This is a genomic window from Pseudomonas sp. M47T1 (assembly GCF_000263855.1).
In the GTDB taxonomy this organism is placed as follows: domain Bacteria; phylum Pseudomonadota; class Gammaproteobacteria; order Pseudomonadales; family Pseudomonadaceae; genus Aquipseudomonas.
On the sequence record NZ_AJWX01000025.1, the window covers coordinates 57,672 to 101,045 of the forward strand.

The window sequence follows — 43,374 nt, forward strand, 5'->3', positions numbered from 1 at the left end:
TGGAAACGCAGATGGCAGCAATCTGGGCGCAGGTGCTGGGCGTGGATCAGGTGGGCGTGTTCGATAACTTCTTCGAGCTGGGTGGCGACTCGATCCTGAGCCTGCAATTGGTGTCCAAGGTGCGCAACAGCGAAGACCTGGGCATTGAGATCAAACTCCGCGACCTGATGCGCTATCAGACCATCGATGCCTTGCTGGCACGGGGGCAGGATGACGCCGATGTACCGGTCGTGGCTCAGGACAGTCAGTTGCAGGGGGCGGATGAACGCTTTGGCCTGTTGCCGATCCAGTCGTGGTTCTTCGAGCAGGGCATGGCCGAGCCGCATCACTTCAACCAGGCGCTGATGCTGGGCATGGCCGAGCCACTGGACGCCGTTCGGCTGGAAGCGGCGTTGCAAGCGCTGGTGCAACACCACGACGCCCTGCGCCTGCGCTTCGAGCAGGCCGCTGACGGCCAGTGGTACCAGCGCTACGCCGATCATGACAGTGCCCACGCGCTGTTGTGGAATGAGCAATTGCCCGGCGTTGGGGCCATTGAAGCGCTGGCCAACCGTGCCCAGCGCAGTTTGAACCTGCAAAGCGGCCCGCTGCTGCGTGCGGTGCAGATGCACCTGCCCGATGGCACGGCGCGGCTGTTGCTGGTTATTCACCACATGGTGGTGGACGGCGTGTCGTGGCGCATCCTGCTGGAAGATGTGCAGGCGCTGTATCAGGCGCAGGTCACCCGCGTGGCGGCCAGGCTGCCGGCGCGCACCAGCAGCTACCGCCTTTGGGTGGAGCGCCTGCTGGCCAGGGCGGCGGCGGAGCAGGGGCTGCCGTTCTGGCTGCAACTGCTCGACGATGCGCCCCGCGACCTGCCGCGGGACAACCCGCGCGGCCGCAACCTGGTGGGCGTGCGCGGCAACGCAGTGATGAACCTGGACCGCGAACGTACTCAGGCGCTGCTCAAACGCGTGCCGGGTGCCTTGCAGGCGCAGATCAACGACTTGCTGCTGACCGCTCTGGCGCGGGTACTGTGCCGCTGGACCGGCGAGGAGTCGGCGCTGATCCAGCTTGAGGGCCATGGTCGTGAAGATTTGTTCGCCGACCTTGACCTGAGCCGCACCCAAGGCTGGTTCACCACCATGTACCCGGTGCACCTGAAGCCCGGCAACGGCAACGATGTGGCCGAGTCGGTCAGCCGCGTGCGGCGCCAGTTGCAGCGCATTCCCGACAAGGGCATCGGCTATGGCCTGTTACGGCATGCCGGCAGCAGCCAGGCACGCCAGCAGTTGCAAGCCATGGCCCAGCCGCGCATCACCTTCAACTACCTGGGGCAGTTCGACCAGGCGTTCGAAGGTGGCCTGTTCACCCCGGCGCGCGAGTCCATGGGCGATGTGTACAGCCCGATGGCGCAGTTGGCCAACTGGCTGGAGATCATCGGCCAGGTCTATGACGCCAGCCTCAGCCTGCGTTGCGTATACAGCCGCAAGTGCTACCGCCCCGAGACGGTGCAGGGGCTGATGGATGCCTTGCGCGTGGAACTGGAACAGTTGGTTGACAGTACTGCGCCGGTGGCCGCGCTATGAACCCTACTTTGCATGGAAAACAGACAATGGCGTTAAACGCTGAACTGGCGGCCTTTCTCGACCTGGTCGACGAAGGTCGCGACGCTGGCCGCCCGCCAATGCACGAGCAGACCGTGGGCCAGGCTCGGGCCGAATTCGAGCGCTCGTCCGCAGAGCTTGGGTGGCAGGTGGCCGGGCCGGTGACGGTTCGCGAGCAGCACTTCACTGCCCGTGACGGCGCCTGTGTACCGGTGCGCCTCTACCTGCCCGCCGATGCGCCCGAGCGCCAACAGCCGTGGCCAGTGCTGGTGTATTACCACGGCGGTGGTTTCGTGGTGGGTAGCCTCGATTCCCACGACCGTGTGTGCCGCGAGTTCTGCTGGCGTACGCCCTGCGCAGTGCTGGCGGTGGGTTACCGGCTGGCGCCGGAACACCCGTTCCCTGCGGCGGTGAACGACGCCGAGGATGCACTGACCTGGTTATGGGAGCAGGCCCCCGCCCTGGGCCTGGACCGCGAGCGCCTGGCGTTGGCGGGCGACAGCGCTGGCGCGACCCTGGCCACGGTAGCGGCCATCAAGGCCGGGCAGGGTGCCTTGCCCGTGCGGCCACGGTTGCAGATGCTGTTCTACCCGGTAACTGACACCGCGGCCAGGAGGGTGTCCACCGACCTGTTCGATCAGGGCTACTTGCTGGAGACACCGACCTTGGAGTGGTTCTATAGCCACTACCTGCCTGAAAACGAGCAGCGCCGCGACTGGCGCGCATCGCCCTTGCGCGCCGACGTGCCTACGTGCACGGCCCCAGCCTATATCGCGGTGGCAGGTTTCGATCCACTGTTGGACGAAGGCTGCGCCTACGCCGAACACCTGCGTGCCGCCGGCGTGGAGGTGACCTTGCATTGCCAGGCCGACCTGACCCACGACTTCCTGCGCATGGCCAGCATCACGCCCGTGGCCCTACCGCTGTACGAAACCTTCACAGCGGTGCTGGCCCAGGCACTGGCGTCCTGACCGCAGTCTTTGTGGCGGGACCTGTCTAGGTGGGAGCTGGCTTGCCAGCGAGCTTTTGGGCCTCAACAGCTTGCTGAAAAGCCAGCCCCACAGAGTTTATTCCCCTGTAGCTGCCTGAGGCTGCGTCTTGCTACGCGGTGAGTCAGGCCGCTGCCGAACATGAAAAAACGCCAGCCCCGTGAGGGACTGGCGTTTTTGCGTGGCGGCGGCTGCTTACCAGTTGTAGGTCAGGGTCGCGATCACGTTGCGCCGTGGGCCGTAGTAGCAGGCTGCGTAGTTGGTGCAGGACACTACGTAGTCCTTGTCGAACAGGTTGCTGGCGTTGAGCGCGATCTTGGTGCCGTTCAGGCTGCTGGACAGTTTGCTCAGGTCGTAATGCAACGCGGCGTCGACGATGGTGAAGTTGCCGGTCTCGATGCGGTTATACACGGCCGACGGCGAGGAAACGCTGCTGCCCCACAGGTCGCCGACATAGCGTGCACCGATGCCACCACCCAAGCCGTCCAGCACGCCTTCGTGCAGGGTGTAGTCAACCCAGGCCGAGGCTTGCTGGCGAGGGGTGTACGGCAGTTCGTTGCCCTTGTCGGTGTACGCCGAGGTGACGTAGCCGGTGCGGGTCACTTCACTGTCGGTGTAGGTGTAGGACGCCAGCACATCGAGGTTCTTGGTCAGCACAGCCTTGCCTTCCAGTTCAAAGCCACGGCTTTCAGCAGCGCCGATCTGGATAGTGTTGGCGGTATTGGTCGGGTCGACCGTGGTCACGTTCTTCTGCTTGAGCTTGTACACCGACGCTGTGATGTAGCTGTCCTGGCCCGGCGGCTGGTACTTGATACCCAGCTCGTACTGCTCACCCTGGGTAGGCTTGAAGATCGGCGTGGCAGCGCTGACCGCGGTGTTCAACTGCGGGTCGAAGGACTGCGAGTAGCTGAGGTATGGCATCACGCCGTTGTCGAACAGGTAGGCGGCCGCCCAACGGTAGGTGCCCTTGTGGTCATCCTGGTCGATGTAGCGGTTGGTAGCATTGCTGCGGTCTGGGCGGTAGTGGCTTTCGGAGTCCGCCCAGTCGAAGCGGCCACCCAGGGTGAACAACCAGTGGTCCAGCTTGATCTGGTCCTGGGCGTACACGCCGGTCTGCTTCTGCACCTGGTACAGATTGCGGGATGTGTAGGTCCCGGTCCTGTTGCCACTGCTGTTGCCGCCGGCATAGGGGTTGGTGCTGGTATAGCCACTGTTGACTACGTTGTTGTCCAGCGCGCTGCGGCGGAAGTCCACGCCGGTCAGCAAAGTGTGTTCGAGTGCGCCGGTGTTGAACTTGCTTTCCAACTGGTTATCGACGTTGAAGATTTGCAGGTTGCGCTTGATGTCCGAGGTCAGGCGGGCCACGTTCGGGCTGGTGGCTTCGTTGACATAACCGTTGCCGAAGGCCGTACGGTTTTCGATGTTGACCTGGCTGTAGCGCAGGTTCTGGCGGAAGGTGATGGCATCGTTGAAGTGATGCTCGAACAGGTAGCCCAGTTGCGAGCTTTCACGACGCAGCTTGTCGAAATCGCTGTCACCCAGCAGGGTGTCGCTGTTGATTCGGCCGTATTTCGACGAATGCAGCGAACCCGACTCCGGGTAGTACTGCTCGGTGCTGCCACCCCAGTCACGCTGGTAGTTGGCCAGCACGGTGAGCGAGGTGTCTTCGTTTGGGCGCCAGGTGAAGGCCGGGGCAATGAAGTTGCGGTTGTTCTGTACGTGGTCGATCTGCGTGCCGCTGTCCTTCACCAACCCGGTCAGGCGGTAGCTGAACACGCCTTGGTCGTCGATGGGGCCGCCGAAGTCGAAGCCCAGTTGCTTGAGGTCGTAGCTGCCGCCCTGCACCTGGATTTGATGGTAAGGGGTGCTGGTGGGCATCTTGCTGGTCAGGTTGATCAGGCCACCCGGGCGGCTCTGGCCGTACAGCATGGACGCCGGGCCGCGCAGTACTTCTACGCTTTCCAGGCCGTAGGGTTCGGACATGCCGCCCTGGCCGGTCTCGCCGTAGGGCAGTTGCAGGCCATCCTGAAATACGTAGGGCGAGAAGCCACGAATGCGGAACTGCTCACGGGTGTTGTTGGCGCCGGTGTACTCACCGAACACGCCCGGGGTGTAGCGCACTGCCGAGCTGACGTCTTGCACCGCCTGCTCGTCCATCTGCTTGCGGGTGACCACGGAAATCGATTGGGGAGTTTCGCCGATTGGCGTGTCGGTCTTGGTGGCCGTGCTGGTGCGCTTGGCCACCACGCTGTATTCCGGTGTGTAACCTGCGCCATCCCCCGAGGCGTTGATGTTCACGTTCTGCAGCAACATGGCGTTGCCGTCAGCCGTGGCTGCGCCCACGGTGATGGTGCCGCCGTTGACTTCATAGCGCAGGCCGGTGCCGCGCAGCATCTGCTCCAGGGCCTGTTGCGGCTCCATGGTGCCGTCTACGCTGGGGCTGCTGCGGCCTTTGGTCGAGTCGGCGCTGAACAGCACCTGCATGTGGGTTTGCGAACCCAGTTGCATCAACGCGTTGGACAGCGGTTGGGCTGCGATATGCACTTCAACCGGCGCTGCCAGCACCTGGGTGCTGTACGCGGCGAGGGCGAGGCTGGCTGCCAACAGGGTCTTGGTGAAGCCGGTTCCTTGTGCTTCCCGACCTTTGTTGTGTCGAAACTCAAACATTATTAGCACTCGTTAAGGTTAGCTTATAAGAATCGTTTCCAATAAGACGAAGCCCGCGAGCAAAACCAGAACAAATTTTTCACTTTTTTTCAGGCCACTGGCTAAAACTTGCCGCCGCTGCCGTCAGCGTTTCTTGCATTGGCGGCGGTTGATCGGCAGAGGGCAGGAATTGCAGTAATCCAGGCTGTCCAGGCGGTAGCGCAGGCAACACACCCGGCGGGTACTGGCGGACGTTTCATCGTCGGGCACGGCAAAGCGCACCGGCTCGAACAGGGGGTTGCTGCCGCCGTTCGGCCATTGCTTTGCGCCCAACAGCTCACGCCCTGGTGCGGCGCGCTCGGCGCCGCCCAAGGGGTGCCGGGCAACCACGCCGACCGCCCAGGCCACGCGCACCCCGGCATTGCTCCAGAGCACGCGCGGCGACAGGCCGCTGAACTGTGCCAGGGTGGCGCACAGCGGCGCCAAGTGCTCGAACACCAGGGGGGCGAACCGCTCGAAGGCCGAGCGCGGCGTGCGCACCTGCCCAGGGTGATCGAGTTCCACGCGTTCCGGGTTGCCGGCGGCGTCCAGGCGCAGATGGGTGTGGTTGAGGTCCAGCGGCAGCAGGCGGTCTTGCAGCAGGTCGAGGATGACCACGGGTGGTACCAGCACCGAGAAATACCATTGGGTCCACAGCGAGACCAGCGCCTTGAAGTCGCCGTCCGGGTAGCGTTGTGCGAACGCGGCCAGCGGCGCCTGATAGCGCTGGGGATCGAGCAGGTCGCTGAGGACAATGCTCGGTTCGTCGTCCTGGGCCAGTGTCAGTGATTCGCCGACACCGGCCAACGGCCCGGGGAAGGCGCTGGCGAAGGCGGCGATCATGCCCCACCTCGGCGGCGCATCATCAGCCACATGAAATACGGCCCGCCGACGAAGGTTGCCAGCAGCCCGGCCGGGATCTGCCACGGGAAGATCAGCGTACGTCCCAGCCAGTCGGCAACCACCATTAGCAAGGCGCCGAGCAAGGCGGCGCCGTACAGTTGCACGAGTGCCCGGCGCAGGCCCAGCAGGCGCGCCATGTGTGGCGCCATCAAGCCGACGAAACTCAAGGGCCCTACCACCAGCGTCGCAGCGCCCGTGAGCAGGGCGGTCAGGGTCAACAGCGCCAGGCGACTGCGACCCAGGTTCAGGCCCAGCATGGTGGCGGTGCTGGGGCCCAGGCTCAGCAGATCCAGCCAGCGCCGAATCAGTGGCGCCAGTGCCAGCCCCACCAGCGCCACCACGCAGGCGACCACGGCTTGGGGCGCTGTGACCCGGTAGGTGGAGCCGGCCATCCAGCTCAGCAGGGTGCCCAGGCGCGGGTCGCCGCTGACCAGGATAATGCTGGAGAACGCCCCGGAAATAGTGGCTAGGGCAATGCCGGTGAGCAATAGACGTTCGGGGGAGAACCCGTGGCGCCAGCCGAACGACAGCAGGATCAGCAGGGTGATCAGCGCCCCGGCGCTGGCGGCCAGCAAGATGATGACCGGGGTGAGTGGCAGGCTGGCAAGGAAGATCACAATCACCCCCAGCGCCGCACCGGAACTGACGCCCAGCACTTCGGGGCTGGCCATGGGATTGCCGGTGGTGCGTTGAATCATGGTGCCGGCCATGGCCAGCATGGCGCCGGCGGCCATGGCAGCGAACAGCCGTGGTGCACGCCAGGGCAACAGTTGCACGGTTTCGCCGAGGCTGCTGAACGCCCAGCCGTGCGGGCCGGGCGCCAGCGTCAGGGCTAATGCCAGGCACACCACCAAGGCCACGGCGCTGATCACCAGCAGGCGTGCGGGACGGCGGTTTTTCGGTTCCTGCTCGGCGGGCGCGCTGCGCGGTGGGTGCAGGCTGCGACGCATCTGCGGCAATAGCCAAAGCAACAACGGCGCGCCCAACAGGGCGGTAGCCGTGCCGGTGGGCAACAGCGGTGCAAAGTTCTGGATCAACTGGTCGGCCAGCCACAGCAGCAACGCGCCAAACAGCGGCGCGCACCACAGTTGTTGGCGCAGGCGGCGGGCGCCCAGCAGCCGCGAGAGGGCAGGGGCCGCCAGGCCGACAAAGGCGACCATGCCAATATGGCTGACCACCGTGGTACTGAGAAACACCGCCAGTGCCAGCCCCAGGGTACGGCTCCACGATAACGACAAACCCAGGCTGCGCGCGCTTTCATCAGACAGTTGCAGCACGTCCAGCGGCCGCACCAACAGCAGGGCGGCGAGCATGCCGGGGATCAGGCTGAGGGCCAGGTCCTGGGTCAGGCCCCAGCCGTTCTGGGCCAGGTTGCCGGTCTGCCACACAAACAGTTCGCCCAGGTATTCATGGTTGAACAACACCATGATCGAGCCCAGCGCGCCGCAGTAAAGGCCAATGATCAGGCCAGCCAGCACCACGGCCAGCGGCGCCAATGCCTGGCGCCAGGCCAGGGCGAACACCAGCAGCATGGCCAGGCCGCCACCGACGCTGGTCAACAGGGTACGGCCATGGTCGAGCAGGGCCGGGGCAAACAGCAGCCCCACCACCAGCATAAGGTTGGCGCCGGCGGAAATGCCCAGGGTGGAGGCGTCAGCCAGCGGGTTGCGCAGGATGCTTTGCAGCAGTGCGCCACTGAGCCCCAGCGCCGCGCCCGCCAGCAGGCTGACCGCCAGGCGCGGCAACCAGGCGTGGTGCACCAGCAATTGCGCGGTGTCGTTGGCGGCGGGGTGCACCGCCGCGCTCCACCACAGGTTCAGGGGCAGGTGCCGCGCCAGGCCGTGCAGGCTCAGGGCGAAAGCGGCCAGCGCCAGCAGCACCACCACCAGCAGCCAGCGGCGTTGCTGCGGGTCGCGCAGGCGCGCGGTGGCGTAGCCAAGTGAAGAACTAGCCATGAGTGTACTCCGGGTCGGCGGGCAGGTTGGCCACCAGCAATTCGGCAAAGCGCGCGGCGGTCTGGGTACCGCCAAACACGTAGGTGGGCGGGATAGGGCTGACACGCCCGGCCCGCACCAGTGGCAGCACATTCCACAGGGTGCTGGCGTTCAGCGTCATGAGCGAGCGCTGGCTGGCCTTGCCGAAGTTCAGGTAGATCAGCCGCGCTTCGGGGTGCTCCACCAATTGTTCAAGTTCCACCAGCGCAAAGCCGGCAGGACCCAGTTCGCCGTCCCAGGCGTTGACCAGGCCGACTCGTGCCAGGGCATCACCCAGCAGGCTGTTGTGGCCCCACAACCTTACATGGCTGCCACCCTGATCAATGTCGGCAAGGAAGATGGGCCGGTGCGGCTGGCTGAGGATCTGCGCGCGGGCGGCATCGAGCCGGGTATTGAGGCGGTCCACCAGCGCTGCCGCTTCCGGTTGGCAACCCAGCCACTGGCCCACTTCGCTGATGGCGGCAAGGCCGCGCGGGATGGGCGAAAGTCCGCTATCGACGTCCAGCACTCGCACGGGGGCAATGGCGGCGTATTGCGCCTGGGCCATCTGTTGCACGGGGCTTAGCAGGATAAGGTCGGGTTTGAGCCGGGCCAGCAGTTCCAGGCTGGGCTCCCATGAGGCGCCCAGGTCCAGCACATCGGCCGGCAGCGGCGGCTGCGGTACCCGGGCGCGGTACATGTCCAGACTGGGAATGGCCAGTGGAGAAACGCCAAGGCCGAGCATGATCTCGGCCAGTTGCCAATCCAGCGGGGCGACCCGCTTGCGTTGGGGTTGAGCGTGGAGCAGCGGGCTTGCCGCCAGTGCCGCCACGCTCATCAGATGCAGAAATGAGCGCCTGTGCATGATCGCGTTATCAAGCCTCCACGGGGTGTTGCTGGCGCACGTCTTCGTAGATTCGACCCGGCTCCATGCGCACCAGGCGGTCAGCGATATGGAAGTAACGGTCGTCGTGGGAAATGACGATGATGGTCTTGCCCAGGCGTTGCAGGTCGGGCAGCAGTTCGGTGTAGAAAATGCGTCGGAAGGCCGGGTCCTGGTCGGCGGCCCACTCGTCGAACACCAGCACCGGGCGGTGATCGAGCCACGCCTGTACCAGCGCCAGGCGCTTGCGCTGGCCGGTGGACAGGTCGGTGGTGGTGAAATTGCCGTCCTGGATGCTGACCTTATGCGAGATCTCCAGGCGGTCGAGGTATTGATGGGCTTCGTCGGGCAGCTTTTCGTCCGGGCCCATCAAGTCGTCGAACAGGAAGTAGTCGGCAAAGATGGTGGTGAACAGTTGGCGATAGTCATCACGGTTCTCCACGCCCACCTCTTTGCCGTCCAGCAGGATACTGCCCTGCTGCGGCGCATACAGGCCCAGCAACACCTTGATCAGGGTGGTCTTGCCCGCGCCGTTTTCACCGGCGATGAACATGATCTCGCCGGCATTGAGGCGCAGGTTCACCGGGCCCAGGCAGAACGGGGTCACGCCTTCGACAGCCGGGAAGGTGTAGCGCGCGTCACGCAGTTCGATGCTTTGCAGCGGCGTCGCCGGCTTTACGGTGCCTTCCAGCAACAAGTGCGGCTCGGGAGAGGCGAATTGCGCGGACAGGTCGGCAATGCGGCGGAACGAGACCTGGGCGCGGCTGACGATGGGCAGGTTGCCGATCAGGTGTTCCAGTGGGCCTTTCATGAACAGCAGCACCAGGATAAAGCCGCTGAGGGTGGCCTTGTCGGTGTTGGGGTACAGGCTCTGGTACACCAGCACCAGGCCGATGACGATGAAAAACAGCGTGGAGCCAAAAGTCTTGGCCACCACGAACAGCTTGATCGAGCGCAACTGGATATCGCAGATCTTCTCCACGGTTTTCTGCAGGTGGTCGCGGTACACGCGGAACCGGCGCGGGCGGTGGATGCGCAATTCCTTCGCGCCTTCGGAAATGGCCCGGTAGTGTTTCTGCAAGTCATCCTCGGCCTCGCGCGCCTCGAAGAAGCCGCGAATGCCCTTCATGCGGGCGAAGTACTGGGCGGTGGTGCCCAGCAAAATCGCCACCACGGTGCAGAGGAACATGGGGAACGACAGGTGTGCCAGGTAGCCCATGCAGCCCAGGGTCACGGTCAGCGACACGGCCAGGGGCGAAAAGGCGAAGGCGAAGTCGCTGATCACGTCTACGTCGTGGGTGAGTACCGGAATCAGCCGGTGCGACTTGTAGCGCTCGATCTGCTCGATCGGCGCGGACAGGATCTTGCTGCCTAGGTCCTTGCGCAGCTTGGCGATCACATGCTGGCCGACATGGTTGGTACCGATGTCGGAAAAGATCGAACCCAGCAGCGCCAGGCTGCACAGCCCGCCGAATGCCAGCAGCAGGGTGCCGGCGGCCGGGCCGTCGGCGTGCAGGCTTTGGTTGATGGTGGCCAGCAGCGCCGTGATGCTCAGGCCACCCATGATACCCAGGGTGATGGACACCGCGAGAATGGGCCAGAACGGCTTGAGCAGGCTGAACAGTTCGGAGAGCGTACCTTTGGGGGGCTTGGCTTGCGTCATTGGGCTGTCGTCACAAATGGGATTCATATCCAGATAGGACGCACGAGCAGGGCAAAACCTTAAAAATTAATTTCCCGCACCCACAAGGACAGGTACCGCGATGGGTGAAGCTGTGGTTGCGAATGAGAGGGGTTTAAATTTATGCGCAGGCTTCTCGTCACCACTTGGGTAAGCGCTCCGACTGGGGGCGCAGTTCCTGGGCGATACGCCTGGCACCCGAAAAGGGGCCGCCGGAGTGTTCGTGCCAATCGACTAATGGATCGAAAGGTATTGGCGAGATGACTCAATCAGTTACTACAAGCACGCCGCTGGATGTGCTCGGGATCGGCTTCGGCCCCTCCAACCTCGCACTGGCCATCGCCCTGGAAGAACTGGGCGTGAAGCGTGGGCGGCACCTGGACGCGCTGTTCCTGGACCGTCAACAGGACTACCGCTGGCACGGCAACACTCTGGTGGCCCAGAGCGAGCTGCAGATCTCCTTCCTCAAGGACCTGGTGACCCTGCGCAACCCCACCAGCGCGTTCAGCTTCGTCAACTACCTGCACCAGCACGGCCGCCTGGTGGACTTCATCAACCTGGGCACTTTCTACCCGTGCCGCATGGAGTACAACGACTACCTGCGCTGGGTAGCCGGGCATTTCACCGAACAGTCCGCCTACGGCGAAAACGTGCTGGCGGTGGAGCCGGTGCACGCGGGTGGGGTGATCGAGCAACTGCGAGTGATTTCCCAGGACGCGCAAGGCCGTGAGCAGGTGCGCCATACCCGCTCGGTGGTGCTGAGCACCGGCGGCACGCCGCGTATCCCCGAGGTATTCCGTCACCTCAAGGACGACACCCGGGTGTTCCACCACTCGCGCTATCTGGAGCGCATGAACGAGCAACCGTGCGCAAACGGCAAGCCGATGCGCATCGCCGTGATTGGCGGTGGCCAGAGCGCGGCGGAGGCCTTCATCGACCTCAATGACAGCTTCCCCAGCGCCCAAGTCGACATGGTGCTGCGCGCCGCCGTGTTGAAGCCGGCCGATGACAGCCCGTTCGTCAACGAGATCTTCTCGCCGCAATACACCGACCTGGTATTCAACCAGCCGGAACGCGAGCGCGAGCGCCTGATCAACGAGTACCACAACACCAACTACTCGGTGGTGGACCTTAACCTGGTGGAGCGCATCTACTCGATCTTCTATCGCCAGAAAGTCTCCGGCCAACCGCGCCACAGCTTCCTGTGCCGCCGTTCCATCGAATCGGCCAAGGCCGACGCCAACGGCATCGAACTGGTGCTGCGTGACCTGGCCACCGGCGACACTGAAGCGCACCGCTACGACGCGATTATCCTGGCCACCGGCTACGAGCGCATTTCCCACCAGCAGATACTGGCGCCGCTGGCCCAATACCTGGACGAGTACCAGGTGAACCGCGAGTACCGGGTGCAGGCCGATCCGCGCCTCAAGGCCCCGGTGTTCATCCAGGGCTTCAGCCAGTCCAGCCATGGCCTGAGCGACACCCTGCTGTCGATACTGCCGATTCGCGCGGAAGAGGTGGCGACGGCGCTGCATGAGAATCTCAAGTCCAGCTTTGATGGCGTGGCGGCGAAGACGGCCCCGCGCGCTACCGCCAGCAACGCTTGAGTGCCGCGCGCCGGCATAGGAGTGCCGGCGCATTTTTACGCGTTCGCTATATCCATGCCTTCCCGGGTAGAACCCGCTTCCCCCGGAGGAATCGTGGTCGTAGGTGCGTGAAGACTGCTGGACCAAGGAGCTTCAGTGACTGTTCGAACCCGGTATGTGTGTGCAATGACAACGTGGTTGGCAATGTTGGGTGCAGTGGCCCAGGCTGACGAAGCAGGGCAGGGGCGAGGGACGCTTCTGGAGGTGAAGGAACTGGCGCGCTACAGCGCCGAGCAGATCAACCAGGCCACGCAAGCGCAACGAATGTTCGTCGACAAGGTGGACTGCGGTGTCAGGGTGGTAGCGGTGCAATACCGCACCATCGGCGTGAAGGGCGAACCGGCCGACGCATCCGCCGCCCTGGTGCTCCCCGACGGCAGTGCCTGCCAGCAACCAGCGCCCTTGCTGGGCTGGGCTCGCGGTACCGAAACAGACCGTAACCGGCAACAGGCGCAACTGGCCGCCGCATCCGCCGGTTATCCCCTCAACGCTGTCTACGCCGCCCGCGGTTACGTGGTGATCGCCAGCGATTACCTGGGCCTGGGCAACTCCCACTACCCCTTCCATCCCTACCTTCACGCCGACTCTGAGGCCTCCACCGTCATCGATGCCTTGCGCGCCGCCCGCCTGGCCGGTGCGCAACTGGGCGTGCGGTTTTCCGGCAAGGTGATGCTGGGCGGCTACTCCCAGGGCGGCCACGTGACCATGGCCACGCAACGGGCCATCGAGCGTGACCATCTGGCGGAGTTCAACCTGGTGGCCAGCGCGCCCATGTCCGGGGCCTACGACTTGCCGCACACCTTTAGGGAGTCGTGGAGCGGCGTCACCAGCGCCGGGCCGAACCCGTTGTCACCCTATTTGCTGGCGTACACCGTGGTGGCGATGCAGCACGTGTACGGCAACCTGTTTGTTCAGCCCGAAGACGTGTTCAAACCGCCTTATGCGCAGGCGGTACAAGGCGCCTTTCCCGGCCCGCTGGGGCTGCGAGCGATGATTGCGCAGCCACCGTTCAACCAGGTGCGCTCTATCGATGACGTGCGTCAGCCCGGGTTCGCCAAGGCGTTCGCAGAGCAGGCGGATACGCCCTTCCAGCAGGACCTGGCACGCAACAGCACCCTGGACTGGACGCCGAAAACACCGATGATGATGTGCGGCACCGACCGCGATGGCGTGGTGCCGTTCGACAACGCCGCACGGGCCCAGGCGGCGTTTGCCGGCCGTGGCGTGCAGGTGGCGGTGGTCAATGTCGATGCGGCGGTGCCGGCCAAGGCCACGGGGGCCCAGGCGCACATGGTGTGGGCGTCACTGGCCTGCTACAGCGCCATGCGCAAGATGCTCTTCGACCCGGCGCGCTGGGGCAGTGCCCTGTCGCTGGCCAGGGGCGCATCGTTCAGCCTGCCATACCCGTTGCGCTGGCCGGCGAGTCGAGGTAGCTGATCAGCGAGCCGTCGCCTGGGTGGCGCATCACACCCATGGGAATGCCGTAGATGCGCTCCAGGGTGTCGCTGCGCATCAGCTCCTCGGGGCTGCCCTGGGCCAGCAGGTGGCCGCTGTGCAAGGCCAGTAGGTGGTCGCAATAGCGCGCAGCCATGTTGACGTCGTGCAGCACCACCAGCACGCCCAGGTCCAGCTGGCGGCTGAGGTCATGCACCAGGGACAGCACGTCCACCTGATGGGCAATGTCCAGCGCCGAGGTGGGCTCGTCCAGTAGCAGAAAGCGGCTGTTCTGTGCCAGCAGCATCGCCAGCCATACGCGCTGGCGCTCGCCGCCGGACAGCAGGTCTACCTGGCGTTCGGCAAATTCACTGATATGGGTGAGTTGCAGCGCCCGCTCCACCGCGTCGCGATCTTCATCGCTGAAACGCCCCAACGCGCCGTGCCACGGGTAGCGGCCAAAACCTACCAGCTCGCGTACGGTCAGGTTGTCGGCTGCCGGCAGTTGCTGCGGCAGGTACGCCACCTGACGGGCGAAATCGCGGTTGCCCCAGGCGGGCAGCGGCGTGCCATCAAGGATGATCTCGCCGCCAGCCGGCACCTGCTGGCGGGCCAGCAGCTTGATCAGGGTGGACTTGCCCGAACCGTTGTGGCCGATCAGGCCGATCATCTTGCCGTGCGGGATCTGCAGGTCCAGCGGTTGCAGCAAGGTGCGGCCAGGGACTTTGAAGCTGACGGAGCGCAATTCGAACATGAGGCTTCCACGATCGCTTGAAGGGGCAGGGTGCGACAGTAGTAAATTTGCTAATGGTTATCAATTATAAAATGCCCCGGCCCCCGGGCATTTCAGTCGGGCACGGTTTACAGGGTGAACTTGCCCACCATGGACTGCAGGTGCACGCCCAGGCGCGCCAGTTCCACGCTGGAGGCGGCGGTCTCTTCGCTGGCTGCCGAGGTCTGCTCGGAAATATCGCGCACGTTGAGCACGCTGCGGTTGATCTCCTCGGCCACGGCACTTTGCTGCTCGGCTGCGGCGGCGATTTGCTGGTTCATGGACTCGATGGCCGCCATTGAGCGGCTGATGCCGCTGAGCGAGGCGCCGGCCTGGCGCGTTAGCTCGACGCTGCTGTCGGTCAGCTGGCGGCTGCTTTCCAGGGCGCTGGCTACTTGCTGGGTGCCACTGTGCAGGCCGGTGATCAACTGTTCGATTTCTTCGGTTGAGGTCTGGGTGCGCTGCGCCAGGCTGCGCACTTCGTCGGCCACCACGGCAAAGCCACGGCCAGCCTCACCGGCGCGGGCGGCCTCGATGGCGGCGTTGAGGGCCAGCAGGTTGGTTTGCTGGGCCACGGACTTGATCACGTCCAGCACGCTGCCGATCTTGTCACTTTCGCGCTTGAGGTCGTCCATGGCGGTGGTGGAGTGACCCACTTCGCTGGCCAGCCGGTCGATCTGGTTGATGGCCTTGGCCAGCACGTCATCACCGTCGCGGGCTTCGCGGGTGGCGCTGACCGCCGCCTGGGAAGCCTGCTCGGCGTTGCGGGCCACTTCCTGCACCGTGGCGGCCATCTCGTTCATGGCGGTGGCCACCTGGTCGGTCTCCACTTTCTGGCTGTTGACCCCGGCGCTGGTTTGCTCGGTGACGGCCGACAGTTCCTCGGCGGCGCTGGCGATCTGCACCACGCCGTCACGCAGGCCACCGATCAGTTCGCGCAGGTTCAGGGTCATGCGTTGCATGCTGTGCTGCAACTGGCCCAGCTCGTCACGACGCGACACGGCGGCGTCGCCGGTGAGGTTGCCGCTGGCCACACGCTCGGCGCGGCGCAGCGTTTCCAGCAACGGGCCCACGATCAGGCGAGTGATGACCCAGGCAGCGAGGATGCCCAGCAGGAGGGCGAACAGTACGGCGCCGCCCAGCAGGTTGCGGGCCTGCAGCATGTCTGCGGCGCGTTGGTCGGCCTGGTTCTGCGACAGTTGCTTGCTGGCGGTGAACAGGTTGGCGATGTCATCGTTCAGCTCGGCTTGCGCCTTGCCGGCGCGGGCCTGGGTGGCGGCGAACTGGTCGACTGTGGCGCGATAATGGGTGAGCGCGCGCTGCAACTGCTCAAGGTTGTCGGCCTGGGCGTGGGGCAGCAGTTCGACGGCGGTCTTGGCGTAGGCGCCGGCCTGGTCAATGGCTTGCTTGGCCGGTTGTTCCAGCTCCGCCTTCATGCTGTAGCTGTAGCCGCGCAATTGGAAGCGTGCCTGTTGCACCAGCACCTGGGCCTTGGCCACCACGTCGCGCTGAGCCTGGTCGCCGGCGGGCGAAGCCACGGCTTCGGCCATGGTGTTCAGCGCGGCCACGGCGCTGTCGGCGTAGCCGCCAAATACGCCGCGGCTGTCTTCACGTGCCTGCACGGCCTGGCTGAAATCGGCGAAGTGCTCGTGGTAATGCTGGGTCGCCTCCAGGGCGGCCTGAATCTGCGCGACGTCACCGGCGTCGGTGAACCGCGCGCGGCTCGCGGCCAGGTGGTTGTCCAGGTTGTCCAGCTGCTTGAGCACGCCATTGCCATGCTCGCTGTCGGGGGTGATGGTGTAGGACAGCCGGGCAATGCGGACTTCCCGGGTAATATCGTTGAGTTTGGCGATATCCAGGATCCGGTCGCCGCGATCCCCTAACGCCTTGATGCCGACCCAGCCGGTGATGGCGATCAACACCGTCAACACCAGCACGGCACCAAACCCCAGGGTGAGCTTGGCGCGCACACTGATGTTTTCCAGAAAACCATTGATCGTCGCGAACATCGAGCCTTCTCCACCGAGTGAGCACTGCCTAAGAATGCTTTATCGGTTCAGGCGCGAAAAACTGGATGGTGGGCGGCGACTATTTACGCGCAGGGCCCTGACTGAAGATCGGACGGATGCCGCGGCATGTCGGGTAGTCGGCGCAGCCCCAGAAGTCGCCACCGGCGTTTCGGCCGCTGCGGGCCACGCGCACCACCATGGGTTTGCGGCAGAACGGGCACGCGGGGGCTTTGGGCTCCTCCTGTACAGGTGGCACCGGCGCTTTGGGCCGGGCAACCGGGGCGTCGGGCTTCACGTGCGCCACGGGTGCGGTTTTATTCGCGGCGGCAATCCAGCGCCGCAACTGCCGACCGTCCACCAGTTTGAGGTTGCGCCCACTGGCAAACTCCCGCGCCGGCTCGCTGAACCGCCCGCTGGTGATTACAAAGCCGCCCACCGCGCCTTCCGCCGCCATGGCCCCATACAGCTCGCGCACCACCGGCACGCCCACCTGCAGCGCCCGCCAGTGCTTGCACTGCACCAGGTATTTCTCGCCCTCCTTGCGCGCGATCAGGTCCACACCCCCATCGGGGCCGTTCCCGCCGGTTTCCTCAATGCCGAAGCCCTGGCGGCGCAGGGCCTCGCCTACCAGCAGTTCAAATTCCTGCCAGGTGAAATCGTTGACGGCATGGCCGGTGTTCAGCAGCTCGCGGCGCTTGCGGCGGCCGAGCACGGACGTGATGGCGCCGATGACGAAGATCAGCGGGAGCAGGTACTGGCCGAGGGTGGCCAGGGTTTTGAGAAACGTCTGGGTCATCATCGAATCGAGATGCTGGACGTCGCTGACGATGGCCGTGGGCGCACTGGCGACGCCATGCAGATACACGCCTGACGCTACGGCCAGGATCAAACTTGACCACCAGGGGAGCTTGCTGGCGAGGAAGGTGAGGTCGTCGAAGGTGGAGGTTTTCTTGGCCATGTGCGGTCTGTTGTGATGGGGGGGGGCGCTGCGACAAGCTCGATGGTGGCTGTGTGCGGGAGACTTTCGGGTCTCGCGGTCCTGGTCCGGTTCGCTAACCCTCCACACAGCCACCAAAAAAGCCCCGGATCTTCCGAACCGGGGCTTTTTGTCATTGCCGTAACGCGCTTACACGTTAAACCGGAAATGCATCACATCGCCGTCTTTGACGATGTATTCCTTGCCTTCCAAGCGCCACTTGCCGGCTTCCTTGGTACCCGCTTCACCGTTGTACTGGATGAAGTCGTTGTAGGCGATGACTTCGGCGCGGATGAAGCCTTTTTCGAAGTCGGTGTGGATCACGCCGGCAGCCTGTGGCGCGGTGGCGCCGATTTTCACGGTCCAGGCGCGTACTTCTTCGACGCCGGCGGTGAAGTAGGTCTGCAGGTTCAGCAGTTCGTAGCCGGCGCGGATCACGCGGTTCAGGCCAGGCTCTTCCAGGCCCAGGGCCTCGAGGAACATGTCCTTCTCTTCACCGTCGTCCAATTCTGCGATTTCGGCTTCGATCTTGTTGCACACCGGCACCACGATCGCGCCTTCTTCTTCGGCGATGGCACGAACAACGTCCAGGTGCGGGTTGTTGTCGAAGCCGTCTTCGGCCACGTTGGCGATGTACATCACCGGCTTCGAGGTCAGCAGGTGGAAGCCGCGGATCACCAGCTTCTCGTCCACGCCCATGTTCTTCATCAGGCTGCGCGCAGGCTTGCCGTCGGTGAAGTGGGAGATCAGTTGCTCCAGCAGGCCCTTCTGGAGCACGGCGTCCTTGTCACCACCCTTGGCGTTGCGCGCAACCTTTTGCAGTTGCTTCTCGCAGCTGTCCAGGTCGGCGAAGATCAGTTCCAGGTCGATGATCTCGATGTCGCGCTTGGGGTTGACGCTGTTGCTGACGTGAATCACGTTCTCGTCTTCGAAGCAGCGCACCACGTGGGCGATGGCGTCGGTCTCGCGGATGTTGGCGAGGAACTTGTTGCCCAGGCCTTCACCTTTCGACGCACCGGCCACCAGGCCTGCGATGTCGACGAATTCCATGGTGGTCGGCAGGATGCGCTTGGGGTTGACAATGGCTGCCAGCGCCGCGAGGCGGGCATCAGGCATCGGCACGATGCCGCTGTTGGGCTCGATGGTGCAGAAGGGGAAGTTCTCGGCCGCGATACCCGACTTGGTCAGCGCGTTGAACAGAGTGGACTTGCCGACGTTGGGCAGGCCGACGATACCGCAATTGAAACCCATGGTGATTCCCTCTTCGTGGAGTCAGGCCTTTTGGCTGTGCAGGTTTTTCATCGCGCGATTCCACTCGCCGGCGAAGATATCCGGCAACACGCCGAGGGCAAAATCGATACTGGCGTCCAGTTTATCCTGTTCGGCGCGTGGCGCCCGGCCCAGGACAAAGTTGGATACCTGACTGGCCACACCCGGGTGGCCGATGCCAAGCCGCAGACGGTGGAAGCCGTTGTTGTTGCCCAGCTGCGCGATAATGTCGCGCAAGCCGTTGTGCCCGCCATGGCCGCCGCCCAGCTTGAGCTTGGCAACGCCCGGGGGCAGGTCGAGTTCGTCGTGGGCCACCAGGATGGCGTCTACCGGGATACGGTAGAAATTCGCCAATGCCGCCACGGCCTGGCCGCTGCGGTTCATGTACGTGGTGGGGATCAACAGGCGAACATCATGGCCTTGATGGCTGAAACGCGCCGTCAGGCCGAAATACTTGCGATCGGCTACCAGGCTGACGCCTTGTTTGGCAGCGATGCGCTCAACGAAAAGAGCCCCTGCGTTATGCCGGGTCTGTTCGTATTCTTGGCCGGGGTTACCCAGGCCAACGATCAGTTGAATGGCGGTCACGACAGGGGCTCTTCCTTGGAATCGAATTGAACATCGCCACCGGCTGGGCCGGTGGCACAAGTGGACGAGGTCAGCTGTGTAACTCCGCGATCTCGTCCGCTTGTTGCTACCGCGATGTCATTACAACTCCGGCTTGCCGAGTAAAATTACTCTGCAGCGCCTTCAGCTTCTGGAGCTACACGTGGAGCGTGGACGTTGGCAACAGCCAGGTCGTTGCCGTGAGCCAGGGCTACGAACTCAACGCCTTTAGGGGCCTTGAGGTCGGACAGGTGAACGATCGAACCGATTTCGGCGTTAGCCAGGTCGACTTCGATGAATTCAGGCAGGTCTTTGGCTTCGCAGGAAACTTCGATCTCGTTGACAACGTGGGAGATCTCGCCGCCTTTCTTCACTGGCGCTTCTTCGTTGACGAAGTGCACAGGAACGATAGCGGTCAGCTTCTGGCCAGCAACAACGCGCACGAAGTCAGCGTGCATGATGAACTGCTTGGCTGGGTGACGCTGCATGGCCTTGACCACGACGTTTTGCTTCTTGCCGTCAACATTCAGTTCGATGATGTGGCTGTAGGCAGCCTCGTTTTCGAACAGCTTGGCAATTTCTTTAGCCAGGATGCTTACGGATTCAGCTTCTTTGTCGCCACCGTAGATTACGGCAGGGACTTGGGCGGCGAGACGACGCAGGCGGCGGCTCGCACCTTTCCCCAGGTCGGTACGCGCTTGAGCGTTCAGAATGAAATCAGTCATTTTACATCTCCAAAATAGCCAGCTCCCGAATGACGTTTGCGACCAGCGTCAAAGCGGGGTGGGCAAAAAAGCCCCGCCCCAACGGTAGTGTTGGGGCGGGGCGCTTTTCGTCAACGTGGTGTTCGCAGGGCAGGGCCCTTAGCGGAACATCGCGCTGATCGATTCTTCGTTGCTGATGCGGCGGACCGCCTCGGCAACTACCGGTGCGATATCCAGTTGACGGATACGTACACAGGCTTGTGCTGCAGCGGACAGCGGGATGGTGTTAGTGACCACCAACTCGTCCAGCACGGAATTTTCAATATTCTCGATTGCCCGACCCGACAGCACAGGGTGTGTGCAGTAGGCAAAGACCTTGGCAGCGCCATGCTCTTTCAGGGCTTTCGCCGCGTGGCACAGGGTGCCGGCGGTGTCGACCATGTCATCGACCAGAATACAGGTACGCCCTTCGACGTCGCCGATGATATGCATCACTTCAGAGTGATTGGCTTTCTCACGGCGCTTGTCGATGATACCCAGGTCAACGCCCAAGGACTTGGCAACAGCACGTGCACGCACGACGCCGCCGATGTCCGGGGACACGATCATCAGGTTCTCGAAGCGTTGATCTTCGATGTCATCCACCAGAACGGGGGAGCCGTAGATGTTATCTACCGGAATATCGAAGAAACCCTGGATTTGGTCAGCATGCAGATCGACCGTGAGAACACGATCAATCCCCACTACGGTGAGCATATCGGCGACGACTTTCGCGCTGATAGCCACACGTGCGGAACGCGGACGGCGATCCTGGCGGGCATAACCAAAGTAAGGAATCACCGCAGTGATTCGGGACGCTGAGGAGCGGCGGAAGGCATCGGCCATCACAACCAGTTCCATCAGGTTATCGTTCGTCGGAGCGCAAGTCGGCTGAATGATAAAGACGTCTTTACCGCGGACGTTTTCATTAATCTCAGTGCTGATTTCGCCGTCGGAGAACTTACCGACAGAGACATCACCCAGTGGGATATGCAGCTGACGTACTACACGCCGAGCCAGATCGGGGTTAGCGTTCCCCGTAAAGACCATCATCTTGGACACGCGCAGTACCTGCCGGCTGAGGGTATACCTGGATGAGTATAGGAAAATGGCAGGGGCGGCTGGATTCGAACCAACGCATGGCAGGATCAAAACCTGCTGCCTTACCGCTTGGCGACGCCCCTGTATCTGTTGCTACGAGTGCCCAGCACCCGTTTCCTGTGACAGACTCTGTAGTTTACGGTGCAACATCGAAACGTTGCTGCCTTTGGCTACAAACCCTGTAAGGGTATCTGCAAGAAGGTGCGAAACTCTATCAGCTTCCGCTTTGCTTGGGAAGGCCCCAAACACACAACTTCCAGTTCCGGTTAGTCTTCCATCACCAAATTTCTTCAGTGAATTCAAGGCGTTAAGTACTTCTGGATAACGTCTTGTGACAACCGCTTCGCAGTCATTTCTGCTGTTTCCCTTGGGAACGGGGCGCACTTTAATGGGAAGTGAATCGCGTGTCAACAACGGATCGGAAAAAATTTCTGCTGTACTAACAGAGACTTGCGGGACCAGTACCAAGTACCACGGTTCTTCGGGTTCGGCGGGGGTAAGGATCTCGCCCACGCCCTCGGCAAATGCCGCGTGGCCGCGGACGAAAACCGGCACGTCGGCGCCCAGGCCAAGGCCCAGCGCGGCGAGCCGGTCGATGTCGATACCGGTGTTCCACAAGTGGTTCAGGCCCAGCAGGGTAGTGGCGGCGTCAGAGCTGCCGCCGCCGATGCCGCCGCCCATGGGCAGCACTTTGTGCAGCCAGATGTCGGCGCCCAGGGCGGTGCCCGACAGGTCCTTGAGTTTGCGCGCGGCCTTGACGATCAGGTTGCTGTCGTGGGGCACCCCGTCGATTTCGCTGTGCAGGCGGATTTCACCGTCCTGGCGCAGGGCGAATTGCAGCTCGTCGCCATGGTCGAGGAACTGAAACAGGGTTTGCAGTTCGTGATAGCCGTCGGCGCGGCGCCCCAGGATGTGCAACATCAGGTTGAGCTTGGCCGGGGCCGGCAGGGTCAGGCGTGGCTGGGTCATGTCAGTGCCCCAGTTGCCGTGGCTGCCAGCTCTTGACCACAAGGGTCACGTCGAGGTCGCGGCCGTGCAGCTTGATGCGCTCGGGCAGGGTGTAGCCGTTCTGCTCGGTGTAGCTGAGGTATTCGACGCTCCAGCCATCCTGTTCCAGGCTGGCCAACCGGCTGTCGCCGTCCAGGGTCAGCGTGCTCTTGGTATCAGGCGCGGGCAGGCCGCGAACCCACCACACCAGGTGAGACACCGGCAAGTCCCAGCCCAGTTGCTCGCCCAGCAACTGCTCGGGGGTGGCAGCCTCGTAGCGGCCCTGGTTGGCTACTTCCAGCACCACCTGGCCCGGGCGCCCGGTCAGGCGTGCGGCGCCGCGGCCCAGGGGGCCGGACAGGCGAATGTCGTAGTAATCCTGGCGCTGCAGCCAGAACAGCGTGCCGCTGCCCGAGTCCTTGGGCGCGCGGATGCCGACCTTGCCGTCGATCTGCCAGCCGTCGAGCTGGGTCAGTTGCGCCTTGTGGGCACTCCATTGTTGCGGGTTGCCCTGGCCCTGCAGGGCCTCGCGGGTGCCCAGGCCGGTACAACCGGCAAGCAGGGCGATCAGGCTGAAAGTCACTACGTGGCGCAAAAACATAAGCTTATAAAGTCTCGGATCCGGTCAGGCGCAGCACGGTGTTGCGCAGGGTAGGGCTCTCGGGTTGTTCTTTCAGGTACTTGGCCCAGATGTCACGGGCTTCGCGCTGTTTGCCATTGGCCCACAGCACTTCACCCAGGTGGGCGGCCACTTCCTGATCAGGGAAGTTGGCCAGTGCCTGGCGCAGCAGCCGCTCGGCTTCGCTCAGGTTACCCAGGCGGTAGTTGACCCAGCCCAGGCTGTCGAGCACGGCGGGGTCGTCCGGGTTGATCTTGTGGGCGCGTTCGATCAGCTCCTTCGCCTCGGCATAGCGCGTGGTGCGGTCCGACAGGGTGTACCCCAGGGCGTTGAGGGCCATGGCGTTGTCGGGTTCGCGCTTGATGATGGCGCGCAGGTCGGCCTCCATCTGCGTCAGGTCGTTACGCTTTTCGGCCAGCATGGCGCGGGTGTACAGCAGGTTGAGGTCGTCGGGGTAAAGCTTGAGGGCCTTGTCCAGCAACTGCCACGCCTGGTCGGGCTGGTTGTTGTTGGCCAGGGTCTCGGCTTCCACCAGGTACAGCTGGATGGCGTAGTCGGGCTGGGCTTCGCGCGCGTTTTCCAAGCGTTTGCGCGCCTCGGCCACGCGGCCGCTGGCCATCAGGATGTCGGCCTGGCGCAGCTGCGCGGGGAGGTAGTCGTTGCCGCCGCCAACCTGTTCATACTCGGCCAGCGCACCCTGCGGGTCGCCTTTTTCTTCGGCGATACGGCCCAGGTTCAGGTGTGCCGAGTCCACGTGGGCACCGCGGTCCACCAGTTCATGCAGGTAGCTGGCCGCTTCATCCCAGGCCTTGGCTTCCAGGCACACCAGGGCCAGGGAGTAGCGCAGTTCGTCGTCTTCGGGGTACTGCTGCACCAGGCTGGCGAACTGCACCTTGGCGTCGGCCATGCGGTTCTGTTCCACCAGCATGCGCGCGTAAGTCAGGCGCAGGCGCTTGTCGTCCGGGTACTGGCGGATGCTTTTTTCCAGCAGTGGCAAGGCTTCCTTGCCACGGTCGAGTAGTTGCAGCAGGCGAGCGCGCAGCAGGATAGGGGCGATTTCGCCGTTTTGCGGCGGGTTGTCTTCCAGCAGCGTCAGGGCGCCCTGGTTGTCGCCGTCCTGTTGCAGCAGCAAGGCCTTGCCGAAGATCAGCTGGTTGTTTTTCGGGTATTTCTTCAGCAAACGGTCAAAGCTTTGCAGCAGGCCGTTACGGGTGTCCTGGTCGGTGTCGGCGGCCGACAGGGCGAGGAAATCAAAGTGGGTGTCGCCCTGGCCCTGCAGGACCTTCTCCATGTACACCATGGACTCGTCGTAGCGGCCATTGCGCGCCAACTGGATGGCGGCGGCGCGCTGGGCGTCGAGATCCTTGGGTGCATTCTTGGCCCACAGCAGCGCGGTATCCAGGGACGCCTGGTCGGCGCCCACGTACTCGGCGATGCGGAAGGCGCGCTCGGAAACCCCTGGATCCTGGGTTTTCTGCGCCTGATCCACGTAGTTGTCCAGGGCAATGTCGAAGCGATTGCGCTGGCCGGCAAGCTCCGCCGTCAACAGGCTGAACACCGTGTCTTCACTGAACGAGCTGTACACCTGCGGTTTCTCGGCAGGCTTGGGAGTGCTGTCCTGGACGGCAGCGGCGTCTTGGTGCTTGCCCGGTGGCCAGGCCTGGCAACCGTTGAGCAAGACAAAAGCTAGGAACAACGCGGAGGATCTATTCATAGGGAGTTTTGGCGACTTACCTGCGGTCGGATCATCATGACACAAGCCTGTGGGCAAACCCATAAGCGATGGCACCTGCGGGGGTAGACTATTAGGACAATAGACTGCGGTAGTTGTTCTGGGGCGGACTAAGTAGGACAATTGTCGGCTTATCTACATCATCAGCGACCTTGAATGGCCTTCCTTGCCCTCGGTATCAACCATAAGACTGCTTCGGTGGACGTGCGCGAGCGCGTGGCGTTTACCCCCGAACAGCTGGTGGAAGCCTTGCAGCAGCTCTGCCGCCTGACTGACAGCCGCGAAGCTGCGATCCTCTCTACGTGCAACCGTAGCGAGCTGTATATAGAGCAGGACCACCCGGCCGCAGAGACCGTGCTGCGCTGGCTGGCCGACTATCACCGGCTGAGCTACGACGAACTGCGTGCCAGTGCCTATGTGCACGAGGACGACGCGGCCGTGCGCCACATGATGCGTGTGGCCTCGGGCCTGGACTCGCTGGTGCTAGGCGAGCCACAGATCCTCGGCCAGATGAAGTCTGCCTATGCCGTGGCCCGCGAGGCCGGTACCATTGGCCCGCTGCTGGGGCGCCTGTTCCAGGCAACGTTCAGCGCGGCCAAGCAGGTACGCACCGACACTGCCATCGGCGAGAACCCGGTATCGGTGGCCTTTGCCGCCGTCAGCCTGGCCAAGCAGATCTTCAGTGACCTGCAGCGCAGCCAGGCCCTGCTGATCGGCGCCGGCGAGACCATCACCCTGGTCGCCCGCCACCTGCATGAGCAGGGCGTGAGGCGTATCGTGGTGGCCAACCGTACCCTGGAACGCGCCAGTATCCTGGCCGAGCAGTTCGGCGCCCACGCGGTGCTGCTGGCCGATATTCCCCAGGAGCTGGTGAACAGCGACATCGTCATCAGCTCCACGGCCAGCCAGTTGCCTATTCTGGGCAAGGGCGCGGTGGAAAGCGCGCTGAAGCTGCGCAAGCACAAGCCGATCTTCATGGTCGACATTGCCGTGCCCCGCGACATCGAGCCGGAAGTCGGCGAGTTGGACGACGTTTACCTCTATAGCGTCGACGACCTCCATGACGTGGTGGCCGAGAACCTCAAGAGCCGCCAGGGCGCGGCTCAGGCAGCCGAGCAACTGGTGAGCGGCGGCGTCGATGATTTCATGGCGCGCCTGCGCGAACTGGCGGCGGTGGATGTGCTCAAGGCGTATCGCCAACAAAGCGAGCGCCTGCGCGACGAAGAATTGCAAAAGGCCCAGCGCATGCTGGCCAACGGCAGCAGTGCCGAAGAGGTGCTGGTGCTGTTGGCGCGCGGGCTGACCAACAAACTGCTGCACGCACCGAGCGTGCAGCTTAAAAAGCTGTCTGCCGAAGGCCGCCTCGATGCGCTGGCCATGGCCCAGGAACTCTTTGCCCTCAACGAGGGCTCCACGGATAAACCCCCGCAATGAAAGCGTCACTGCTCAATAAACTGGACACGATCCAGGATCGTTTCGAGGAACTGACCGCCCTGTTGGGCGATGGCGAGATCATTTCCGATCAGACCCGCTTCCGCGCCTTCTCCCGTGAATACGCGGAGCTTGAGCCGGTGGTGGCCGGCTATCAGGAGTGGTGCAAGGTGCAGGCTGACTTGGAAGGTGCCCAGGCCCTGCTCAAGGACAGTGACCCCGACATGCGCGAAATGGCCGTCGAGGAAGTGCGCGAGGCCAAGGAGCAACTCGTGGTGCTGGAAGGCAACTTGCAGCGCATGCTGTTGCCCAAGGACCCCAATGACGGGCGCAACGTGTTCCTGGAAATTCGTGCCGGCACCGGTGGCGACGAGGCGGCGATTTTCTCCGGCGACCTGTTCCGTATGTATTCGCGCTACGCCGAGCGGCGTGGCTGGCGGGTGGAGATCCTGTCGGAAAACGAAGGCGAACACGGTGGCTATAAAGAGGTGATCGCCCGTGTCGAGGGTGAGAACGTCTACGGCAAGCTGAAATTCGAGTCCGGCGCCCACCGCGTGCAGCGCGTGCCGGAAACCGAGTCCCAGGGCCGTATCCACACCTCGGCGTGCACCGTGGCCGTGCTGCCCGAGCCCGACGAGCGCGTGGCCATCGAAATCAACCCGGCGGACCTGCGCGTGGACACCTTCAGGTCATCGGGGGCGGGCGGCCAGCACGTGAACACCACCGACTCGGCCATCCGCATCACCCACTTGCCCACCGGCACCGTGGTGGAATGCCAGGAAGAGCGGTCCCAGCACAAGAACCGTGCACGGGCCATGTCCTGGCTGTCGGCCAAGCTCAACGACATGCAGACCAGCGCTGCCGCCAACGCCATTGCCAGCGAGCGCAAGCTGCTGGTGGGCTCGGGCGACCGTTCCGAGCGCATCCGTACCTATAACTTCCCGCAGGGCCGGGTGACCGACCATCGCGTCAACCTGACCCTGTATTCCCTGGACGAAGTCATGGCCGGTGGCGTGGACGCGGTGATCGAGCCACTGCTGGCCGAATACCAGGCGGATCAACTAGCGGCATTGGGTGAGTAAATGACGATCATTGCCAGTTTGCTCAGAAGTGCCGAATTGCCCGAGTCGCCTACGGCGCGGCTGGACATCGAGTTGCTGTTGGCGGCGGCCATGGGCAAGAACCGCAGCTACCTGCACACCTGGCCGGAGCGCATTGTCACCACCGAAGCGGCGGCCACCTTTGACGAGTACCTGCAGCGCCGTCGCCTGGGCGAGCCGGTGGCTTATATTCTGGGTCAGCAGGGCTTCTGGAAGCTCGACCTGGAAGTGGCGCCGCATACCCTGATTCCGCGTCCGGACACCGAGTTGCTGGTGGAAACCGCGCTTGAGCTGTTGCCGCCAACGCCCATGCGGGTGCTGGACCTGGGCACGGGCACCGGCGCCATCGCCCTGGCCCTGGCCAGCGAGCGCCGGGGCTGGCAGGTGACTGCGGTGGACCGCGTGGCCGAGGCCGTGGCCCTGGCCGAGCGCAACCGCGAACGGCTGCGCCTGGACAATGTGCGCGTGATGGAAAGCCACTGGTTCGGGGCCCTGCAGGGCGAACGCTACAACCTGATCATCAGCAACCCGCCGTACATTCGTGCCGCCGACCCGCACCTGGTGGCGGGTGACGTGCGCTTTGAACCGACCAGCGCGTTGGTGGCCGGTGACGATGGCCTGGACGACCTGCGCATCATCGTCGCGCAGGCACCGCAACACCTGGAGGCGGGAGGCTGGCTGCTGCTGGAGCATGGCTACGATCAGGCTGCGGCAGTTCGTGAGTTGTTGGCCAAGCATGATTTCGAACAGATCGAGAGCCGTGAAGACCTCGGTGGTCACGAACGCATCACCCTCGGGCGCCTGGCATGCTGAACGACGACGAGCTGCTGCGCTACAGCCGTCAGGTGCTGCTGTCTCAGGTGGACATCGACGGCCAGCTGAAGCTTAAGGCCAGCCGTGCGTTGATCGTCGGCCTTGGCGGCCTGGGCTCGCCAGTGGCGCTGTACCTGGCCGCCGCCGGCGTGGGCGAGCTGCACCTGGCTGATTTTGACACGGTCGACCTCACCAACCTGCAACGCCAGGTGCTGCATGATTCGGCCAGCGTCGGCATGAGCAAGGTCGACTCAGCCTTGCAACGCCTGGGCGCGATCAACCCGCACATCACCCTGGTGGCCCATCGCAGCGCCCTCGACGAGGACTCGCTGGCGGCGGCCGTGGCGGCGGTGGACCTGGTGCTCGATTGCTCGGACAACTTCGGCACCCGCGAGGCCGTCAATGCCGCCTGCGTGGCCGCCGGCAAGCCGCTGGTCAGTGGCGCCGCCATTCGCCTGGAAGGGCAACTGTCGGTGTTCGACCCTCGCCGCCCGGAAAGCCCTTGCTACCACTGCCTGTACGGCCATGGCAGTGACGCCGAGCTGACCTGCAGCGAGGCCGGCGTGGTCGGCCCGTTGGTGGGGCTGGTGGGCAGCCTGCAAGCGCTGGAAGCGTTGAAGTTGCTGGCCGGTTTCGGTGACCCGCTGGTAGGCCGCCTGTTGCTGATCGATGCGCTGGGCAGCCGCTTCCGCGAGTTGCGCGTCAAGCGTGACCCGGCATGCAGCGTGTGTGGCACCGCCCATGGCTGAGGCCCCCGTCGGCGTCTTCGACTCCGGCGTCGGTGGCTTGTCGGTGCTGGGCGAGATTCATGCGCTGTTGCCTCAGGAATCGTTGCTGTACGTGGCGGACTGCGGCCATATTCCTTACGGCGAAAAATCCCCTGAGTTCATTCGCGAGCGCTGTGTGGCCGTGGCTGAATTCTTCCGCGAGCAGGGCGCCAAGGCTTTGGTGCTGGCCTGCAACACGGCCACCGTGGCGGCCGTGGCCGACCTGCGAGCGCGTTATCCGGCATGGCCCATCGTGGGTATGGAACCTGCGGTCAAGCCTGCTGCCGCAGCCACTCGCAGCGGCGTGGTCGGCGTGCTGGCCACCACCGGCACGCTGCAAAGTGCCAAGTTCGCCGCACTGCTGGACCGCTTCGCCAGCGACGTGAACGTGGTGACCCAGCCCTGCCCGGGGTTGGTGGAACTGATCGAGTCCGGTGAGTTGCACAGTGCGGCCCTGCGCAGTTTGCTGCAACAGTATGTCGATCCGCTGCTGGCAGCCGGCTGCGACACGCTGATCCTGGGCTGCACGCACTACCCTTTTCTCAAGCCGTTGTTGCGGGAAATGATCCCGGGCAACGTTATCCTTATTGATACCGGCGCCGCCGTGGCCCGCCAGCTTCAGCGTTTATTGCAGCAGCGCGGCCTGCTGGCCAGCGGGCCCGCTCTGGAAACACGCTTCTGGACCAGCGCAGATCCTCAGCACTTCAGAAATATCCTACCTATGCTTTGGAAAAAATCCGACAACGTCAGTAGATTTGTACGTTAAATAATCGTACAAATTCTTCAGGTGGCGATGAACCATCATCGATAGACGGATTTCTATAGTTTTGTCTTTGAAGACGAATAAAACCAAAAACGACATACAGACATAGGGATGTTCCTGATGAAGAAACTGTTCGGCTTGGCTGCACTTGCCGTTTTCACCTTGGGCCAGAGCATGGCAGCTCACGCCCTGGATGGATCGGTGTCGGTAGGGGCGACTGGCGATGGGTCGATGGTGTATCGGTTGGGGCTGCAATCGGATTGGGACGCCAGTTGGTGGCAGACCAGCACTGGGCGGCTGACGGGTTATTGGGACGGGGGTTATACCTATTGGACGGCGTCCAACCATGGCCCGGCCAACAACACGGTGTCTTTTGCGCCGGTGTTCCGTTATGAGTTCGATGGTGGTGCGGTCAAGCCATTCTTGGAAGCCGGTATCGGGGTAGCGGTGTTCTCCAACCTGCGGGTAGACGACAACAAGCTGGGCACAGCTTTCAACTTTGAAGACCGCATTGGCTTCGGGTTGCGTTTTGCGGGCAATCAGGAAGTGTCGATTCGCGCGATCCACTATTCCAACGGAGGCATCCGGGAGCCAAACGATGGTATCGAAGCCTACTCGCTGAACTACCGCATGCCATTGAGCTTTTGATGGTACAAGCGCCGCTGTAGGAGCTATCGCCAGGGTGGGAAAAGGTCTGCAGGGCCTTCGGCGATGTCATGCCGACCGCGGGCCTTCGCAGCGTGGCGGCAGCGCCTACGGGGCGTCTTGCGCCGCTGCTACGGAAATCTGTGCTGACCTGTAGGCTGCCAAGGCCCTGCGGATTGATTTGTGTAGCGGCCCAAGGCCGCGTCAGGGGGTGGCGCGCTTGTGCAGGATCACGAAAATGCCGCCCCAGATCACTGCCAGTATAATCAGCGTGATACCCATGCCCAGGGGAAACCCCACCCCCGCCAACCGCCCACCGGCGAAATACGACAGCGGCCCTGCCACCGCGCCCAGCAGCGCCGCCAGCCACCACGGCCGCGCCGTCCACGCCAGGCAATAGCGCAACGTGCTGGCCAGCAACGGCCATAGCAACGCCAGCCAAAGCGGCACCAGCCAGCCGTTGGGGTGAAAGTCGAAGACCTTCAGCCACATCAGTGCGCTGTCCAGCACCAGCCCCAGCACGAAGGCCTCTAGCATCAACCGGGCATCCCCGTGCCAGGCCCAGTGCACCATCAGGATCGCCAGCACCAACACCAACCAACCACTATTGCCACCCAGCACGCAGGCAAACCAGCCCATTTGAAATAGCAGCGCATTGGCCGCCTTTTCAAGCATCAAAGCGCCCGAGCAAGGGCTGTGGTTGCGCCGCCGGTTTGGCCAGCAGCAATTGGGCCGTGCCGATGGTGCGCTCCATGAAACCGCCCTCGCAGTAGCACAGGTAAAACTCCCACAAACGCAGGAAATAATCGTCGTAGCCCAGTTCGCGCAGGCGGTTATGCGCGCGGCGGAAGTTGTCGTGCCACAGGCGCAGGGTACGCGCGTAGTGCAGACCGAAGTCTTCCATGTGCAGCAGGTTCATGTCGGTGTCACTGCCGACAATCTGCAGCATCTTCTGCACCGATGGCAGCGCACCGCCCGGGAAGATATAGCGCTGAATGAAGTCGACGCTGTGGCGGGCCTGCTCGTAGCGCTGCTCGCGAATGGTGATGGCCTGCAACAGCATCACGCCGTCGGGCTTTAGCAGGGCGGCGCATTTCTGGAAGTAGGTGGGCAGAAAGCGATGGCCAACGGCTTCGATCATTTCAATGGACACCAGCTTGTCGTAACTGCCGGTCAGGTCGCGGTAGTCGGACAACAACAGGGTGACGCGGTCTTGCAGCCCTTGGGCGTCGATGCGTTGGCGGGTGTAGTCGTACTGCTCGTGGGACAAGGTCGTGGTGGTGACCCGGCAGCCGTACCGGCTGGCCGCATACAGTGCCATGCTGCCCCAGCCCGTGCCGATTTCCAGCAGGTGGTCGCCGGGCTTGAGCGCCAGTTTCTGGCAAATGCGTTCCAGCTTGTTCAGTTGCGCCTGCTCCAGGCTGTCATCAACGCTGGTGAACTGGGCGGCCGAGTACATCATGGTCGGGTCCAGGAACTGTTCGAACAGGTCATTGCCCAGGTCATAGTGGGCGGCGATGTTTTTTTGCGAGCCCTTGCGCGTATTGCGGTTGAGCCAATGCAGGCCCTGCACCAGCGGGCGGCTGACCCGGGCCAAGCCGCGCTCCATGCCGTCCAGCACATCCAGGTTGCTCACGAATACGCGAACCACCGCCGTCAGGTCGGGGCTGCTCCAGTAACCATGGATGAATGCCTCGCCGGCGCCAATGGAGCCGCCGCTGGCCACCAGCCCCCAGACGGAGGCATCGTGCACATGGATCTCGCCCGCCAGTGGCGAAGTGGTGTTACCGAACAGCAGGCGTTCATCACCATCCACCACCAGCAGTTGCCCGTGGCGCAGGGCGTTGAGTTGGTTGAGCACGCCGCGGCGCAGCAACGCGCTGGTCAGGCCGTAGGTGCTGAACGGTATGGCCTTGGCCGAGAAACTATTCATGGCGTCGTTCCTTTGCTTGAGCGATGGCGGTGCGAAATGAACCATCGGCGGTGCGGTGGTTGAAAATCGGGGTGCGCTTGAGCGCCAGGCGCAGGGCCTGCCAGTAAATGGCCAGGCAGGTCTTGGCGGTCATCCAAGGGAAGGCCAGCAACTGGCGGTGCAGGCTGCCGCGGCTCATGGCCTGGCGATGCAGGTTCAAGGTGGCGTCGAAGACTTTGGTGTCGCCCTGCCAGTCGGCCATGTGCACGCCCAGGCGCTCGCCCGGCGGGCTGAAGCTCATGCGGTATTCCAGATCGCGGGGCAAAAACGGCGACACATGAAAGGCCTTGGCCACGGCAAAGTGCTGAAAGCCATCGCCCTGGGCCGGCAATACATAGTAAAAGCGCTCGCGCCACGGGGTGTTGGTGACTTCGCAGAGGATCGCTACCAGTTTTTCCTGCGGGTCAAAGCAATAGAAGAGGCTGACGGGGTTGAACGCCAGGCCGAAGCTGCGTGCCTGGGTCAGCAGGCGTATGGCCCCTTGCGGCGTATGGCCCAGAGCCCTGGCCACGCACTGGCGCACGGCGTCGGCCAGCGGGACGCCGGTGCGGGTATGCTCGCGCAGGTAGTCGGTTTCCCTGAACGCGAACGGTGCCCAGCGGCCCTTGCCCGCCAAGGGCGACAGACCCAGCACCTGGCTTTGCTCGGCCAGGTCCAGGTACAGCAGGCCAATGCGATAGCTGAACTGGTGACCGCGGGCGGTGAACCGCCGGTGGCTGACCCAGCCGCTATACAGGGCGCTGTTCATAGTGCCTCCCCGAACGCATGGGCCACGCGCAGGGCGCTGGTGACGCCGTCTTCGTGAAAGCCGTTGGCCCAGTAGGCGCCACAGTAATAGCTGTGCTGCGCGCCATGCAGTTCGTGCCAGCGGCCCTGGGCGACAATGCCGGCCAGGCTGTACTGAGGGTGTGCGTAGGTGTAGCGGGCCAGCACGCTGTCGGGGTCGATATGCGCGCTCTGGTTGAGGCTGACGCAAAACGTGGTAGGGCCGGGCAGGCCCTGCAGAATGTTCATGTCGTAGGTCACGGCCGCGGCCTGGCCACTGCTGTCCAGCCGGTAGTTCCAACTGGCCCAGGCTAGGCGCCGGCGGGGCAGGCGGCGAATATCGGTGTGCAGCACCACGTCGTTGTTGGCGTAGGGCAGGGCGCCGAGTATCTGTTGCTCCGCAGCGCTGGGCTCGGCCAGCAACGCCAAGGCCTGGTCGCTGTGGCAAGCGAACACCACCTTGTCGAAGCGCTCGGCGCCGCGAGGGCTGTGCACGATCACGCCGTCGGCATCGCGCTCCACCCCAGTCACCGCACAGTCCAGGTGAATACGTTCGGCGAAGCCTGCAATCAGCGGCGCGATGTAGCGGCTGGAACCGCCCTCTACCACGTGCCATTGGGGCCGGTGGGTGACGGACAGCAGGCCGTGATTCTTGAAGAAACGCACGAAGAACTGCAATGGAAAGCCGAGCATGTCCTGCAAGGACATGGACCAGATGGCCGCGCCCATGGGCACGATGTAGTGGTTGATGAAGCGCTGGCCGTAACGCTGGGTGCGCAGGTAGTCGCCCAGGGTGGTGTGTTCGGTGATGTGATGGCTGGCCAGGTCGCTGACCGCTTCACGGTTGAAGCGCAGGATGTCCTTGAGCATGCCCCAGAAGCCGGGCGACAGCAGGTTGCTGCGCTGGGCGAACAGGCTGTTGAGGTTGTTGCCGTTGTATTCCAGGCCGCTGTGCGGGTCGCACACCGAAAAGCTCATCTGGGTGGGCTTGAACGCGACGCCCAACTGGTCCAGCAGGGCGATGAAGTTGGGGTAGGTCCAGTCGTTGAAGACGATGAAACCGGTGTCGATGGCGTAGCGCTGGCCCTGGTGCTCGATGTCCAGCGTGTGGGTGTGGCCGCCTATCCATGAGGAGGCTTCAAACACCTCCACCTCGTGCTGGCGGTTGAGCAGGTAGGCGCAGGTGAGGCCGGCAATGCCGCTGCCAACGACGGCGATTTTCATCAGGCATCTCCTTCCATGGGGTCCTGGCGGACCATGCGTTTGCCGATGATCAGCTTGAGTTTGGCCGGTAACCGCGACAATGGCCACAGCGCCGCCATGAACAGCGCCGGGAAGGCGATTTCCAGCGGGCGTTTGTCCAGCCGTTCGACGATGTGCCGGGCCGCATCCTCGGCGCTGATCATCATGGGCATGGGAAAGTCGTTTTTCTGGGTCAGTGGTGTGTCGACAAAACCGGGGCTGACCACCGTCACGTCGATGTGCTCTTGGGCCAAGTCGACGCGCAAGGACTCGAACAGGTAGCGCAGCCCCGCCTTGGAGGCGCCGTACGCTTCCGAACGGGGCAGCGGCAGGTAGGTGACGGCGCTGGCCACGTCCGTGAGGTGGGGGCGAATACCCTTGCGCAGCAGGGGCAGGGCGGCTTCGATGCAGTAGCTGCTGGCGAACAGATTGGTGCGGATGACACGTTCGAAAATCAGCGCGTCAAACTCCTTGGCGTTCACGTATTCGCAGGTCCCGGCGTTTAGGATCACACTGTCCAGCGCCCCCCAGGCCTGCTCGATTTCGACGCCGATTGCCTTCACCCGATCATGGTCGGTGAGGTCGCCCGGCACCAGCAGCACTTGCCCGGGAAAGCGCCGCTCCAGCAGGTGCAGCGGGCCTTCGGAGCGCGCACTCAGGGCCAGGTGCGCGCCTTGTTGCAGCAGGGCCTCGGCCAATGCCTCGCCCAGGCCGCTGCTGGCACCCGTCAGCCAGATGCGTCGCGGTGTTTCAGCCATGATGACCCCCTGTCACCTGCCGCTGTGGCAGATTCTTGAATGCGCTGAGTGCCCGCTCGCGGCTTTGGCTGAGGTCGACGATGGGCTGTGGGTAACCCGCCGGGCCGAACAGGCCGCCCGCCTTGGCCGGGTTGTGGATCTCCTTGCTGCTCAGGTCGGCCAGTTCCGGCAGCCACTGCTTGAGGAACACCCCGTGCTCGTCGAATCGCGCCGACTGGTTATGCGGGTTAAATATGCGGAAATAAGGCGCCGCGTCGGTGCCGGTGGAGGCGCTCCACTGCCAGCCGCCGTTGTTGGCCGCCAGGTCGCCGTCGATCAAGTGGCGCATGAAAAAGCGTTCGCCTTCACGCCAGTCAATCAGCAAGTTCTTGGTCAGGAACATGGCCACCACCATGCGCAGGCGGTTGTGCATCCAGCCGGTGTCCAGCAATTGGCGCATGGCCGCGTCGATGATCGGGATGCCGGTGCGGCCGCGTTGCCAGGCCTCCAGCTCCTTGGGGGCGTGGCGCCAGGCTAGGGCCTCGGTTTCACTGCGAAAGGCGCGGTGCATGGACACCCGTGGGTAGCCCACCAGGATGTGCTTGTAGAACTCGCGCCACAGCAACTCGTTGATCCAGGTCACGGCGCCGACATTGCCGCTGTCGAACTCGCCACGGTTTTCATTCAGTGCCGCGTGCAGGCACTGGCGCGGCGAAATCACCCCGGCGGCCAGGTAGGCGGACAGTTGGCTGGTGCCTGGGCGCGAGGGAATATCGCGCTCGGTGTTGTAGTACTCGATGGGTTCGTCGACGAAGTGATCCAGACGGCGCTTGGCTTCCTCTTCGCCGGCTGGCCACAGCGCCTGCAGTTCAGGGCTGGGGGTAGCGAAGCCCGGTACTTTGCCAGGTATTGTGTCGGCGGCGATGGCCAAAGGTGCTTGCGCCCGAGGCGCACGCACCACCGCAGGGATACCGTGGTGCAGGCGTTCATAGCAGACTTTGCGGAACTGGCTGAACACCTGGAAGTAGTTACCGGTCTTGGTGAGGATGCTGCCCGGCTGGAACAGCAACTGGTCCAGATGGCTTTCAAACGCGATGCCGGCATCGCCCAAAGCCTGGGCCACGGCGGCGTCGCGGCGGCTTTCGTTGACACCGTATTCTGCGTTGCAATGCACTGCCGTGACGCTGTGCTCGCTGCACAGCTTTTCCAGGGCAGCGGGGGCCTGGTCCCAGTGATCCACAGTGCGGATCAACAAGGGGATATGGTTTTCAGCCAGTGCCTGGCTCAGCTGGGCGACGTTGCGCAGCCAGAAGTCCACTTTGCACGCTGCGTCGTCATGCTGTTGCCACTGCGCCGGGCTGACCAGCCACACGGCCAGGGTCGGCCCTTGGGCGCAGGCGGCGGCCAGGGCGGTGTTATCGTGAAAGCGCAGGTCAGTGCGAAACCAGATCAGTTGCATGGGTTTTCCGTGTGTGGTCATGTCAGAGCACCCCCAGTTGTTGCAGGCATTGCTGGGCCGCCAGCGGGCCGTCCAGCAGGTGCAGGCGCTCGGTGTCATGGGTATGTACGGGCCACTCGTGCTGGTGGATGCATACCGTTGGTCCGACTATCAGCGTTGGCCCGTCAATGCCGGCCAGCAGCCGGGGCAATTGCGGCAGATTCATGGCCTTGGCCGAGTACAGCAGTACGGCCCGTGCTTGCAGGCGCTCGGCGGCCAGTGCCAGTTCGCCTGCAGGCAAAGGCCAGTCAAACACCTCCACCGGGCAGTCGGCGCTGCTGGCCAGCCAGGCGCAGAGCCACAGGTGCGGTTCGAGCACCAGGTCGGACTGATTGACCAGCAGCAGGGGCGCGCCACTGAGCTGGCGGTTGTTGTGATAGATGCGCGCGCCCAGTTTGCTGCGCAGCCAGGAGAGGAAAAACACGCGTTCCATCTGCGCGCCAAACTGGCCTTGCCAGCGCTGTTCCAACTCGGCCAGCAAGGGCAGCAGCAGGTGCTCGCACAAGGTCACCGGTGGGTAAAGCGCCATGGCCTGGTTGAAGGTGTCGTCCACGCGGCGCTCGGCCAGCTCGCCAACGGCCTGCATGAGGCTGGCGCGCAACGGCAGCCAGTCGCCGCCGCCACTGGCCAGGGCCTGCGGTGGGTGGGCGTTGTCGAGCAGGCCCATGACCTGGCCTACCGCCACGCCACGGCCCAGCCAGGTCAGGATCTGTTGGATGCGTTGTACGTGTTCGGGGCCGTACAGGCGGTGCCCCTTGGCGGTGCGGTGCGGCACGATCAGGCCATAGCGGCGTTCCCAGGCACGCAGGGTGACCGGGTTCACGCCGGTCTGGCGCGCCACTTCGCGGATCGGCAGCCAGCCGTCGGGCATGGCTTGCACGGCGTCGTCGCCGGTGGGTGTGGGGGTGTTCATGGGTTAGATCGCATTTCGAAGGCTGAGGTTTTCCGGGTGCGGCTGCAGGTACACCTGCTGGCTGACATACGGATCGGGGTGCACACGGAAGTGGTGTTTGAGCAGGGTGAGGGGCACCACCAGGGGCACAATGCCCAGGCGGTACTGTTCGATCAGGTGCTGCACTTCCTGCTTGTCGGCATTGTCCAGGGAGCGTTTCAGGTAGCCGCTGAGGTGTTGCAACACGTTGCTGTGAGTGCCGCGGGTGGCGCAACGTTTGAGCGCCGCCATCAGTTCACTGAAATAGCGCGGGCCGATTTCGGCGGCATCGCCGCGGCCCATGGTGCCCAGTAGCTTGCCCAGCACTTTGTATTGCAACGGGTTGTTGGCCATCAGTTGATATTTGTAGCGCGAGTGGAACCGCATCAGGCCGCCGCGGCTGAGGCCTTCGCGCAGCAACGCCTGCCAGTCGGCATAGGCGTACACACGGACCATGAAGTTTTCACGCAGCACGGCGTCGCACAGACGGCCGTCCTCTTCCACGGGCAGGTCGGGGCGCGCTGCGCAAAAGGCTTCGGCATAGATGCCGCGACCGCCATCATGCTGCGGGGCGCCGTTGTCGCGGTACACCTTGACCCGCTCCAGGCCGCAGGACGGCGACTTGTGCATGAAGATGTACCCGCACAGGTCATCCAGCTCGCCGGCCATCTGCTGGCCATAGGCGGCAAGGGGCGCCGTCACGTCCAGGCTGGCATCCACGGTGCCCAGGGCCAGAGGGCGGCCAGGCTCGCCCACCAGGCGAATGGGCTGGCGCGGAATGCCCAGGCCGATGGCGACTTCCGGGCACACCGGCACAAAGTCGAAATGCTCGGCCAGGGCGTGGGTGCACAGGCGTGATTCCTTGTGCCCACCGTTAAAGCGAACCTCGGCGCCCAGCAGGCAGGCGCTGATCCCGATGCGTGGCTTGGTGGTGTCGGACATTGGACAGACTCTTGTACAGAGCGGTTTTTGTGTACAACTTCCCTTCATGGTAGAAGTTAAGCTGTACAAGTCAAACAGTTTGTACAAGTTTGTGCGGTGGCGGGCGTTCTACGTGTGGGAGCTGGCTTGCCAGCGAGCTGTCCAGGGCCGCAAAAGCTCGCTGGCAATCCGGCCCCCGCAATAGCCAATCAGCGCCAGCCCATCAGCCAGCAATTGGCATCGCGCAGCGTTTGCCAGGGCAACTGTTCGGTACGGCCGGTCAACACCGCCTGCAGTTCGATATCAATGACCGTGCCTTCCTCATCACGCACCAACGCCGTGACCAGAAAATGCTTTTCGCGATGCTTGGGATGGGCTGCCGTCCATTTGGACAGCAGCAGTTTGCGCGGATTGATGCGGTGCTGCGGCGTATTCATTCCAAGTGTTCGAGCAGTCGCCGCGATGCTTCCAGCCCGCTGAGCCACGCGCCTTCGACACGGCCCGACAGACACCAGTCGCCGCAGGCGTACAGGCCCAGGTCGGCATCGGCCAGTGCGCCCCATTCGTGGGACGAGGCGGGACGGGCGTACAGCCAGCGATGGGCAATGCTGAACACCGGCGCGGGCATGGCGCAATTGGCCAGTTCGGCGAAGGCACCGTGCAGTTGCTCGATCACGTCTTCCTTGGGCAGATCGATGTGCTGTTTGCTCCAACTGCTGGTGGCATGCAGTACCCAGGTGTCCAGCGCGGTGTCGCGCCCCGGCTTGCTGCGGTTGCAGGCCAGCCAGTCCAGGGGGCTGTCCTGCACGAAGCAGCCTTGCATGGCGGTATCCAGCGGTTTGTCGAACGCCAGGGCGATGGCCCAAGTGGGTTCCATCTGCACGCTGGCGGCAACCCCGGCCAGTTTCGGCGCAGCCGCCAGCAGTGCGGTGGCCTGGGGGGCGGGCAGGGCAATGATGACGTGGCTGAACGGCCCATGGCTGCAGCCTTCGGCGTCCAGCAGGTGCCAATGGTGCTTGCCGCGGAACACTTCGGTGATACGGCAGCCGAACACCGCGTTCATGTCGCCGAGCATGGCCTTGGCGATGGCGCCCATGCGTGGCGTGCCCACCCAGCGGGTCTGCTCGTCGGGGGACGGGCTGAGTACGCCGCCCTGGGAATTGAACAGCTGTGGCTTCCACTCCTCTACACAGCCACTGGTTTGCCAGCGCTGTACCTGATCGACGAAGCGCCTGTCGCGGGCGGTGAAGTACTGCGCGCCCAGGTCCAGGGAGCCGGCGTCACTGCGCTTGCTGGAAGCGCGCCCGCCAGGCCCCCGGCTTTTGTCGAACAAGTGGGGAGTGTGCCCGGCCTTGAGCAATGCCTGGGCTGCTGAGAGTCCGGCAATGCCGGTACCGATGATGGCAATAGGTACTGTCATGGTGGCCTCGTTACCTCTTTGCACAGACTACGCTTAAGGACAAACCTGTACAATAATCATTGTTAGTATAAGTTGCTGTTGTCCTTTTTCCGTTTGCTCTGTGTCTATTGAGAGCCGTCCATTGGCAAAAGTGCCTCTCTCTTAAAAATAGACTAGCGATTTGCAGTCAACGCCACAGGAGGAAGCTGTCATGCACATTTTGCTGACCGGCGGTACCGGCCTAATCGGTCGCAGGCTATGCCAGCACTGGCTGGCGCAGGGTTATCAGCTCACGGTATGGAGCCGACAGCCGGCCAGCGTGGCTCGCCTGTGTGGCCGTGGAGTCAACGGCATCGGCCGCCTGGACGACCTGGGCGAGGAACCGGTGGACGCCATCATCAACCTGGCCGGCGCGCCAATCGCCGATCGGCCCTGGTCGGAACGGCGTCGCCAATTGCTGTGGAAAAGCCGCATCGGCCTCACCGAGCAACTGATTGCCTGGCTGGAACAACGCCAACAGCGCCCCGCGGTGCTGGTGTCCGGTTCGGCGGTGGGCTACTACGGCGATGGAGGCGAGCGTGAACTTACCGAACAGTCGCAACCGGTGCGCAAGGATTTTGCCAGCGACCTGTGCATCGCCTGGGAAGAAACTGCCTCGCGCGCCGAAGAGCTGGGCGTGCGCGTGGTGCTGGTGCGCACCGGGCTGGTGCTGGCCAGCGAAGGCGGCATGCTCAAGCGCCTCAAGCTGCCGTTCAAGCTGGGCCTGGGCGGCCCCATCGGCAGCGGCAGGCAATTCATGCCGTGGGTGCACATCGACGATCAAATCGCTCTCATTGATTTTCTTTTGACCAAGGCCGATGCCAGCGGTCCGTATAATGGCTGCGCGCCTGAACCGGTTCGCAACCGCGAGTTCGCCCGGCGCCTGGGCCGAGCCTTGCACCGGCCTGCCTTCATGCCGCTGCCCGGCCTGGTACTGCGGGTGGGGCTGGGGGACATGTCTGACTTGCTGCTGGGCGGGCAACGCGCTCGCCCGGTACGTTTACTGGCGGCAGGTTTTACCTTCCGTTTCAATGATCTGCAATCGGCGCTGGACGACCTCGTCCGGCGCCTCTGAAATTAGGATGTTGCATGACCGATCACGCTCTGCTGCTGGTCAACCTGGGTTCGCCAGCTTCCACCTCCGTGGCCGACGTGCGCCGCTACCTCAACCAATTCCTGATGGACCCGTACGTCATCGACCTGCCCTGGCCGGTGCGCCGGCTGCTGGTGTCGCTGATCCTGATCAAGCGTCCGGAACAGTCGGCCCATGCCTACGCCAGTATCTGGTGGGACCAAGGCTCGCCGCTGGTCGTCCTCACCCGTCGCCTGGAAGCGGTGATGCGTGAACAGTGGACCCACGGCCCGGTGGAAATTGCCATGCGCTATGGCGAACCATCGCTGGACACCGTACTCACCCGCCTGGCCGCCCAAGGGGTGAAGGACATCACCTTGGCGCCGCTGTACCCGCAATTCGCTGACAGCACTGTCACCACGGTGATCGAGGAAGCGAAGAAAGTGGTGCAGGAGAAGAAGCTGGCCGTGCAGTTCAAACTGCTGCAGCCGTTTTACGATCAGCCTGAGTACATCGACGCCTTGGTCGCCAGCGCCGCCTCGTACCTGGAGCAGTCGTTCGATCACCTGCTGCTCAGCTTCCACGGCCTGCCCGAACGCCACCTCACCAAGCTCGATCCCACCGGCAGCCACTGCTTCAAGGACGCCGACTGCTGCCGCAATGCCTCGCCGGCGGTGCTCGCCACCTGCTACCGGGCGCAGTGCATGCGCACCGCAGCTGCCTTTGCCGAGAAAATGGGGCTGCCTGACGGTAAGTGGTCAGTGTCGTTCCAATCGCGGCTGGGCCGAGCCAAGTGGATCGAACCCTACACCGAGGCACGCCTGGATGAGCTGGCCAAGCAAGGGGTGAAACGCTTGCTGGTCATGTGCCCGGCGTTTGTCGCCGATTGCATCGAGACGCTGGAGGAGATTGGTGACCGGGGCAGGGAGCAGTTCATTGAAGCGGGCGGCGAGGAGTTGGTGTTGGTGCCTTGTCTGAATGACAACCTGCAGTGGGGGCAGGCTTTGAACGTGTTGTGCGAACGAGCGCCCGGGATGGCTTGACCTGTAGCCGCTGCCGCCAGGCTGCGCTGGCCCTCGTTTACGCTGTAGATCTTTGGTGTAGGCGCGAGACCAGTGCAGCCCGGTGGTAACGGTGAATGAGGCATGTCCCTGATTACCTCAGCTTTTGAACTGTTAAAAGGTTCGGATGTGTGTAGGAAATTTCAGCGCTTCAAGATCCATTTATCTCACTTCCTCTACAGAAAAATCTCGCCTTGCAGTAAGAAGGGTCTCGCATACACACGCCCTGGGAACGCTCAACATCGCTCTGGAATTCGAACAGAAATGGAGCGTTATATGAGTCAATGGAAGCCCGGCGAGACATTGCATATGGACGAGGGGGTTTACATAACCGCAAATCCGCCCGCGAGGTCTTACCTAGGTGCGGGTGGTGGAGGTCCGGGGGGCGGAGGTGCGGGATTTGGGAATACCCCTTGGGGACCTTACGAGGGACCACATCGAGGAACAGGGGGCGGTACGATTCCTTGACGGCAAGAGGCGACTATCCATGACATTATGGGTAGTGAACAAACCGACCTTATCAAACATTTGGACGCTGAGTACGCTCCGCTCAGGGTGGATGTTCCAAGGCAAATTGATGAGGCCGTCAGTACTGCCAAGGCTGCCAATAATGTCCCTGCCCTATCCCCGAGGGAAGGCATTAGCCGGGAATACGTCATTGTTTCCGAGATGGCAACAGAAAAGCAAAATCAATACCTCGCCAAATTACCATTGGCCCATCAGTTTTTTAATAACAACCCGATTTATCAGCTTAGTCATCAATATCTGAGTCGCATGATCGAGAAGAATGGGCTGTCTTCTCCCGAGGCCTTGAGAGCTAACTTCCAAGAGTGGGAAAGCTCCTATCGTGCAGCCCTAGACCTGAATCTTGTGTCTGAATCGAGTCGCCTGCTCATCCGGAGGCTACCGGAAATTGCGGAACGGCAGTATCAGATTGAACAGGGGGCGCCGGGAGATAATAGCTCCCAGATTCATGCGCTTGAGCGTCGATTGGCTGCGATCAAATTCGAGCATCGACTGGTATTTCAAGTGTTACCGGCCTTTCTGCAGGCGGCAGTGGTCGCCAAAACCAGCTCTACCCCTGAATCTCATTTAACGCAAGCTTTGGAAGCGGACCGGCATGCCCTTGCCGAGCTTGCCGCACAGTATCAGGCAGATATTGTTCCTCCTGCGGGCAAGCCAAACCGTTCCATCACGCCGCCACTCGCGAAGTTAGAGTTGGCAGGTCTCAAAAATCTCGTGGACTGGCAGTCCGCGAAGATTGTAGGCGCCAGGTGGGCTGATTATCACGCTTCTATTTACAATAGCGAGTGTGCTCGTTACCTGACTGAATGTGGCAGTGCCATATCTGAACTACTGGGTCGAGCCCAGCGGGACTCTGCACTTCTCCAGAATGTTGTCATAGCCGAGGCTGCGCGAGTGGCGGCGGAACAGCAAGCGCAAGAAGCGGCGCGAGTGGCGGCGGAACAGCAAGCGCAAGAAGCGGCGCGAGTGGCGGCGGAACAGCAAGCGCAAGAAGCGGCGCGAGTGGCGGCGGAACAGCAAGCGCAAGAAGCGGCGCGAGTGGCGGCGGAACAGCAAGCGCAAGAAGCGGCGCGAGTGGCGGCGGAACAGCAAGCGGCAA

Annotated in this window: 37 protein-coding genes, 1 tRNA gene and 1 pseudogene (1 of these 39 cut by a window edge); 13 read left to right on the forward strand and 26 right to left on the reverse strand. The window is 63.2% G+C overall.

Annotated features, from left to right (window positions below):
• Both PMM47T1_RS28760 and PMM47T1_RS22170 read left to right on the forward strand, forming a co-directional pair.
• Positions 1-1,568, forward strand: the final stretch of a protein-coding gene (locus PMM47T1_RS28760) for a non-ribosomal peptide synthetase (protein WP_008373232.1). Its footprint begins 12,463 nt before the window's first position; only the last 1,568 of its 14,031 coding nucleotides appear in the window; its start codon lies off the left edge, out of view; its stop codon occupies positions 1,566-1,568.
• Between the two features lie 26 nt (positions 1,569-1,594).
• A complete protein-coding gene (locus tag PMM47T1_RS22170; RefSeq protein WP_008373233.1) occupies positions 1,595-2,557 on the forward strand; it encodes an alpha/beta hydrolase in 963 nt (320 codons plus the stop codon).
• Between the two features lie 213 nt (positions 2,558-2,770).
• Here the strand turns inward: PMM47T1_RS22170 and PMM47T1_RS22175 are convergent, their stop codons facing one another.
• The 5 genes from PMM47T1_RS22175 to PMM47T1_RS22195 all read right to left on the reverse strand — a co-directional run bounded on the left by PMM47T1_RS22175 (position 2,771) and on the right by PMM47T1_RS22195 (position 10,682).
• Positions 2,771-5,242, reverse strand: a complete 2,472-nt coding sequence (locus PMM47T1_RS22175) for a TonB-dependent siderophore receptor (RefSeq protein ID WP_008373234.1) — start codon at positions 5,240-5,242, stop codon at positions 2,771-2,773.
• A 123-nt stretch (positions 5,243-5,365) separates the two neighbouring features.
• Positions 5,366-6,103: a siderophore-iron reductase FhuF gene (gene fhuF / locus PMM47T1_RS22180; protein ID WP_008373235.1), complete on the reverse strand. Its 738-nt coding sequence runs from the start codon at positions 6,101-6,103 to the stop codon at positions 5,366-5,368.
• A complete protein-coding gene (gene fhuB / locus PMM47T1_RS22185) occupies positions 6,100-8,118 on the reverse strand; it encodes a Fe(3+)-hydroxamate ABC transporter permease FhuB (protein WP_008373236.1) in 2,019 nt (672 codons plus the stop codon). The genes fhuF and fhuB overlap by 4 nt, the downstream gene beginning before the upstream one ends.
• Positions 8,111-9,001 (reverse strand): ABC transporter substrate-binding protein, encoded by an 891-nt coding sequence (locus PMM47T1_RS22190; protein WP_081492696.1) that lies wholly within the window; start codon positions 8,999-9,001, stop codon positions 8,111-8,113. Before PMM47T1_RS22190 ends, fhuB begins: the two co-directional genes overlap by 8 nt.
• 10 nt (positions 9,002-9,011) lie before the next feature.
• Positions 9,012-10,682 (reverse strand): cyclic peptide export ABC transporter, encoded by a 1,671-nt coding sequence (locus PMM47T1_RS22195; protein WP_008373238.1) that lies wholly within the window; start codon positions 10,680-10,682, stop codon positions 9,012-9,014.
• A gap of 278 nt (positions 10,683-10,960) precedes the next feature.
• Here PMM47T1_RS22195 and PMM47T1_RS22200 point away from each other — a divergent pair, with 278 nt between their 5' ends.
• Together PMM47T1_RS22200 and PMM47T1_RS22205 are read left to right on the forward strand one after the other, a co-directional pair.
• On the forward strand, positions 10,961-12,307 hold the full coding sequence (locus tag PMM47T1_RS22200; RefSeq protein WP_043301398.1) for a lysine N(6)-hydroxylase/L-ornithine N(5)-oxygenase family protein: 1,347 nt from the start codon (positions 10,961-10,963) through the stop codon (positions 12,305-12,307).
• A gap of 183 nt (positions 12,308-12,490) precedes the next feature.
• On the forward strand, positions 12,491-13,783 hold the full coding sequence (locus PMM47T1_RS22205) for a lipase family protein (RefSeq protein WP_008373240.1): 1,293 nt from the start codon (positions 12,491-12,493) through the stop codon (positions 13,781-13,783).
• On the opposite strand, the gene PMM47T1_RS22210 is transcribed toward PMM47T1_RS22205, so the two are convergent.
• The 11 genes from PMM47T1_RS22210 to PMM47T1_RS22260 all read right to left on the reverse strand — a co-directional run bounded on the left by PMM47T1_RS22210 (position 13,737) and on the right by PMM47T1_RS22260 (position 24,576).
• A complete protein-coding gene (locus PMM47T1_RS22210; protein ID WP_008373242.1) occupies positions 13,737-14,534 on the reverse strand; it encodes an ATP-binding cassette domain-containing protein in 798 nt (265 codons plus the stop codon). The genes PMM47T1_RS22205 and PMM47T1_RS22210 overlap by 47 nt on opposite strands.
• A 107-nt stretch (positions 14,535-14,641) precedes the next feature.
• Entirely contained in the window at positions 14,642-16,561 is a 1,920-nt protein-coding gene (locus tag PMM47T1_RS22215; RefSeq protein ID WP_008373244.1) for a HAMP domain-containing methyl-accepting chemotaxis protein, read from the reverse strand.
• A 79-nt stretch (positions 16,562-16,640) separates the two neighbouring features.
• Positions 16,641-17,519, reverse strand: coding sequence for a restriction endonuclease (locus PMM47T1_RS22220; RefSeq protein WP_008373245.1), 879 nt, complete (start codon positions 17,517-17,519; stop codon positions 16,641-16,643).
• A 168-nt stretch (positions 17,520-17,687) separates the two neighbouring features.
• Complete coding sequence (gene ychF, locus PMM47T1_RS22225; RefSeq protein ID WP_008373246.1) at positions 17,688-18,788, reverse strand: redox-regulated ATPase YchF; 1,101 nt, start codon at positions 18,786-18,788, stop codon at positions 17,688-17,690.
• A 21-nt stretch (positions 18,789-18,809) separates the two neighbouring features.
• Complete coding sequence (gene pth, locus PMM47T1_RS22230; RefSeq protein ID WP_008373249.1) at positions 18,810-19,394, reverse strand: aminoacyl-tRNA hydrolase; 585 nt, start codon at positions 19,392-19,394, stop codon at positions 18,810-18,812.
• Positions 19,395-19,540: 146 nt separating this feature from the next.
• Positions 19,541-20,137: a 50S ribosomal protein L25/general stress protein Ctc gene (locus PMM47T1_RS22235; RefSeq protein WP_008373251.1), complete on the reverse strand. Its 597-nt coding sequence runs from the start codon at positions 20,135-20,137 to the stop codon at positions 19,541-19,543.
• A gap of 138 nt (positions 20,138-20,275) precedes the next feature.
• The gene (locus PMM47T1_RS22240) at positions 20,276-21,217 is read right to left on the reverse strand and encodes a ribose-phosphate pyrophosphokinase (RefSeq protein WP_008373254.1); all 942 of its coding nucleotides are present in this window, start codon (positions 21,215-21,217) and stop codon (positions 20,276-20,278) included.
• A 47-nt stretch (positions 21,218-21,264) separates the two neighbouring features.
• Positions 21,265-21,339, reverse strand: a tRNA-Gln gene (locus PMM47T1_RS22245).
• A gap of 10 nt (positions 21,340-21,349) precedes the next feature.
• Positions 21,350-22,225: a 4-(cytidine 5'-diphospho)-2-C-methyl-D-erythritol kinase gene (gene ispE, locus PMM47T1_RS22250; protein WP_008373255.1), complete on the reverse strand. Its 876-nt coding sequence runs from the start codon at positions 22,223-22,225 to the stop codon at positions 21,350-21,352.
• A 1-nt stretch (position 22,226) separates the two neighbouring features.
• Complete coding sequence (gene lolB, locus PMM47T1_RS22255) at positions 22,227-22,844, reverse strand: lipoprotein insertase outer membrane protein LolB (protein WP_008373256.1); 618 nt, start codon at positions 22,842-22,844, stop codon at positions 22,227-22,229.
• 4 nt (positions 22,845-22,848) lie between these two features.
• Positions 22,849-24,576, reverse strand: coding sequence for a tetratricopeptide repeat protein (locus PMM47T1_RS22260; protein ID WP_008373257.1), 1,728 nt, complete (start codon positions 24,574-24,576; stop codon positions 22,849-22,851).
• A 174-nt stretch (positions 24,577-24,750) separates the two neighbouring features.
• Between PMM47T1_RS22260 and hemA the strand changes: the two genes are divergently transcribed.
• From hemA to PMM47T1_RS22290, 6 genes are all read left to right on the forward strand, one after another.
• Entirely contained in the window at positions 24,751-26,028 is a 1,278-nt protein-coding gene (hemA, locus tag PMM47T1_RS22265; protein ID WP_008373259.1) for a glutamyl-tRNA reductase, read from the forward strand.
• Complete coding sequence (prfA, locus tag PMM47T1_RS22270; protein WP_008373261.1) at positions 26,025-27,107, forward strand: peptide chain release factor 1; 1,083 nt, start codon at positions 26,025-26,027, stop codon at positions 27,105-27,107. The genes hemA and prfA overlap by 4 nt, the downstream gene beginning before the upstream one ends.
• Positions 27,108-27,938, forward strand: a complete 831-nt coding sequence (prmC, locus tag PMM47T1_RS22275; RefSeq protein WP_008373264.1) for a peptide chain release factor N(5)-glutamine methyltransferase — start codon at positions 27,108-27,110, stop codon at positions 27,936-27,938.
• Positions 27,932-28,687 carry a molybdopterin-synthase adenylyltransferase MoeB gene (locus tag PMM47T1_RS22280; RefSeq protein WP_008373268.1) on the forward strand — a complete coding sequence of 252 codons (756 nt, stop codon included), beginning with the start codon at positions 27,932-27,934 and terminating at the stop codon, positions 28,685-28,687. The genes prmC and PMM47T1_RS22280 overlap by 7 nt, the downstream gene beginning before the upstream one ends.
• A complete protein-coding gene (gene murI, locus PMM47T1_RS22285) occupies positions 28,680-29,471 on the forward strand; it encodes a glutamate racemase (RefSeq protein ID WP_008373271.1) in 792 nt (263 codons plus the stop codon). Before PMM47T1_RS22280 ends, murI begins: the two co-directional genes overlap by 8 nt.
• 108 nt (positions 29,472-29,579) lie before the next feature.
• Positions 29,580-30,116: an acyloxyacyl hydrolase gene (locus PMM47T1_RS22290; RefSeq protein ID WP_008373274.1), complete on the forward strand. Its 537-nt coding sequence runs from the start codon at positions 29,580-29,582 to the stop codon at positions 30,114-30,116.
• 201 nt (positions 30,117-30,317) lie between these two features.
• Here the strand turns inward: PMM47T1_RS22290 and PMM47T1_RS22295 are convergent, their stop codons facing one another.
• From PMM47T1_RS22295 to PMM47T1_RS22340, 10 genes are all read right to left on the reverse strand, one after another.
• A complete protein-coding gene (locus PMM47T1_RS22295) occupies positions 30,318-30,788 on the reverse strand; it encodes a DUF2878 domain-containing protein (protein ID WP_008373276.1) in 471 nt (156 codons plus the stop codon).
• On the reverse strand, positions 30,781-32,046 hold the full coding sequence (locus PMM47T1_RS22300; protein ID WP_008373278.1) for a class I SAM-dependent methyltransferase: 1,266 nt from the start codon (positions 32,044-32,046) through the stop codon (positions 30,781-30,783). The genes PMM47T1_RS22295 and PMM47T1_RS22300 overlap by 8 nt, the downstream gene beginning before the upstream one ends.
• On the reverse strand, positions 32,039-32,833 hold the full coding sequence (locus PMM47T1_RS22305; RefSeq protein ID WP_008373279.1) for a DUF1365 domain-containing protein: 795 nt from the start codon (positions 32,831-32,833) through the stop codon (positions 32,039-32,041). Before PMM47T1_RS22305 ends, PMM47T1_RS22300 begins: the two co-directional genes overlap by 8 nt.
• On the reverse strand, positions 32,830-34,074 hold the full coding sequence (locus PMM47T1_RS22310; protein WP_008373281.1) for an NAD(P)/FAD-dependent oxidoreductase: 1,245 nt from the start codon (positions 34,072-34,074) through the stop codon (positions 32,830-32,832). The genes PMM47T1_RS22305 and PMM47T1_RS22310 overlap by 4 nt, the downstream gene beginning before the upstream one ends.
• The gene (locus PMM47T1_RS22315) at positions 34,074-34,850 is read right to left on the reverse strand and encodes an SDR family NAD(P)-dependent oxidoreductase (protein ID WP_008373284.1); all 777 of its coding nucleotides are present in this window, start codon (positions 34,848-34,850) and stop codon (positions 34,074-34,076) included. Before PMM47T1_RS22315 ends, PMM47T1_RS22310 begins: the two co-directional genes overlap by 1 nt.
• Entirely contained in the window at positions 34,843-36,288 is a 1,446-nt protein-coding gene (gene phrB, locus PMM47T1_RS22320; RefSeq protein WP_008373286.1) for a deoxyribodipyrimidine photo-lyase, read from the reverse strand. Before phrB ends, PMM47T1_RS22315 begins: the two co-directional genes overlap by 8 nt.
• A gap of 22 nt (positions 36,289-36,310) precedes the next feature.
• Complete coding sequence (locus PMM47T1_RS22325) at positions 36,311-37,240, reverse strand: MerR family transcriptional regulator (RefSeq protein WP_008373288.1); 930 nt, start codon at positions 37,238-37,240, stop codon at positions 36,311-36,313.
• A 3-nt stretch (positions 37,241-37,243) separates the two neighbouring features.
• Positions 37,244-38,200 (reverse strand): YbgA family protein, encoded by a 957-nt coding sequence (locus tag PMM47T1_RS22330; protein WP_008373290.1) that lies wholly within the window; start codon positions 38,198-38,200, stop codon positions 37,244-37,246.
• Positions 38,201-38,388: 188 nt separating this feature from the next.
• Positions 38,389-38,616: a TIGR02450 family Trp-rich protein gene (locus PMM47T1_RS22335; protein ID WP_008373292.1), complete on the reverse strand. Its 228-nt coding sequence runs from the start codon at positions 38,614-38,616 to the stop codon at positions 38,389-38,391.
• Positions 38,613-39,599 (reverse strand): NAD(P)/FAD-dependent oxidoreductase, encoded by a 987-nt coding sequence (locus tag PMM47T1_RS22340; RefSeq protein ID WP_008373295.1) that lies wholly within the window; start codon positions 39,597-39,599, stop codon positions 38,613-38,615. Before PMM47T1_RS22340 ends, PMM47T1_RS22335 begins: the two co-directional genes overlap by 4 nt.
• Before the next feature lie 190 nt (positions 39,600-39,789).
• Between PMM47T1_RS22340 and PMM47T1_RS22345 the strand changes: the two genes are divergently transcribed.
• The 3 genes and pseudogenes from PMM47T1_RS22345 to PMM47T1_RS30135 all read left to right on the forward strand — a co-directional run.
• The gene (locus tag PMM47T1_RS22345) at positions 39,790-40,692 is read left to right on the forward strand and encodes a TIGR01777 family oxidoreductase (protein ID WP_008373297.1); all 903 of its coding nucleotides are present in this window, start codon (positions 39,790-39,792) and stop codon (positions 40,690-40,692) included.
• 14 nt (positions 40,693-40,706) lie between these two features.
• A complete protein-coding gene (hemH, locus tag PMM47T1_RS22350; RefSeq protein ID WP_008373300.1) occupies positions 40,707-41,732 on the forward strand; it encodes a ferrochelatase in 1,026 nt (341 codons plus the stop codon).
• 513 nt (positions 41,733-42,245) lie between these two features.
• A pseudogene (locus tag PMM47T1_RS30135) lies at positions 42,246-43,374 on the forward strand (hypothetical protein); the annotation flags it as partial.

Bases quoted from the DNA above. Each gene is read 5' to 3' on its own strand.
- PMM47T1_RS22170 (WP_008373233.1), top strand. From the start codon at position 1,595: ATGGCGTTAAACGCTGAACTGGCGGCCTTTCTCGACCTGGTCGACGAA.
- PMM47T1_RS22175 (WP_008373234.1), bottom strand. From the start codon at position 5,242: ATGTTTGAGTTTCGACACAACAAAGGTCGGGAAGCACAAGGAACCGGC.
- fhuF (WP_008373235.1), bottom strand. From the start codon at position 6,103: ATGATCGCCGCCTTCGCCAGCGCCTTCCCCGGGCCGTTGGCCGGTGTC.
- fhuB (WP_008373236.1), bottom strand. From the start codon at position 8,118: ATGGCTAGTTCTTCACTTGGCTACGCCACCGCGCGCCTGCGCGACCCG.
- PMM47T1_RS22190 (WP_081492696.1), bottom strand. From the start codon at position 9,001: ATGCACAGGCGCTCATTTCTGCATCTGATGAGCGTGGCGGCACTGGCG.
- PMM47T1_RS22195 (WP_008373238.1), bottom strand. From the start codon at position 10,682: ATGACGCAAGCCAAGCCCCCCAAAGGTACGCTCTCCGAACTGTTCAGC.
- PMM47T1_RS22200 (WP_043301398.1), top strand. From the start codon at position 10,961: ATGACTCAATCAGTTACTACAAGCACGCCGCTGGATGTGCTCGGGATC.
- PMM47T1_RS22205 (WP_008373240.1), top strand. From the start codon at position 12,491: ATGTTGGGTGCAGTGGCCCAGGCTGACGAAGCAGGGCAGGGGCGAGGG.
- PMM47T1_RS22210 (WP_008373242.1), bottom strand. From the start codon at position 14,534: ATGTTCGAATTGCGCTCCGTCAGCTTCAAAGTCCCTGGCCGCACCTTG.
- PMM47T1_RS22215 (WP_008373244.1), bottom strand. From the start codon at position 16,561: ATGTTCGCGACGATCAATGGTTTTCTGGAAAACATCAGTGTGCGCGCC.
- PMM47T1_RS22220 (WP_008373245.1), bottom strand. From the start codon at position 17,519: ATGGCCAAGAAAACCTCCACCTTCGACGACCTCACCTTCCTCGCCAGC.
- ychF (WP_008373246.1), bottom strand. From the start codon at position 18,788: ATGGGTTTCAATTGCGGTATCGTCGGCCTGCCCAACGTCGGCAAGTCC.
- PMM47T1_RS22235 (WP_008373251.1), bottom strand. From the start codon at position 20,137: ATGACTGATTTCATTCTGAACGCTCAAGCGCGTACCGACCTGGGGAAA.
- ispE (WP_008373255.1), bottom strand. From the start codon at position 22,225: ATGACCCAGCCACGCCTGACCCTGCCGGCCCCGGCCAAGCTCAACCTG.
- lolB (WP_008373256.1), bottom strand. From the start codon at position 22,844: ATGTTTTTGCGCCACGTAGTGACTTTCAGCCTGATCGCCCTGCTTGCC.
- PMM47T1_RS22260 (WP_008373257.1), bottom strand. From the start codon at position 24,576: ATGAATAGATCCTCCGCGTTGTTCCTAGCTTTTGTCTTGCTCAACGGT.
- hemA (WP_008373259.1), top strand. From the start codon at position 24,751: ATGGCCTTCCTTGCCCTCGGTATCAACCATAAGACTGCTTCGGTGGAC.
- prfA (WP_008373261.1), top strand. From the start codon at position 26,025: ATGAAAGCGTCACTGCTCAATAAACTGGACACGATCCAGGATCGTTTC.
- prmC (WP_008373264.1), top strand. From the start codon at position 27,108: ATGACGATCATTGCCAGTTTGCTCAGAAGTGCCGAATTGCCCGAGTCG.
- PMM47T1_RS22280 (WP_008373268.1), top strand. From the start codon at position 27,932: ATGCTGAACGACGACGAGCTGCTGCGCTACAGCCGTCAGGTGCTGCTG.
- murI (WP_008373271.1), top strand. From the start codon at position 28,680: ATGGCTGAGGCCCCCGTCGGCGTCTTCGACTCCGGCGTCGGTGGCTTG.
- PMM47T1_RS22290 (WP_008373274.1), top strand. From the start codon at position 29,580: ATGTTCCTGATGAAGAAACTGTTCGGCTTGGCTGCACTTGCCGTTTTC.
- PMM47T1_RS22295 (WP_008373276.1), bottom strand. From the start codon at position 30,788: ATGCTTGAAAAGGCGGCCAATGCGCTGCTATTTCAAATGGGCTGGTTT.
- PMM47T1_RS22300 (WP_008373278.1), bottom strand. From the start codon at position 32,046: ATGAATAGTTTCTCGGCCAAGGCCATACCGTTCAGCACCTACGGCCTG.
- PMM47T1_RS22305 (WP_008373279.1), bottom strand. From the start codon at position 32,833: ATGAACAGCGCCCTGTATAGCGGCTGGGTCAGCCACCGGCGGTTCACC.
- PMM47T1_RS22310 (WP_008373281.1), bottom strand. From the start codon at position 34,074: ATGAAAATCGCCGTCGTTGGCAGCGGCATTGCCGGCCTCACCTGCGCC.
- PMM47T1_RS22315 (WP_008373284.1), bottom strand. From the start codon at position 34,850: ATGGCTGAAACACCGCGACGCATCTGGCTGACGGGTGCCAGCAGCGGC.
- phrB (WP_008373286.1), bottom strand. From the start codon at position 36,288: ATGCAACTGATCTGGTTTCGCACTGACCTGCGCTTTCACGATAACACC.
- PMM47T1_RS22325 (WP_008373288.1), bottom strand. From the start codon at position 37,240: ATGAACACCCCCACACCCACCGGCGACGACGCCGTGCAAGCCATGCCC.
- PMM47T1_RS22330 (WP_008373290.1), bottom strand. From the start codon at position 38,200: ATGTCCGACACCACCAAGCCACGCATCGGGATCAGCGCCTGCCTGCTG.
- PMM47T1_RS22335 (WP_008373292.1), bottom strand. From the start codon at position 38,616: ATGAATACGCCGCAGCACCGCATCAATCCGCGCAAACTGCTGCTGTCC.
- PMM47T1_RS22340 (WP_008373295.1), bottom strand. From the start codon at position 39,599: ATGACAGTACCTATTGCCATCATCGGTACCGGCATTGCCGGACTCTCA.
- PMM47T1_RS22345 (WP_008373297.1), top strand. From the start codon at position 39,790: ATGCACATTTTGCTGACCGGCGGTACCGGCCTAATCGGTCGCAGGCTA.
- hemH (WP_008373300.1), top strand. From the start codon at position 40,707: ATGACCGATCACGCTCTGCTGCTGGTCAACCTGGGTTCGCCAGCTTCC.